This is a genomic window from Nocardioides sp. NPDC058538, from assembly GCF_042719275.1.
Lineage (GTDB): Bacteria > Actinomycetota > Actinomycetes > Propionibacteriales > Nocardioidaceae > Nocardioides.
The window spans coordinates 167833-211052 of record NZ_JBHXNY010000007.1 but is presented as its reverse complement, the minus strand read 5'-3'; the positions used below and the strand labels follow the sequence as shown (position 1 = coordinate 211052).

The 43220-nt window shown below is 69.5% G+C and carries 42 protein-coding genes (1 of these 42 running past the window's edge); 19 read left to right on the top strand and 23 right to left on the bottom strand.

Features of this window, described 5'->3' with window-relative positions; all coding sequences use genetic code 11:
* Positions 1-244 precede the first annotated feature (244 nt).
* Both ACFWQC_RS09360 and ACFWQC_RS09355 read left to right on the top strand, forming a co-directional pair.
* Positions 245-1105 carry a shikimate dehydrogenase gene (locus tag ACFWQC_RS09360; RefSeq protein ID WP_378676258.1) on the top strand — a complete coding sequence of 287 codons (861 nt, stop codon included), beginning with the start codon at positions 245-247 and terminating at the stop codon, positions 1103-1105.
* A gap of 73 nt (positions 1106-1178) precedes the next feature.
* Positions 1179-2510 carry an MFS transporter gene (locus tag ACFWQC_RS09355; RefSeq protein ID WP_378676255.1) on the top strand — a complete coding sequence of 444 codons (1332 nt, stop codon included), beginning with the start codon at positions 1179-1181 and terminating at the stop codon, positions 2508-2510.
* 14 nt (positions 2511-2524) lie between these two features.
* Here the strand turns inward: ACFWQC_RS09355 and ACFWQC_RS09350 are convergent, their stop codons facing one another.
* Entirely contained in the window at positions 2525-3472 is a 948-nt protein-coding gene (locus tag ACFWQC_RS09350; protein ID WP_378676253.1) for an RNA polymerase sigma-70 factor, read from the bottom strand.
* A gap of 150 nt (positions 3473-3622) precedes the next feature.
* On the opposite strand from ACFWQC_RS09350, the gene ACFWQC_RS09345 reads away from it, so the two are divergent.
* Entirely contained in the window at positions 3623-4198 is a 576-nt protein-coding gene (locus ACFWQC_RS09345; RefSeq protein ID WP_378676250.1) for a GNAT family N-acetyltransferase, read from the top strand.
* Positions 4199-4303: 105 nt separating this feature from the next.
* Here the strand turns inward: ACFWQC_RS09345 and ACFWQC_RS09340 are convergent, their stop codons facing one another.
* The 4 genes from ACFWQC_RS09340 to ACFWQC_RS09325 all read right to left on the bottom strand — a co-directional run bounded on the left by ACFWQC_RS09340 (position 4304) and on the right by ACFWQC_RS09325 (position 8872).
* The gene (locus ACFWQC_RS09340) at positions 4304-4501 is read right to left on the bottom strand and encodes a hypothetical protein (protein WP_378676248.1); all 198 of its coding nucleotides are present in this window, start codon (positions 4499-4501) and stop codon (positions 4304-4306) included.
* A 210-nt stretch (positions 4502-4711) separates the two neighbouring features.
* On the bottom strand, positions 4712-5911 hold the full coding sequence (locus tag ACFWQC_RS09335) for an NAD(P)/FAD-dependent oxidoreductase (protein WP_378676245.1): 1200 nt from the start codon (positions 5909-5911) through the stop codon (positions 4712-4714).
* Between the two features lie 98 nt (positions 5912-6009).
* On the bottom strand, positions 6010-7995 hold the full coding sequence (locus tag ACFWQC_RS09330) for a family 20 glycosylhydrolase (RefSeq protein ID WP_378676243.1): 1986 nt from the start codon (positions 7993-7995) through the stop codon (positions 6010-6012).
* 304 nt (positions 7996-8299) lie between these two features.
* The gene (locus ACFWQC_RS09325; RefSeq protein ID WP_378676240.1) at positions 8300-8872 is read right to left on the bottom strand and encodes a TetR/AcrR family transcriptional regulator; all 573 of its coding nucleotides are present in this window, start codon (positions 8870-8872) and stop codon (positions 8300-8302) included.
* A 166-nt stretch (positions 8873-9038) separates the two neighbouring features.
* On the opposite strand from ACFWQC_RS09325, the gene ACFWQC_RS09320 reads away from it, so the two are divergent.
* The 3 genes from ACFWQC_RS09320 (at position 9039) to betT (ending at position 14501) form a co-directional block, all read left to right on the top strand.
* A complete protein-coding gene (locus tag ACFWQC_RS09320; protein ID WP_378676237.1) occupies positions 9039-10541 on the top strand; it encodes an aldehyde dehydrogenase family protein in 1503 nt (500 codons plus the stop codon).
* 5 nt (positions 10542-10546) lie between these two features.
* A complete protein-coding gene (gene betA / locus ACFWQC_RS09315) occupies positions 10547-12283 on the top strand; it encodes a choline dehydrogenase (RefSeq protein ID WP_378676235.1) in 1737 nt (578 codons plus the stop codon).
* A gap of 70 nt (positions 12284-12353) precedes the next feature.
* Positions 12354-14501: a choline BCCT transporter BetT gene (gene betT, locus ACFWQC_RS09310; protein WP_378676232.1), complete on the top strand. Its 2148-nt coding sequence runs from the start codon at positions 12354-12356 to the stop codon at positions 14499-14501.
* Here the strand turns inward: betT and ACFWQC_RS09305 are convergent.
* From ACFWQC_RS09305 to ACFWQC_RS09295, 3 genes are all read right to left on the bottom strand, one after another.
* Positions 14482-15051: a Uma2 family endonuclease gene (locus ACFWQC_RS09305; protein WP_378676229.1), complete on the bottom strand. Its 570-nt coding sequence runs from the start codon at positions 15049-15051 to the stop codon at positions 14482-14484. The genes betT and ACFWQC_RS09305 overlap by 20 nt on opposite strands.
* Positions 15052-15607: 556 nt before the next feature.
* The gene (locus tag ACFWQC_RS09300) at positions 15608-16882 is read right to left on the bottom strand and encodes a DUF222 domain-containing protein (protein WP_378676226.1); all 1275 of its coding nucleotides are present in this window, start codon (positions 16880-16882) and stop codon (positions 15608-15610) included.
* A gap of 398 nt (positions 16883-17280) precedes the next feature.
* Positions 17281-17676: a hypothetical protein gene (locus ACFWQC_RS09295; protein ID WP_378676224.1), complete on the bottom strand. Its 396-nt coding sequence runs from the start codon at positions 17674-17676 to the stop codon at positions 17281-17283.
* A 106-nt stretch (positions 17677-17782) separates the two neighbouring features.
* On the opposite strand from ACFWQC_RS09295, the gene ACFWQC_RS09290 reads away from it, so the two are divergent.
* From ACFWQC_RS09290 to ACFWQC_RS09275, 4 genes are read left to right on the top strand one after another with little or no spacing between them, the layout of a single operon-like run.
* Entirely contained in the window at positions 17783-18997 is a 1215-nt protein-coding gene (locus ACFWQC_RS09290; RefSeq protein ID WP_378676221.1) for a homogentisate 1,2-dioxygenase, read from the top strand.
* Positions 18994-20184: a fumarylacetoacetase gene (fahA, locus tag ACFWQC_RS09285; RefSeq protein WP_378676219.1), complete on the top strand. Its 1191-nt coding sequence runs from the start codon at positions 18994-18996 to the stop codon at positions 20182-20184. The genes ACFWQC_RS09290 and fahA overlap by 4 nt, the downstream gene beginning before the upstream one ends.
* Positions 20181-20570: an acyl-CoA thioesterase gene (locus ACFWQC_RS09280; RefSeq protein WP_378676217.1), complete on the top strand. Its 390-nt coding sequence runs from the start codon at positions 20181-20183 to the stop codon at positions 20568-20570. Before fahA ends, ACFWQC_RS09280 begins: the two co-directional genes overlap by 4 nt.
* Before the next feature lie 50 nt (positions 20571-20620).
* Positions 20621-21127, top strand: coding sequence for a pyridoxamine 5'-phosphate oxidase family protein (locus tag ACFWQC_RS09275; RefSeq protein WP_378676214.1), 507 nt, complete (start codon positions 20621-20623; stop codon positions 21125-21127).
* A 5-nt stretch (positions 21128-21132) separates the two neighbouring features.
* Here the strand turns inward: ACFWQC_RS09275 and ACFWQC_RS09270 are convergent, their stop codons facing one another.
* The 3 genes from ACFWQC_RS09270 to ACFWQC_RS09260 are packed head-to-tail and all read right to left on the bottom strand — an operon-like array spanning position 21133 to position 24611.
* On the bottom strand, positions 21133-22680 hold the full coding sequence (locus ACFWQC_RS09270; RefSeq protein WP_378676211.1) for a long-chain fatty acid--CoA ligase: 1548 nt from the start codon (positions 22678-22680) through the stop codon (positions 21133-21135).
* A 10-nt stretch (positions 22681-22690) separates the two neighbouring features.
* Entirely contained in the window at positions 22691-23824 is a 1134-nt protein-coding gene (locus tag ACFWQC_RS09265; RefSeq protein ID WP_378676208.1) for a DUF5938 domain-containing protein, read from the bottom strand.
* A 4-nt stretch (positions 23825-23828) separates the two neighbouring features.
* Entirely contained in the window at positions 23829-24611 is a 783-nt protein-coding gene (locus ACFWQC_RS09260; protein WP_378676205.1) for an SDR family NAD(P)-dependent oxidoreductase, read from the bottom strand.
* Positions 24612-24750: 139 nt separating this feature from the next.
* Here ACFWQC_RS09260 and ACFWQC_RS09255 point away from each other — a divergent pair, with 139 nt between their 5' ends.
* The 4 genes from ACFWQC_RS09255 to ACFWQC_RS09240 all read left to right on the top strand — a co-directional run bounded on the left by ACFWQC_RS09255 (position 24751) and on the right by ACFWQC_RS09240 (position 27832).
* Positions 24751-25392, top strand: coding sequence for a TetR/AcrR family transcriptional regulator (locus ACFWQC_RS09255; RefSeq protein ID WP_378676202.1), 642 nt, complete (start codon positions 24751-24753; stop codon positions 25390-25392).
* The gene (locus ACFWQC_RS09250; RefSeq protein ID WP_378676200.1) at positions 25389-25640 is read left to right on the top strand and encodes a hypothetical protein; all 252 of its coding nucleotides are present in this window, start codon (positions 25389-25391) and stop codon (positions 25638-25640) included. Before ACFWQC_RS09255 ends, ACFWQC_RS09250 begins: the two co-directional genes overlap by 4 nt.
* A gap of 131 nt (positions 25641-25771) precedes the next feature.
* Positions 25772-26344: a DoxX family protein gene (locus ACFWQC_RS09245; RefSeq protein WP_378676197.1), complete on the top strand. Its 573-nt coding sequence runs from the start codon at positions 25772-25774 to the stop codon at positions 26342-26344.
* A 78-nt stretch (positions 26345-26422) separates the two neighbouring features.
* Positions 26423-27832 (top strand): hypothetical protein, encoded by a 1410-nt coding sequence (locus ACFWQC_RS09240; RefSeq protein WP_378676194.1) that lies wholly within the window; start codon positions 26423-26425, stop codon positions 27830-27832.
* Here the strand turns inward: ACFWQC_RS09240 and nhaA are convergent.
* Both nhaA and ACFWQC_RS09230 read right to left on the bottom strand, forming a co-directional pair.
* Complete coding sequence (nhaA, locus tag ACFWQC_RS09235; RefSeq protein WP_378676191.1) at positions 27765-29648, bottom strand: Na+/H+ antiporter NhaA; 1884 nt, start codon at positions 29646-29648, stop codon at positions 27765-27767. The genes ACFWQC_RS09240 and nhaA overlap by 68 nt on opposite strands.
* A 58-nt stretch (positions 29649-29706) precedes the next feature.
* A complete protein-coding gene (locus ACFWQC_RS09230) occupies positions 29707-31101 on the bottom strand; it encodes a hypothetical protein (RefSeq protein ID WP_378676188.1) in 1395 nt (464 codons plus the stop codon).
* Between the two features lie 355 nt (positions 31102-31456).
* Here ACFWQC_RS09230 and ACFWQC_RS09225 point away from each other — a divergent pair, with 355 nt between their 5' ends.
* On the top strand, positions 31457-32170 hold the full coding sequence (locus ACFWQC_RS09225; RefSeq protein WP_350837035.1) for a TetR/AcrR family transcriptional regulator: 714 nt from the start codon (positions 31457-31459) through the stop codon (positions 32168-32170).
* A 64-nt stretch (positions 32171-32234) separates the two neighbouring features.
* On the top strand, positions 32235-32651 hold the full coding sequence (locus ACFWQC_RS09220) for a VOC family protein (protein WP_378676185.1): 417 nt from the start codon (positions 32235-32237) through the stop codon (positions 32649-32651).
* Here ACFWQC_RS09220 and ACFWQC_RS09215 read toward each other — a convergent pair.
* From ACFWQC_RS09215 to ACFWQC_RS09205, 3 genes are read right to left on the bottom strand one after another with little or no spacing between them, the layout of a single operon-like run.
* On the bottom strand, positions 32640-33548 hold the full coding sequence (locus ACFWQC_RS09215) for an NAD(P)-dependent oxidoreductase (protein ID WP_378676263.1): 909 nt from the start codon (positions 33546-33548) through the stop codon (positions 32640-32642). The genes ACFWQC_RS09220 and ACFWQC_RS09215 overlap by 12 nt on opposite strands.
* Before the next feature lie 45 nt (positions 33549-33593).
* Complete coding sequence (locus tag ACFWQC_RS09210) at positions 33594-34412, bottom strand: sulfurtransferase (RefSeq protein WP_378676183.1); 819 nt, start codon at positions 34410-34412, stop codon at positions 33594-33596.
* Between the two features lie 24 nt (positions 34413-34436).
* A complete protein-coding gene (locus ACFWQC_RS09205) occupies positions 34437-35330 on the bottom strand; it encodes a LysR family transcriptional regulator (protein WP_378676180.1) in 894 nt (297 codons plus the stop codon).
* Positions 35331-35423: 93 nt separating this feature from the next.
* On the opposite strand from ACFWQC_RS09205, the gene ACFWQC_RS09200 reads away from it, so the two are divergent.
* Positions 35424-36119: a type 1 glutamine amidotransferase domain-containing protein gene (locus tag ACFWQC_RS09200; protein ID WP_378676177.1), complete on the top strand. Its 696-nt coding sequence runs from the start codon at positions 35424-35426 to the stop codon at positions 36117-36119.
* Positions 36120-36180: 61 nt separating this feature from the next.
* On the opposite strand, the gene ACFWQC_RS09195 is transcribed toward ACFWQC_RS09200, so the two are convergent.
* The 7 genes from ACFWQC_RS09195 to ACFWQC_RS09165 form a co-directional block, all read right to left on the bottom strand.
* Positions 36181-37722, bottom strand: a complete 1542-nt coding sequence (locus tag ACFWQC_RS09195) for an AbgT family transporter (RefSeq protein WP_378676174.1) — start codon at positions 37720-37722, stop codon at positions 36181-36183.
* A 5-nt stretch (positions 37723-37727) separates the two neighbouring features.
* Positions 37728-38702 carry an alpha/beta hydrolase family esterase gene (locus ACFWQC_RS09190; RefSeq protein WP_378676171.1) on the bottom strand — a complete coding sequence of 325 codons (975 nt, stop codon included), beginning with the start codon at positions 38700-38702 and terminating at the stop codon, positions 37728-37730.
* Between the two features lie 103 nt (positions 38703-38805).
* A complete protein-coding gene (locus ACFWQC_RS09185) occupies positions 38806-39567 on the bottom strand; it encodes a creatininase family protein (RefSeq protein ID WP_378676168.1) in 762 nt (253 codons plus the stop codon).
* Positions 39564-40253, bottom strand: coding sequence for a FadR/GntR family transcriptional regulator (locus ACFWQC_RS09180; RefSeq protein WP_378676166.1), 690 nt, complete (start codon positions 40251-40253; stop codon positions 39564-39566). Before ACFWQC_RS09180 ends, ACFWQC_RS09185 begins: the two co-directional genes overlap by 4 nt.
* Before the next feature lie 63 nt (positions 40254-40316).
* Complete coding sequence (locus ACFWQC_RS09175) at positions 40317-41225, bottom strand: universal stress protein (protein ID WP_378676163.1); 909 nt, start codon at positions 41223-41225, stop codon at positions 40317-40319.
* Positions 41226-41229: 4 nt separating this feature from the next.
* Positions 41230-41442 (bottom strand): hypothetical protein, encoded by a 213-nt coding sequence (locus ACFWQC_RS09170; RefSeq protein WP_378676160.1) that lies wholly within the window; start codon positions 41440-41442, stop codon positions 41230-41232.
* 7 nt (positions 41443-41449) lie between these two features.
* Positions 41450-42046 (bottom strand): HPP family protein, encoded by a 597-nt coding sequence (locus ACFWQC_RS09165; protein WP_378676157.1) that lies wholly within the window; start codon positions 42044-42046, stop codon positions 41450-41452.
* Positions 42047-42288: 242 nt separating this feature from the next.
* Here ACFWQC_RS09165 and ACFWQC_RS09160 point away from each other — a divergent pair, with 242 nt between their 5' ends.
* Together ACFWQC_RS09160 and ACFWQC_RS09155 are read left to right on the top strand one after the other, a co-directional pair.
* Positions 42289-43188 (top strand): carbamate kinase, encoded by a 900-nt coding sequence (locus ACFWQC_RS09160; protein WP_378676154.1) that lies wholly within the window; start codon positions 42289-42291, stop codon positions 43186-43188.
* Positions 43189-43199: 11 nt separating this feature from the next.
* Positions 43200-43220, top strand: partial view of a cation-translocating P-type ATPase gene (locus tag ACFWQC_RS09155; RefSeq protein ID WP_378676152.1) — the 5' end (the start) only. It continues 2442 nt past the right edge of the window; the window shows 21 of its 2463 coding nt (coding positions 1-21); its start codon is at positions 43200-43202; the stop codon falls past the right edge of the window.

Genomic DNA, 43220 nt, shown 5'->3' with positions numbered 1-43220 from the left:
CGCGTCGGCCGAGTGGGCAGCCCTGTACCAACTCGGCCGACGGGAGTGACGCCTCGGCTGAGTGACCCTCTGTCGAGAGGTCGCTCCCGTCGGCCGAGATGGCATTGCCCTGCCGCCTCGGCCGACGTACGCGACTTCTCGGCCGACCGGGGTGACGTCTCGGCGCGGGGGTTGACTAGCCGTGGTGGGATGTGATCCCCTTCACTGGCGTAACGTACTAGTTCGTACATTAAGGACCGTCTGGATGAAGTCTTCGTTTCTTGTCGGCCTGATCGGCGCGGGCGTCGGACCCTCGCTGAGTCCGGCGCTGCACATGCGCGAAGGGTTCGAGCACGGGTTGTCGTACGTCTACAAGACGCTCGACATCACGGACCTGGGCGTCCCGGCCGAAGGTGTGGGCGACCTGATGCGCGAGGCTCGACGGCTCGGCTTCGACGCCCTCAACATCACCCACCCGTGCAAGGAGCTCGTGATCGAGCACCTCGACCGGCTCGACGAGACCGCGGCCCGCCTCGGTGCGGTCAACACCGTGGTCTTCACCGACGAGGGTGCGGTCGGTTACAACACCGACACGACCGGGTTCGGCCACGCGCTGCGCACCGGGATGCCGGGTGCCCCGCTCGGCACCGTCGTGCAGCTCGGCGCGGGAGGGGCGGGCTCGGCCGTCGCCCACGCGCTGGTGACGCAGGGGACCGACCGGCTGGTCATCGCCGATATGGACCTCGACCGCGCCCAGGCGCGCGTGGAGGAGATCCGGCGTCACCACCCGGAGAGCTCCGTCGAGGCGAGCCACGTCGACAAGCTGCCGGCGCTCCTCCCTGACGCCGACGGACTGGTCAACTGCACCCCGGTCGGCATGGCCGACCACCCCGGTACGCCGTTGGAGACGAGCCTCCTCCGCCCCGAGCTGTGGGTGGCGGACATCGTCTACCGGCCTCTGGACACCGCACTGCTGCAGGCGGCGCGTGAGGTCGGCTGCCGGACTCTCCACGGAGGCCACATGGCGGTCTACCAGGCCGTCGACGCCTTCCGGCTGATCACCGGCATCGACCCCGATGCCGAGCGGATGCTCGCCCACCTGCGCGAGCTGGCCGCGGCCGGCTGACCAAAGCTTCAGACAAACTCCACCCCCCACCCGTCCGCGGTCAGGAACCGCGGGCCTACCCGAGGAGGACCCGATGGCGGGACCTGACACCGAGAACCAAGAAGGCAAGACCCCGGTACGGGCCGCGCTGGCCAGCTTCATGGGCAGCGCCGTCGAGTACTACGACTTCTTCATCTTCGGCTCTGCCGCGGCGCTGATCTTTCCGCACGTCTTCTTCCCCACAGCCGGGGACGCCGCCCTGGTGATGTCGTTCGCGACCTTCGCCTTCGCGTACGTCGCCCGGCCGGTCGGCGCGGTCTTCGTCGGTCACTTCGGTGACCGGATCGGCCGTCGGAAGGTGCTGCTGTTCACCCTTCTGCTGATGGGTGGTGGCACGTTCCTGATCGGCTGTCTGCCGTCGTACGACCAGGCCGGCTGGATCGCGCCCGCGCTGCTGGTGTTCTGCCGTCTGCTCCAGGGGCTCTCGGCCGCCGGGGAGCAGGCCGGTGCCAGCTCGCTCACGCTCGAGCACGCCCCCGACGACCAGCGCTCCTTCTACACGTCCTGGACGCTGACCGGCACCCAGGGCGGCCAGATCCTGGCCGCGCTCGTCTTCATCCCGGTCGTCGCCCTGCCCGACGACATCAAGTACAGCATCGGCTGGCGGATCCCGTTCTGGCTCTCCGCGATCGTGGTCATCGTGGCGTTCTTCATCCGCAGCCGCCTCAACGAGACCCCGGAGTTCGAGGAGGCCAAGGCCAACAACGAGGTCGCCAAGCTGCCCCTCGCGGTGCTGCTGCGCGACCACTGGGTCGACGTGCTGCGGGTCATCTGCTGCGCCTTCATCGCGGCCGTCTCCACGGTCTTCGGCAACCTGGCCATCGCCTACGGCGTCGCGGTCGGCATGGTCGACTCGATCACGCTGTGGCTGGTCGTCGCGGCGAACGTCGTCGCGCTGTTCACCCAGCCGATGTTCGGCCGGCTCGCCGACCGGATCGGTCGCAAGCCCGTCTTCATCTACGGTGCCGTGGCCAGCGCGGTGATGATGCCGTTCTACCTGCTCTCGATGAGCCAGGGCAGCGAGCTGCTCGTCTTCGCGCTCGCGATCCTGACCTTCTCCTTCGGCTACGCGGCCGCGAACGCGACCTGGCCGTCGTTCTACGGCGAGATGTTCTCGACCCCGGTGCGCTTCTCCGGTGTCGCGATCGGCACCCAGATCGGATTCCTGCTGGCTGGGTTCACGCCGTCGATCGTCACCGCTCTGGGTGGCGTGCAGGAGGGTGGCTGGGTCGTCACCGCTGGCTACACCGCGGTCGTCTGCCTCGTCGCGTCGATCGCCGCCCTGACCGCCCGCGAGACCAAGGACGTACGCACCGCCGACCTCGGTATGCGGCGGGCCCCGGACCCGCAGGGCGCCGCCGCCTGACCACACCAGCGACGTCACTGTCCGCGGCGGTGGCGGTTGCGGCGGCGTACGACGTCCTTCAGATCGGCGACCGGGCCAAGGTGGCCCAGCTTCTCGGGGTTGGTGACCGAGCGGATCCGCTGGATCCGGCCGTCGAGGATGTCGAGGGTCCAGGTGCCGAGGATGGCACCGTCGGCGTCGCGCAGGATGGCTCCCGGCTCGCCGTTGAGCTCGCGCTGCTCCAGGCGGGCACCGATGGCGAGCAGCGGGGGCACCGCCGCGATCAGGATGCGAGCGGCCTTCTCCGCGCCGAACCGGCCGCCGACGCCACCGGCCACCCCACCGCCGTCGTTGACGGTCTCCACATCGGCCGCCAGCAGTGCCTGGAGCTGGTCCAGATCGCCGTCACGCAGCGCCTCGAAGAACCGGCTGGAGAGCTCTTCGCGCTTGCGCCGGTCGGCCTCGAACCGCGGCTTGCCCTCGTCCATGTGTCGCCGCGCCCGGGAGGCGAGCTGACGGCAGGCGGCCTCGGAACGGTCGACCGCCGCGGCGATGTCGGCGAAGCCGAAGTGGAAGACCTCGCGCAGCACGAAGACCGCCCGCTCCAGCGGGCTGAGCCGCTCGAGCAGCAGCAGCGCCGCCATCGACACCGAGTCGGCCAGCTCCGTCGCGCGCTCCGGGCTGGCGTAGAGACCCGCATGGTCATCGACGTGGGTGTCGGTCGGCAGCGGCTCGGGGAACCATGGCCCGACGTACGTCTCCCGCCGCACGCGCGCGGAGCGCAGCACATCGAGGGAGATCCGGGTGACGACGGTCGACAGGTAGGCCTTGAGCGAGTCGGGCTCGGTCGAGGTCGACTCCAGCCGGATCCAGGTCTCCTGCACCGCGTCCTCGGCCTCGCTCACGCTGCCGAGGATCCGGTAGGCGATCGAGAACAGCAGCGGTCGCAGCTCCTCGAACTCGATCTCGGTCTCAGGTGTCACGGTCGTCCTCCCTCAGGTCCACATCTTCCACCCTTGGGACGAGACGGCGCCCGGGACTGTGACATGGCGCCCGGGCACGGCGCCCCGCCGAGCCGTACGTCTGCCGAAAAATGTTCGACGAGTGGCAGGGTGGGTTGGGACGATGGCGCCATGACCGTCGAGAAGGGTGAGGTGTTGGCTTCCTTCACGGTGCGCCGAGTGCATGCCGATGAGTGGCAGAGCATCCGGGAGTTGCGTCTCGAAGCGCTGCGCGACCCGATCGCCCACCTTGCCTACCTCGAGCGGCTCGAAGACGCCCTCCAGCGACCCGACAGCTATTGGCGGGACCAGGCGCAGACGGCCGCGGCCGGCACCGCCGTGGGGAAGTTCGTCGCGGTCGACGATCACGGCGAGCTCGCCGGGACGGTGACGGCACTCGTGACAGCGCCGGGCGAACCCGACTACATCGGCGAGACGAGTCCACACCTGCGCGGAGCCCTCGTGGGCGTCTACGTGCGGCCGGCCCAGCGCGGTGGCGGCGTCCTCCAAGCGCTTGTCTCGGAGACGGAGGCATGGCTGCAGGAGATCGGTGTGCAGCAGGTGCGCCTCCACGTCAACGAGCACAACGTTCGCGCGCAGGGTGCCTATCGCAAGTGCGGCTACGTCGACACCGGCATGCGGGTCGAGATGATCGACGGGGTCAATCACGAGATGGTTCGCGCTTTCGCCGACGACGCGACGGCGTGACCCACCACCAGGCTGCTCTCGCGGCCGGCAGCAACGAGCATGGTCAGTGCGACGTCGCCGGATGGCCGCCGATCCGGCGGTGAGCTCCCCGCCATCGGTTCGCGGTCAGGCTCTGTCGGTCAGGAAGGCGTCGAGCAGCGGACGCTCGTGCTCGTAGTCGTTGTGGGCGTGCGCCTGCGCGTGCGGCGTACCGAGCTCGGCGGGGGGCCGCGCGGCGTCGGTCGTGCCCGCCGTGGCGGCAGTGGGGGAGAGGAATGCCGCCGCGGCGAGCACCGCGGTCAGCGACCGGACGAAGGTACGCATCGGGATCTCTTTCGGTGAGGGAGGCCCTCAACCTGGCCGGACCGCGTGATCCCGTGGCAAGCGCTGTACGTCGCCTGCCTGAACTCCTCCCGAAGGCTCAGCCGAGGCAGACGAAGAGGGCCAGCCCGGCGTACGCGAGGTTGACGATGCCCCTGGTCACGACGCCGCCGGTGGTGTCGCTGAGGCGGGAGGCACCGGCGACCGCGAGACTCACAGGCTGGGCTCCCGGCCCAGCGGCCTGACCGCTGCCGCCTGGGCGCGTCCGGCGCGCGACCTGTCCTTGAGGCCGATCGCGGAGCCCGGGTGGCGCGCCTCCATGCCCAGGGCCCAGATCGTGCTGCGGCAGACCAGCTCCTTCACCTTCGCCGCGGGCACGCCGCGGAGGCGGGCGCCCACGGCCGAGTCGTCGCGGCGGGCGAAGTTCACCAGGCCGAACCCGCGGCCGATGCTGATGCACTGTCCCACGAAGCCGATGCTGATCGGTTCCGGCGCGGCGCCGGCGAGCCGGCTCAGCACCGTCTCCGCGGCCAGCGGCCCGAGCTGGTTGGCAGCCTGGCAGCTCATCCGGTACGCCAACCCCGACGGTGCAGCGGCGTCGCCGGTCGCGATGATCCGGTCGTCGTCGACGCTGGTCAGGGTTTCGTCGGTGACCAGCCGGCCGACCTCGTCGGTGGAGAGCCCGCTGCGGCGCGCCAGGTCCGGGGTGGTGAACCCTGCGGTCCAGATCGTCACCGCGCTCGGCAGCTCGCGGCCGTTGTCGAGGCGTACGCGGCCGTCCAGCACCTCTGTCACCCGGGCGCCCTCGACGATGCCGACGCCGAGTCGCCGCAGGGCGCGCTCTGCATCGGCGCGGCCCTTCTCGTGCAGCCACGGGCCGAGCCTGTCTCCGCAGATCAGAGCCACGTTCCGGCCTGCCTCGGCGAGCTCGGAGGAGACCTCGATCCCGGTTGGTCCGCCGCCGACGACGACCACCGGCGCGTCGGCCGACGTCGTCTCCAGCGCCGCCCGCAGGCGGATCGCCTCCTCGTAGGTCGACACGCCGAAGGCATGCTCGTGCGCTCCCGCCACCTGCGTCTCGCCGGTGCTGCCGACGGCGTAGACCAGATAGTCGTACGCCACCTCCTCCCCGTCCTCGAATGCGACCGTCCGCGCGTCGGCATCGATGGCGCTCACCGTGCCGACGTGCAGACGGACCCGGGGACTGAGGATGTCGGCGTAGGCCACCACGGCCTCGGACGTGCCCCCTACCAGCTGGTGCAGCCGGATCCGCTCGACGAAGTGGTCGCGTGGATTGACCAGGGTGATCGCGATGTCGTCGCGTTTGGCGAGCCGGTTGGCGGCCATCACACCGGCATATCCGCCGCCGACGACCACTACCGGGCTCCTGCTGAAGGTTCCTTGATTGCTCATACCCCAAGGACACCGGCCCGGCGAGGTCTGTGACATCGAGAGGTTGTGAAGCCGAGAGTGAGCCATAGGTCACTCTCGGCTTCACAACCTCCACTCGGTCAGGAAACCGTGATGGTGAACCTCGCCCTCGAGCCGTCGGAGGCTGTGATCGTGCCGCGATACGTCCCCGGGGAGTCGTACGTATGAGCAGCCGTCACCGCATAGACCCCGGCAGCGTGGAGTGAATCCCGGGGTTCAGACGCGGTGAACCGTGCGGGGACCGGAGCCGACCCGTCCCCGAAGTCGACCGTCGCCGTGAGCGGTGCGGTCAGCGACGAGCCACCGGTGCTGTCCGCGTCGTCGACCTCGTCTACGGTGACCGCGGTCCCGTCCGTCTTGGTCCCGGGGGCGGCGAGCAGTCCGACCGACACCGATCCGGCCGATCCGACCGATCCGGCCGATCCGACCGATCCGGCCGATCCGGCCGATCCGACCGATCCGGCCGATCCGACCGACAGCGCAGCATCGGTTCCGGCCAACTCGGTCGACCAGGCGATCTGCGGCCCGTCGTAGAAGTTGGTGCCGGCGGCGGCCAGTCGCGGACCGACCGAAGCGAGCCGCGCCGCGAAGTCCGACGGCGAGCGCAGCGACTCGGCGGTCCAGCCGGTCTCCCCATGCGCGAGGATGCGCGGGAAGATCATGAACTCGGCCTGGTCGACGCCCCGGATCGTCTCGGACCACAGCGGCGCCTCGGTGCCGAGGATGTGCTCGTCCCCGACGCCCGCGATGACCTCCTGCGGGCTCCAGTCGTAGTAGTGCGCGACGTCGCAGTCGCCCGAGCACGCCCAGGAGAGCCCGATCGGCGTCTTCGGGTGATACTTCATGTCGAGGTAGGACATGTTGCCCGGCGAGACGAGCAGCTTGGCGCCGTCCTCGATGACGGCGCGCTTCGCGTGCTCGGTCGTGCCGGCCCAGTACTGAACACCATCACCCGCGGCGAGCCCGGATTCGGCGTACTCGTTCCAGCCGATCGTCTTCTTGCTGAGTCCGTGGACGATCGCGAGCGCCCGCTCGACGAACGCCACGTAGCCGTCGTGGCCATAGCGCTGCGTCATCGCATGCGACTCGTCGCCGCCGACGTGAAGGAACTCGGACGGCGTGAGCGCAGCGAGCTGCGAGAAGACGTGCTCGATGAAGGTGTAGGTCACCTCGGAGGTCGGATCGAGGTAGGAGTAGCCGACGTCGATGGTCCCGTTGTGTGGCGCAACCGGCTCGTCCTCGGTCGCCGGGTGGCTCGACCCGGCGGTGTTGAGCTGCGGGATCGCGGCCAGGGCGGCATTCGTGTGGCCGGGGATGTCGATCTCGGGGATGATCTCGATCTCGCGCTCGGCGGCATACCGCACCAGCGAGCGGTAGTCGTCCTGGGTGTAGAACCCGGTGTGACCGTCGGCGCTCTGATACGGGTTGCCGAGCACCGCGGTCGCTCCCGAGACCCGGGTCAGCGCCGTGTAGTCGATGTCGTCACCGGCCGCCCGACCGGAGTTGGTGATGTCGATCCGCCATCCCTGGTCGTCGGCCAGGTGCATGTGCAGCACCGAGATCTTGGCCGCCGCCGCGGCGTCGATGACCTGCTTGACCTCGTCGACCTCGAGGAACGAGCGGGCGACGTCGAGCATGAGGCCGCGATAGCTGAATCGCGGCGCGTCCAGGATCGAGACCGCTGGCACCGTCCACGTGGTGTTGACGCGCGAGGGAGACGCTGCGAACGCCGGCAGCAGCTGCCGAAGCGTCTGGGTGCCGTTGAACAGGCCGTGGCGACTCGCCCCGGTGACCCTGACCCCTTTGGCCGTCGAGGCGATCTTGTACGCCTCCGGGTTGCCCTCGACCTCGTCGAACTCGGCCTCGGGGTCGATGGTCAGGACGACATCGCGAGGGGTCGGCCTGCCGGAGACGACCGGGAGGTCGAAGCCGGTCGCCGGGCGCAGTTCGGCGGCCATGAGGGCACCGACCTCGTCGGCGTCAGTGCCGCGGGCGACGATCCGCGACTGCTTGGTCAGGACGAAACCGGGCCCGCCCTTCGCGCTCACCTGGAGCGGCTTCGGCACCAGGCCGGGCAATGGGGTCTCGGCCTTGCCCAGGTGTTCGGCCCGGGGTTGAGCTGTGGCGGATGACGTCGTCGAAGTGGCGATGAGCATCGTGGCGACGCCGACTGCCAACGCCGTTGTCAGAATTTGGATAGAGCCCGAACGAATCATGCGCATGCCTCCATCGACTGCCAACTCGGTCAACCATCGAGGGTAACGGCGTCGGCGCCGCAGCGTCGCGAAATCAAGCGATCGGGGTTCGATCTCTATCCGGGACCCGGCGGCGTGACATCGACCGGAGCGATCCGCGTCGCGGGCGCGTGGATCAGGCCAGAGCGGCGACGGCGTCCGCCAGATCGTCGACGGACTGGGCGCGCTCTGGGAGGCTGCCGTCGCGACCCAGGCTGAGCTGGAAGCCCATGAAGGCGGCGTCGATGACGTGGGCTGCCCGCTCGGCGACGGTGGGATCCACGCCGGACTTGTCCAGATGCGCGATGAGACCGGCCATCCACAGTGTGTTGGCTTCCTGGACCGCAGACACGTACGGCTCCCTGCCGAAGAGACCGAGCGCGGCCGCCTCCACATAGATCCGGCTGCACCGGTCGCCCTCCATCACCGCCCAGAGGTCATAGACGGCGGAACGCAGGTCCTCGGAGGGCTCGAGCGCGGCGACCTCGGCGACCGATCGCTCGTTGGACGTGCGGAGCACGTCGGCGACCAGCCGGTCCTTGGTGCCGAAGTGGTAGAGCAGGACCCGGTTGCTGGTGCCCAGCTCTGCCGCCAGCGGACGCAGGCTCAGGCCGATCAGGCCGTGCTCGTGGACGTAGTCGGTGGCCAGCTCGGCCCAGGCAGCGCGGCGCTGTGGATCTTTCGCGGGCGCGGCACCAGCGGTCGTCATGCGGCGACTGTAACAACTGGCGCAGCGTTTTGTACCAGCTGCAACAAATTTGTACCACTTGCAACAACTTTGTTCTCCCAGCCCTTGACCTGGCCCTTCAGTCGGCGCAGGATCATTTGTAATTCACCCGCGGTTGCCTGTTGCGCGACCCGACGTCGGAGGTTGCATGAGCCAGATCTACATCGACGGGCACTGGTTGCCCGCGCAGTCGGGCGAGCAGCGAGAGATCCGCTGTCCCGCCGACGGCGCGGTCGTCGGAACCGTTGCGGAGGCTGGAGCGGAGGACACCCGGGCCGCGATCGCCGCGGCGCGGAATGCCTTCGACAGTGGCGAGTGGCCGGCGACGCCCGCGCGGGAGCGGGGCGACCTGCTGCTGAGGGTTGCCGACCTGCTGGAGCGGGACACCGCGATCATCGCCCGCGCGGAGGCGCTCGACACCGGGAAGCGGCTGGTCGAAGGAGAGTACGACGTCGCCGACGTGGTCTCCGTCTTCCGCCACTTCGGTCACATCGCCACCGAGGACGCCGGCCGGGTCGTCGACACCGGATCCAGCACGGTCAAGAGCCGGATCGTGCACGAGCCGATCGGGGTCTGCGGGCTGATCACGCCGTGGAACTACCCGCTGCTGCAGGTCGCCTGGAAGGTCGCGCCGTGCCTGGCCGCGGGCAACACGTTCGTGCTGAAGCCCAGCGAGATCACGCCGCACAGTGCCATCCATCTGATGAAGGTGCTCGAGGAGGCCGGCTTGCCGGCTGGTGTCGCCAACCTGGTTCTCGGCGAGGGACCGACCGCCGGTGCGCCGCTGTCCGAGGACCCCCGCATCGACCTGGTCTCCTTCACCGGTGGTCTGGCCACCGGGAAGCGGCTGATGGCCAACGCCGCGGCGACGGTGAAGAAGGTGGCCCTCGAGCTCGGTGGCAAGAACCCCAACATCGTCTTCGCCGACTCCGACCGCGAGACCGCGCTCGACTTCGCGCTGACCGCCGTCTTCCTGCACTCCGGCCAGGTCTGCTCTGCCGGCGCGCGGCTGATCATCGAGGAGTCGATCAAGGACAGCTTCGTCGACGAGCTGGTCGCCCGGGCCGAGCAGATCCGTCTCGGCGGACCCTTCGACGAGGAGGCCGAGACCGGCCCGCTGACCAGCAGCGCCCACCGCGACAAGGTGGAGGCGTACGTCGCGAAGGGCCTCGCCGAGGGCGCCACCCTCCGCACCGGTGGCAAGCGCCCCGACGATCCCGCGCTCGCCGACGGCTTCTACTACCTGCCGACCATCCTCGACGACTGCACGACCGAGATGAGCGTGACTCAGGACGAGTCCTTCGGGCCGGTTCTGACCGTGGAGACCTTCACCGACGAGGACGACGCCGTCCGCATCGCCAACGACTCCATCTACGGCCTCGCCGGCGCGGTGTGGACCTCCGACGCCGGCCGCGCCGAGCGGGTCGCCGCCAGGCTCCGGATGGGCACGGTCTGGATCAACGACTACCACCCCTACGTGGCCCAGGCCGAGTGGGGCGGCTACAAGCAGTCCGGGATCGGGCGCGAGCTCGGCCAGGCCGGGCTGGAGGAGTACCGCGAGACCAAGCACATCTGGCACAACATCGACCCGAGCCCCCAGCACTGGTTCGCCCCGACCTCCCCCAGAACAAGCACCGCCGAGGAGAAGTGAAGACGATGACCCAGACCTACGACTACGTGATCGTCGGCGGTGGCTCGGCCGGCTCCGCGCTCGCCAACCGGCTCAGCGCCGACCCGTCCACGAAGGTTCTGGTCCTCGAGGCCGGCCACAGCGACTTCAAGATCGACCCGTTCATCCACATGCCCGCGGCGCTGCCGTTCCCGATCGGCTCGAAGTTCTACGACTGGGCCTACGAGACCGACCCCGAGCCGCACCTGGGTGGCCGCAAGGTCTACCACGCTCGCGGCAAGGTGCTCGGCGGCTCGAGCTCGATCAACGGCATGATCTTCCAGCGCGGCAACCCGATGGACTACGAGCGCTGGGCCGCCGACCCCGGCATGGAGACCTGGGACTACCGGCACTGCCTGCCCTACTTCAAGCGCATGGAGAGCCGCTTCCTCGAGGACGGCACCTCCGGCGCCGACCAGTGGCGCGGTGGCTCCGGCCCGCTCCACCTCGAGCGCGGCCCCGCCTCCAACCCGCTCTTCTCGGCGTTCTTCGAGGCCGCCCAGGAGGCCGGCTACCCGCTCACCGACGACGTCAACGGCTACCGCCAGGAGGGGTTCGCCCCCTTCGACCGCAACGTGAAGGACGGCCGCCGCTGGTCGGCCGCCCGTGCCTACCTGCACCCGGTGATGAGCCGCCCCAACCTCGACGTCGAGACCTTCGCGTACGCCACCAAGATCCGTTTCGACACCTCTGGTGACGTCCCGCGGGCGACCGGTGTGGACTACGTACGCGGTGTCGGCCGGGCGAGCCGGGAGCACACCGTCAGTGCCGGCGAGGTGATCTGCTGCGGCGGCGCGATCAACACGCCCCAGCTTCTCCAGCTCTCGGGCGTGGGGGAGGAGTCGCTGCTGCGGCAGCACGGGATCGATGTCGTGCACAACCTCCCCGGCGTGGGGGAGAACCTCCAGGACCACCTCGAGGTCTACATCCAGTACGCCTCCAAGCAGCCGGTCTCGATCGCGCCCGGCCTGGTGTGGCACCAGCGGCCCAAGATCGCCTGGCAGTGGCTCTTCCAGAAGAAGGGCCTGGGCGCGACCAACCACTTCGAGGGCGGCGGGTTCGCGCGGTCCAACGAGGACGTGGACTGGCCGAACCTGATGTTCCACTTCCTGCCGATCGCGATCCGCTACGACGGGTCGATGGCGCCCGGCCAGGAGAAGGGCCAGCACGGCTACCAGGTGCACATCGGCCCGATGTACGCCGACACTCGCGGCTACGTGCGCATCAAGAGCGCCGACCCGATGCGGAAGCCCTCGATGCTCTTCAACTACCTCTCCACCGCGACGGACCGCAAGGAATGGGTGGAGGCGGTCCGGGTGGCGCGCGACATCCTCAACCAGCCCGCCTTCGCGCCGTTCAACGCCGGAGAGATGTCGCCGGGGCCGAGCGTGGAGACCGACGAGGAGATCCTCGAGTGGGTCCGCAAGGACGCCGAGACGGCGCTGCACCCCTCCTGCACCGCCGCGATGGGGACCGGCGAGATGGCCGTCACCGACCCCACCTCGATGAAGGTGCACGGCACGGAAGGACTACGGGTCGTGGACGCGAGCGTCTTCCCGTACGTCACCAACGGCAACATCTACGCGCCCGTGATGATGGTCGCGGAGAAGGCGGCCGACCTGATCGCCGGCAACACCCCGCTGGCGCCCTCCGATGCTCCCTACTACCGCCACCGCGACGACTCGCCGTTGTGGCCTGCGGGGGACCCGCGCAACCAGTCCTGAGATCCAATCGTGACCCGAACCGGCACCGGGTGGACTAGCCTGCCGGGCACCCCACCGGAGGAGACAGCTCATGCCGGAGACAATCGACCCGTCGCGTACGCCCCTGGGTGAACCCGCCGCAGACCCAGACGAGATCCCGACGACGAAGCCGGAGCTGAACAAGACGGTCTTCTTCGGCTCCGCTGGGGTGGTGCTCGCGTTCACGCTCTTCACGCTGCTCGCGCCGGACACCGCTGGCGCCGCCATCGGGCGCGTCGTGGGGTGGATCTCGACGTACTTCGGCTGGTGGTACTTCGCGCTCGCCGCTGCGCTGATCGCGTTCGTGCTGTTCATCTGTCTGTCCCGCTATGGGCGCGTCCGGCTCGGCCCGGAGGAGTCCCGGCCGGAGTACTCGATGTTCACCTGGACGGCGATGCTCTTCGCGGCCGGGATCGGCGCCGACCTGATGTTCTACTCGGTCGCCGAGCCCGTCTCGCAGTACCTCACCCCGCCGACCGGCGAGGGCAGCACCATCGCTGCCGCCGAGCAGGCGGTGGGCTGGACGCTGTTCCACTACGGCCTGTCCGGCTGGGCGATGTACGCCGTCATGGGCATGGCGCTGGGCTACTTCTCCTTCCGCCACGGGCTGCCGCTCTCGATCCGTTCCGCGCTCTACCCGATCTTCGGCAAGCGGGTCCACGGGCGGCTCGGTGACGGCATCGACATGGCCGCGGTGCTCGGCACCATCTTCGGCATCGCCACCTCGCTCGGCATCTCCATCGCGCTGCTCAACGCGGGCCTCAACGTCCTCTTCGACATCCCCGAGGGCCGCGGGGCGCAGGTCGGCCTGGTCGTGGTGGCCGTGCTGCTCGGCACCATCTCGGCGGTCTCCGGGGTCGACAAGGGCATTCGCCGGCTCTCCGAGCTCAACGTGCTGCTGTCGCTGGCGCTGATGCTCTACGTGCTCTTCTCCGACGACACCGCGTTCCTGCTCAACTCGCTGGTGATGAACCTCGGCGACTACCTCGTGCACCTGCCTGGGATGAGCTTCGACACGATGCCGTACGACACCGCCGAGAACCCCGACGTCGGCGTCTGGAAGAACCTGTGGACCCTCTTCTTCTGGGCCTGGTGGGTGGCCTGGTCGCCGTTCGTCGGGTTGTTCCTGGCGCGGATCTCGCGCGGTCGGACGATCCGGCAGTTCCTGATCGGCGTGATGATGATCCCGTTCGGGTTCATCCTGCTGTGGGTCTCGATCTTCGGTAACAGCGCGCTGGGCCGGATCCGTGGTGGGGACGCCGAGTTCGGCGAGCTGACCAACAGCAACTACGCGCAGGGCTTCTATGCCTTCCTGGACGCCTATCCGGCCGCGACGCTGGTGATCGCGGTCGCCACGCTGACCGGCTTCCTCTACTACGTCACCTCCGCCGACTCCGGCGCGCTGGTGATGGGAAACTTCACCTCGCGGCTGCCGCACCCGATGGCCGACTGCTCGATCCCGGTACGGATCTTCTGGTCTTTCGCGATCGGCGCGCTCACCCTCGCCCTGATGTTCGCCGGCGGGGACGCGTGGCTGACAACACTGACCAACGCGACGATCATCATGGGGTTGCCGTTCTCGATAGTGCTGGCGCTGGTCGCGGTCGGCCTCTACCGATCGCTACGGCTGGAGTCGTTCAAGACCGACAGCGTGCGCTACGCCCTCCCGGCCGCGATCTCCTCGGCCCGCCTGGTCGGGGCAGCCGAGGGAGGCGTACGTCCTTCGCTCTCGCAGCGGCTGCGCCGCTCGGTCACCTATCCCACGGCCAGGGACACCGAGCGGTTCATCGGCACGGTCGCGACGCCGGTCCTCGAGGAGGTCGCCGCCGAACTCTCCTCGCACGGGCTGTCCTCGGTCGTGACCGAGACCAAGGCCGTACGCGGCATCGCCGGTGTCCAGCTCCACACCGATCTCGAGGACGCGCCGGCGTTCGTCTACAAGCTCACCCCGCTGCCGTGCCCGGCGCCGACCTTCGCGGTCGGCCGGGTCACCGGCGAGGTCTACTTCCGCACCGAGGTCCACCTCGCCGAGGGCACCCAGGGCTACGACGTCAACGGCTACTCACGCGAGCAGCTCATGGGTGACGTCCTCGACCAGTACGAGCGCCACCTCTCCTACCTCCACCTCGTCCAGCAGGAACAGCTGCACGCCGAGGTGCCCGAGGTGCCGGCGGAGGACGTCAGCGGAGCAGATCGGTGAGGTCGATCTTGACCGGGAACGGCACCGGGACGTCGAGCCGGTCGCGGAAGATCCCGATCGGGACGTAGGCGTTGGTGAGGTCGTCGCGCTCGTAGACATGGATCGCGGGCGCGCCGTCCTCGTTCTCGATGCGCCAGTAGTGGGAGATCCCCGCCTCGGCGTACTTCTGCGGCTTCACCGCCCGGTCGCGATGCTCGGACTCCGGCGAGACCACCTCGACCACCAGGGCCACAGAATCGGCATCGTAGAACGACGCCTGGTCGGAGATCCGTGCCGTGCTCACCAGCACGTCCGGCTCCGGCCGGTTGCGCCGGTCGAGCACCACAGTCAGCTCCCGATCCACCTCGAACCCGTCCGGCGCCTGCGCCGTCAGCGAGTTGGTCAGGGCCGTGACGAGCCGACTGTGCCAGCGGCGCTGCGGTGACATATTGAAGACCAGGGCTCCGTCGATGAGTTCGGTATGACGCGGCGCCTCGACGAGCATGTCGAGGTCTTCGGAGTACCAACCCTCCTCACGGGGAGGGTGCATCCAGTCGGGCAACGCGGTCATGTTTCGAGGATACCGCCTGTTGTTGGGGTCGGTGGTTGTGCTTTTGTCGTCCTGGTTTGGTCGCGGTTCGCGGTTCGCCGCGTCGGAGGTGATCGTTGCTTCGTGTCGGCGGCGAGGGTGTGGCGCAGCGGGTTCAGTTGGGTGCGGGCTCGGGACTGTGGCTGGTCGTGTGGGGAAGGCCTGGTGCCTCGTGGGCGCCTATGACAGTGGGCGCGACCTTGTGAATCGTTCACAACGTCGCGCCGTTGCTCTGGCTGGGGCGGGTTCGCTGCCGACTGGGTCACGAGTTCCCCACTGATCCGAAGAGTTCCCCACGGGCGTGGAGGTTCCCCATCCTCCGGAGCGTGGGGAACCTCCAGAGGAGTGGGGAGATGTCCCCATCGGCAGGGAAGCAACCAGCGTGGAGTGAAGCAGCCCGCGTGGAGTCGAGAGAGCTGACCGGACGCTCGTTGGGCACCGGGACGGACGGGTTCAGCGGGAGCTGCGACCGGTCGGCGGTGGGATTGTCAGGCCCGGCGGGCGGGATCCTGGTGACGTGATTCCTCGCCCAGCCGACCTAGGGGCGGCGGGTGAACCGGATGGTGCCATCCGGTAGTCGCTCATGGACGTAGGCAGGGTTGTGGGCCAGGCGGTGATGGTGGGGACACAGCAGCGCCCCGTCTTCGAGGTTGGTCTTCCCGCCGGCGGCCCAGGGTTCTAGGTGGTGGGCGTCGCACCATTCCGGTGGCATGTCACAGCCCTCGGCTTGGCAGCACTTCTGCTGCAACCGCATCGCCTTGCGCTGGATCGGCTGGAAGAACCTGCTGCCCCGGCCGGCGTCGAGGACCTCGCTGTCGCGGCCCAACACCCAGGGGATGATGGTCGCGTTGCACGCCATCCGCCGCGCCTCGGCCGCTGAGATGGTGGCCCCGTTGGTCTCGTCATAGCCCAGGGTGGCGATGCCGAGGTCCTTGCGGAGTTCCTCGAGGCTGATCACCACGTTGATGGTCGTGGCGTCGCCACCGTGGCGGGGCAGCGCGGCCGGGTCGACGGTCTCTAGGAGCCGGGCGAAGCCCTGACCCATCAACCGCTCCCACGGCGGCAACGGGGCACCCTTGGCGACCAACTGCTGTTTGCGGGGCTGGGCGTAGGCCTCGACCAGTCGCTTGAACCTCATCCCGATCGACGTCGGCAAGACACCATCGAAGCCGACGGTGCCGTCGTGGTTGTCCCACACCCGCAGCGCGGTCTTCTGATGAGCACGTTCTTCCTCCGCCAGCAGGGCTTTGGCTTCGGCGTCTTCGAACCGGACCGGGTCGATCTCGACCAGGATCCGCTTACCGACGATGCGGAGCTCGTTCGCGGTCAACCGACCGGCGTAGTCGACCAACAGCTTCTCAGCGAGAATCAGGTCCTCAGCGCTGGCGACCGGGTCGGCATCGATCTTGTCCAACGCCTTGGTGATCACCCGAGCCTTGTCCTGGGACACCACACCCTCAGCAAGGCCGGCGGCGACGAACTCGTACTTCGCGACGCTGCTCGCGAGCTTGATCTGCGACCGTGCGGCACCTTTGTCGACCAGGAGTTCGGCGCGCATCCAGGCGGAGGCGTCTTTGGCGCCGGTCTCTTCGGCGATGTCGCCGGCAGATGCGAGCACTCGGAGTTTCAACGCGGCTTGTTGGGCCTGGAGCTTCTCCAGGCGTTCCAGCAGGTCCTTCTTTTGCCCGGTGCGCCAGTAGGTGGGGTCGGTGGCGAGGAGTTCTTGGAGGGCGGTCTCAATGGCCCTCAGGGCAGCGTCGATCGCATCGCCGGGGTTGGTGCCCCAGTGGTCGATCGGGCGGCCGAGACTCATCGCCACTCTTTCCTTCAGAGGTGTGCTGTGATGGGTCTGATTCTACGCCACTGAGCCTTATATGGCCACCTATTTCCGCAGGTCAACTGCGATTTTCGCGGTGAGCGAACGGCCTCGCTTCTGTGGATGGTAAGTGGCCCGAAGGGCCACCCTTCCACCCCATCAACCTCACCTTTCCCACACAAGAATCCGCTGCGCCACACCCGGGCCGCCGCCCCGATAGCCAGCCAAGTCTTTTCTCGATCTGGTCCGGAGTCCAGGACCGCGAAGCGGCCGGCGAAGCCGGCGCCCGAAGGGCGTCCTTGACGCCGGACCAGATCGAGAAGACCCTCCAAGAACGGGTCGGCGGCCTACCCCAACCCCGAAAAAACGGCCACCAACCGAGGTGAAAAACAAGCTCACCCGAAGTCGACGAGCCGCCCATCCTCATGCATCACACAACCCCGCCCGATCCAGGCAACAGCATGCTCCTTGTCCCCGACAGCAATGTGCGAATAACTGGGCGGAACCCAGACGAGCTCATAGTCGACGCCACCCAGCGCCGCCTCGGTAGCCCGGACAGCATCGTCGGAGGGGTCGAGGGTGCGTACGGCCTGTTCGACGGAGTCGAAGTATTTTCGGCCGGCCTCAGAGAGCTCCTTGGCGCACCAAGCGCACGTGCCCAGCGTCTCGATCTGTGCGGCGGTCGCCCTGATCGGGGCGTCGAGGCCGAGGAGCTGGGGGCAGGCCCGGACATGCAGGAGACGACCCGTCGCGTGTGCGACGAAGAGGGTCTCGGGGGTGTCGGAGGGCATCTCCGGAGCCTAGGGGAGCGAGGTATGCCCCGGGAGGTACCTGGGGTGAATTCAGGACGTTCGGCCCCCGTGATCGCTGTGGTCCAGGTCACGTACGATCCGGGGTATGGCGCATTACCAACAGCGCGGGCACATCCCGCCCAAGCGGCACACCCAACACCGCGACGGAGAAGGGAATCTCTACTACGAAGAGCTCATGGGCGAGGAGGGGTTCTCCTCGGACTCCTCCCTGCTCTACCACCGCCACATCCCCTCGGCGGTGAAGGACGTACGCATCTGGGAGCTGCCCGACCACGGCGCCACCCCCAACCATCCGCTGCGCCCGATGCACCTCGGGCTTCACGACCTCTTCCCAGATGAGGAGTGGAAGCATCACGACGCGGTGACCGGGCGCAGGCTGGTGCTCGGCAACGGCGACGTACGTCTTCACTATGCCGTGGCGGGGGAGACCTCGCCGCTCTACCGCAACGCGATCGGCGACGAGTGCGTGTACGTCGAGTCCGGGACCGGAGTCGTCGAGACGGTCTTCGGCCACCTGATGGTGGGGGAGGGCGACTACGTGGTGATCCCGCGTGCCACCACCCACCGCTGGGTGCCGGTCGGCGACGCTCCGCTGCGGGTCTACGCGATCGAGGCGAACTCCCACATCGCCCCGCCGAAGCGCTACCTCTCCCGGTTCGGCCAGTTCCTCGAGCACGCCCCGTACTGCGAGCGGGACCTCCGGCTCCCGACCGACCCGCAGACCGTGGACGCGACCGAGGCGGAGACCCAAGGAGTTGAGGTCTTCATCAAGCACCGCGGCCCGGGCGCCGGCGGCATCGCCGGCTCGGTCCACCTCCTCCCGCACCACCCGTTCGACGTGGTCGGCTGGGACGGCTGCCTCTACCCGTACGTCTTCAACATCGCCGACTACATGCCGATCACCGGCAAGGTCCACCAGCCGCCGCCCGCTCACCAGGTCTTCGAGGGCAACAACTTCGTGATCTGCAACTTCGTGCCCCGCAAGGTCGACTACCACGAGCTCGCGGTGCCGGTGCCCTACTACCACTCCAACGTCGACTCCGACGAGGTCATGTTCTACGTCGGTGGCGACTACGAGGCCCGCAAGGGCTCCGGCATCGGCATCGGCTCGATCACCCTCCACCCCGGCGGCCACGCCCACGGGCCGCAGCCGGGCGCGATGGAGCGCAGCCTCGGCGCGGAGTTCTTCGACGAGCTCGCGGTCATGGTCGACACCTTCCGACCGCTCGAGGTCGGCGAGGCCGGCGCCGCGGTCGACGACGGCAAGTACGCCTGGACCTGGGCGGGAGGTCGCAAGTGAGTCTGTGGCTGAACATCAAGGACAGTCAGTTCGGCCTCGACGCGCTTCCGTACGCCACCTTCCGCACTGCAGCGCACCCCGCGCCGCGGCTCGGGGTGCGGATCGGTGACCTCGTGCTGGACGTCGCCGCCGTCACCGGTGTCGGTGCCGGCGGGCTCGACGCCCTGCTCGCGGCCGGGCCGGCGGCGTGGCGGGACGTACGCGCCGAGATCACCCGGCTGCTCAGCGACCCCGCGAGCGAGGAGCAGGTGCGACCGCACCTGGTGCCAGTCGAGGACGCCGACCTGCTGCTGCCGTTCACGGTGGCCGACTACGTCGACTTCTACGCCTCCGAGCACCACGCGTCCAACGTCGGGAGGATGTTCCGCCCCGACTCCGAGCCGCTGACGCCCAACTGGAAGCACCTGCCGATCGGCTACCACGGCCGCTCCGGCACCGTGGTCGTCTCCGGGACTGACGTCGTCCGGCCGACCGGGCTGCGGAAGACGCCCGACGGGATCGTCGACGGCCCCTCGATCCGGCTCGACATCGAGGCCGAGCTCGGGTTCGTGGTCGGCGTCGGCTCCGAGATGGCCCACCCCGTCCCGCTCGCCGAGGCCGCCGACCACATCTTCGGGATCACGCTCCTCAACGACTGGTCGGCGCGCGACATCCAGGCCTGGGAGTACGTCCCGCTGGGACCGTTCCTCGGCAAGTCGTTCGCCACCTCGATCTCCCCGTGGGTCCTCCCGCTGGCTGCCCTCGAGGCGGCCCGGGTGAGCCCCCCGGAACGGGACGTTCCGCTGACCGGCTACCTGGACGACTCGGCGCTGGAGCCCTGGGCCCTCGACCTCGCCCTCGAGGTCCGGCTCAACGGGTCGCTGGTCTCCGAGCCTCCGTTCGCCACCATGTACTGGACCGCCCCGCAGATGCTCGCGCACATGACCGCCAACGGCGCCTCGCTGCGCGTCGGCGACCTCTTCGCCAGCGGCACGATCAGCGGTCCCGAGCCGGGCCAGCGCGGCTCGCTGCTCGAGCTCAGCTGGTCGGGGGCCGAGCCGTTCAAGCTGGACGACGGCTCGATGCGTACGTTCCTGGAGGACGGCGACGAGGTGACCATCACCGCCACCGCGCCCGCGCCGGGCGGCGGCCGGATCGCGCTCGGAGAGGTCAGCGGGCGGATCCTGCCCGCGAAGGAGCGGCCGTGACGACGGTCTACGAGTTCACGCCCCGCTATCTCGAGGTCGACATGCAGGGGGTGATGTTCAACGGCTGGTACCTCACCTACGTCGATGAGGCGATGACCCACTTCATCGAAACCCGCGGGGTTCCGTACGGCCGCTGGCAGGAGCTGGGCGTCGACGTCCAGCTCGCCCACGCCGACCTGGACTGGAAGGCCGGCATCGGCTTCGGCGACCGCGTCCAGGTGCCGGTGCGCACCACTCGGATCGGCACCAAGAGCTTCACGCTCGAGTTCGAGTTCCGCCGGGGCGAGGACGTCACCTGCGCCGTGTCGGTCGTCTACGTGATCGTCGCGACCGACGGATCGGGCACCACCGCCATCCCGGCGGAGATCGCTGCCGCGATCGAATAGCCGCAAGAACGGTCAAGCGGCCGGGGGACCGTCGGTGTGAGACTCGTCGTGTGCACGAGACAGACGAAGAGATCACCGACCTGCAACGCCTCCTGGACGCCTCGATCGGCCGCGCGAGCGGCCATCTGACCGGCATCGTCAACGACCAGCAGCGCCTGAACGCCCGTCAGCTCGTCACCGAGCTGACGGGCATGAAGGTGCTGGTGCTGGCCACCGTGACCGCCCGTGGTGAGCCGCGGACGAGCTGCGTCGACGGCCACTTCGTACACGGTCGCTGGCTGTTCGGGACCTCTCCCACCGCCATCAAGGCCAAGCACATGCTCGCCCGCCCCGCCGTCAGCGCGACCCACGTCGACGGGGAGCGCATCGGCGTCTTCACCCACGGCACCGCGCACGTGGTCTCCGAGGGTCCGGAGTTCGAGGACCACAACGCCTACTTCACCGAGTTCTACGGCTCGGACCCGCAGACGTGGGAGGGGCCGGGTGTCGTCTACGCCACCATCGAGCCGAGCTGGATGGTGGCGTACGCCGCCGACCCGGCCTCGTTCCCGGGCTGAGTGCTCTACTCGGCACCACGGACAAGGCTTTTCTTGATCTCGGTCTTGAGCACCTTGCCGACCTTCGAGCGTGGCAGGTCCGGCCAGACCTCGATCTGTTTCGGGGTCTTGACCGCGCCGATCCGCTCCTTGACGTACGCCTTGAGGTCGGCGACGTCGACCTCGGCACCGGGCCGGGGCAGGATGACGGCGGTGACGCGCTCGCCCCACTTCTCGTCGGGAAGCCCGATCACGGCGCAGTCGGCGACGGCGGGGTGAGTCATCAGCGCCTGCTCGACCTCGGTGGAGTAGACGTTGAACCCGCCGGTGATCACCATGTCCTTGGCACGGTCGACGATGTGCAGGAACCCGTGCTCGTCGAGGAACCCGATGTCGCCGGTGTGGTGCCAGCCGTGCGCGCTCGCCTCGGCGGTCGCCTCGGGGTTGTCGAGGTAGCCGCGCATGACCAGGGAGCTGCGTACGACGATCTCGCCACGCTCACCGGAGCCGAGCATCGCGCCGCGCTCGCCCATGATCGACACGGTCACCAGCGGTGCCGGACGTCCGGCCGAGGAGAGCCGCTCGGTGGCGACGGTGCCGTCCTCGTGGAAGTGGTCGGCGGGCGCCATGGTCGCGATCATCATCGGCGCCTCGGTCTGCCCGAACAGCTGCGCCATCACCGGACCGATCCGGGTCAGTGCCTCCTCCAGACGCGTCGCCGACATCGGCGCCGCGCCGTACCAGAAGCAGCGCAGCGAGTCGAGGTCGGTCGACTTCAGCGCGGGGTGGTCCAGCACCAGGTAGATCAGCGTCGGCGGCAGGAACGTGTGGGTGACGTGGTGGTGCTCGATGTGCTCGAGGAACGCCCCCACGTCCGGCGTACGCATCACCACGATCTTGCCGCCCAGGCACAGCACCGGGAAGCAGAGCACCCCGGCGGCATGGGTGAGCGGCGCGAGCGCGAGATACGTCGGACGCTCAGGCGCCCCCGGCCACGGGTAGGCCATCAGAGTGATGGCCGACATCGTCTCCAGGTTGGCGCCGGTGAGCATGACGCCCTTGGGACGCCCGGTGGTCCCGCCGGTGCCGACCACCATGGCCAGGTCGTCGACGACCTCGACGGGCTCGAACACCTCCTCGGCAGAGCCGAGGAAGTCGTCCCAGCCGATCGCCCACTCATAGGTTCCGTCGAGGCAGACCAAGGTGGTCAGCTCCGGCAGATCTCCGCGGATCTGGTCGACCAGGCCGGCGAAGGCCGACTGGAAGATCAGCGCCGAGCAGCCGAACAGGTCCAGCAGTTCACGGTTCTCTGCGGCTTCGCTGCGCGGGTTGATCGGGCACCAGACGCCCCCCGCGCGGCTGATCCCGAAGACGGAGGCGAAGGCGACCGGGTCGTTGGCCGAGAGGATGGCGACCTTGTCGCCCGGGGCGACGCCGCGGGCCCGGAGGCCCGCGGCGACACGCACCGAGAGATCGACGACCTCGGCGTAGGACCAGGTGTCCTCGCCGCAGACGAGACAGGGCGCGTCGCCCCCCAGCGAGGCACCCTTGTCCAGATAGTCGACGAGCTGCATCGGGTCGCCCTCAGCCGCGCTGCCGGGTCACGACCGGCTCCGAGACCAGCCCGAAGGCCTGCAGCTGGCCGAGGAGCTCGCGGTGGCCGAACGCCTGGCAGCCCGAGGCGAAGCCCACCCGGCGAGGCGGCTGCTGCAGCAGCGAGTAGGCGACGTACGCCTGCAGCAGCCCGGTCTGCTTGTAGTTCTGGTTGCCGTGGATGACGCAGTGCGCGCGGCCCAGCGGGCCGGAGGCGTGCACCGAGTCGAGCGACTTGTTCAGCCGCGGGTTCTCGCGCGGCGGCATCTGGTTCATCACCTGGGCCGCCGTGGCGGTCAGCGCCTCGTCGCGCTGGTCGGCGTCCATGTCCTTGGTCGCCTCCAGCGCAGCCGCCACGATCTGCGGCACCCCGTTCATCAGCGCTGCGTTGAAGACGCCACCCTGGGCCTTGCAGCTGGCCACCTTCGGGTCGCGGCGGTACCAGACCGGGTGCGAGGTGCCGCCCCACGGCAGCGAGAGCGCCAGCTCGTGCTGGCCCGGCACCACGAGCGGGACCAGCCCGGCGGTTGGGTCGAACTCGACGTACGCGTTCTGCTCGAGGTAGTGAGCCTTCGAGGTCGCCGCGTTGACCAGGATCGTGCGGGTCGAGGCGATCGTGGGGGAGCCGCCCCAGAAGACCGCGATGTCGAGGGTGTCGAGGCCGGGCTGCTCGAGGCAGATCTCGGCCGCGATCTCGCCGGTGGTGTACATCTGCGCGATGCCCGGCGCGAGCAGCAGGCCCTTCTCGGCGAAGTCCTCGCTGTACGTCTCGTCGCAGGTGATCAGCCAGTCCTGCTCACCAGTGGTGTCGGTGTAGTGGACCCCGGCGGCCAGCGCGGCCTGGACGACCTCCGGACCGTACTGCGAGAACGGGCCGACGGTGTTGAGGACGACGCGTGCGCCGGTGAGCAGCTCGGTGAGCGCCTCGACGGAGTGCTCGACCTCGGCGATCTCGTAGTCGGCGGTCTCGATGCCGGGCACGTTGGCGGCCATCGAGGCGACCAGCTTGTCCTTGGAGCGGCCGGCGGCCACGAACGGCACACCGAGCTCGCGCAGGTATTCGCACACCAGCCGGCCGGTGTAGCCGGAGGCGCCGTAGACGATGACAGGCTTGTTCTCACTCATCTGCTCACATCCCCATTCCACCGTCGACCGGGAGGCCGACGCCGTTGATGAACTTCGCCTGGTCGGAGGCGAGGAAGACGACCGCGTCGGCCATGTCCTCGACCGTGCCGAGGCGTCCCGACGGCGTCAGCTCGACGACACCGCCGACGGCGGCCTCCGGAGACTCGAAGAGACCGAGCTGGGCGACGTCGTTGGCGAGCCCGGCGCCCATCTCGGTCGGCACCAGCCCGGGGTAGACGCAGTTGACGCGTACGCCGTAGCCGAGCTTGCCGCTCTCCATCGCCGCCACGCGGGTGAGCCTGTCGACGGCGCTCTTGGTGGCCGAGTAGACCGAGATGCCGGGGAAGGCGATGGTGGCCGCGACCGAGGCGACGTTGACGATCACGCCGCCGTTGCCGGCGGCGCCGTCGGGCCGCATCGTGCGCAGCCCGTGCTTGAGGCCGAGGGCGGTGCCGAGCACGTTGACCTCGAGCATCTTCCTCACGTCGTTCGGGTCGAGCTCGGTGACCAGGCTGGTGATCTCGACACCGGCGTTGTTGACCAGGATGTCGAGCCCGCCGAGTGCGTCGACCGCGGCAGCGGCGGCCGTCTCCCAGGAGGCGTCGTCGGTGACGTCGAGGTGCACGAAGGCGCCGCCGATGGACTCGGCCACCTTGGTGCCCTGGTCGTCCTTCAGGTCGGCGACGGCCACCTTGGCGCCGGCCGCCGCGAGCGCTCGGGCCATTCCCTCGCCCAAGCCTTGGGCACCGCCGGTGACGAGCGCTGTACGTCCACTCAGATCGGTCATCTGTGACTCCTTCGTCGCTGTGATCGGGCTCACAGACAATCGCGATTCTTGACGAGTGTCAAGATTTTTCTTGACGATTGACCAGAAAATGGTCCGGACGGCATCGAACGACGCACGGGAGGGGGTATCGTTTCCGCCCATGACCCAGGTCGCCGCACCCAAGTCGCCCCGCCGCACGCCTGCCGACAAGCACGACGAACGCCGCAAGGCGCTCGCCGAGTCGGCGCTGCGCACGCTGGGGGAGCTGGGCTACGCCCGCGCCAGCCTGCGTGAGATCGCCAACAACTCCGAGTTCAGCCACGGCGTCGTGCACTACTACTTCAACGACAAGCTCGAGCTGATCGTCTACTGCGTGCGCTACTACAAGCAGACCTGCGTCCACCGTTACGACGGTGTCGTCGCCGAGGCGACCTCTCCCGATGACCTCGTCGTCCGGTTCGGCGACAAGCTCGTCGAGACGATCGTCGAGGAAGCGCCGATGCACCGGCTCTGGTACGACCTGCGCTCGCAGTCCATGTTCGAGGAGAGCCTCCGCGAGGCGGTCACCCAGATCGACCAGAGCCTGGAAGACATGATCGCCCGGGTCGTGAACCGCTACGCCGCACTCGCCGGCACCGAGCCCGCGATCGCGGCGCCGGTCGCCTATGGGATGTTCGACGGCGTCTTCCAGCAGGCGCTCCTGGGCTACCTCAACGGTCGCGACGGCGCCCTGGAAGACCTGCGGGCCCAGGTGGTCGGGCTGATGCCGATGCTGCTCACGCAACCAGGAGCGATGCGATGACACCGATGATCGGCATGCCGGTCGGAGCCGAATGGTTGGTCTTGATCGGTGGTGTCGCCCTGCCGCTGATCGGTCTCGCGATCACCGTGTGGTGGCTGCTGATGCTGGTGCAGGCTCTCCGGACACCGGACAGCGTATGGTCGGCGGCCGGCCAGAGCAAGATCCTCTACGTCCTGCTGATGATCTTCCTCGGCTGGCTGGGCGCGCTCCTCTACGTCTTCATCGCCCGGCCGGCGCTGCGCACCTGAGCCTCAGACCCACGGCGAGAGCGACTCCGAGCAGCGGCATTCGGGCGAGCCTACGGCGTCGCTGCACGCATCGTGACCGGACTCCTCCTAGGGTGGGGCACTCCAACCCCACAACACCGAGGACTTCTGTGATGGACCCCGTCGACCTGGCTCTGATGCTTCTCCGGCTCGCGGTGGGTGGCACGATGATCGCCCACGGCGTCAACCACTGGCGCGGAGGCGGCAAGATCGCCGGCACCGCGGGCTGGTTCGAGAGCCTCGGCCTGCGCCACGGCACCCTGCAGGCGTGGGCCAGCGTGGTGACCGAGATCGGTGCCGGCGTGCTGTTGATCCTGGGCCTGATCACCCCGCTGGCAGCGGCCGGCGTCGTCGCGGTGATGCTCGTCGCGGCCCTGCTGGCGCACCGCCCCAATGGGTTCTTCATCTTCAAGGACGGCTGGGAGTACGTCATGATCCTGGCCGTCGTCGCGGTCGTGCTCGGGGTCACCGGACCCGGGACGATCTCGCTCGACGCGGCCCTCGACATCGTCTACGACGGCTGGATCGGCGGCGCGGTCGCGCTCGGCGCCGGTGTCCTCGGCACCGCCCTTCTCCTCGCCGCGTTCTGGCGCCCGCAGCGCCAGGACGGTGCCCCGGAGGACACGGAGGACACGGAGGACACGGAGGACACGGAGGACACGGAGGAGCCGGCGCCGGAGGTCTGAGCCCGGCGCGACCGAAGTCGCGGGCCGCACCGACAGAAGGTCGATGCGGCCCGGCCGACAGGTTCCTAGCCTGGATCCATGCGCTGCCCATGGTTGGCCCCCGCCGGACTTCTGGTCGCGATGCTCGGCCTGGTAGGGCTCGGTGTCGTCGGCCCGCCGACCGCGGACGGTGGGCTCCGGATCTCGCCGGGCGTGCCGATCCTGCTGGTCGGGGCGGCCGTGACCTGGTGGTGGCGCGGCGCTCCCGGTGCCGTCCTCGGGCTGGTCGCAGTCAGTGTGGTGACGGTCGCCTCGCTCGGCGCCGGCCTCGGACCGGACCTGATCGGCGACCGCGGGCTGCCGGTTGCCCTGGCGCGCTGGGTCCAGATGGCGGGGCTGGCTGCTGCGGCGTACGCCTTGCTCCGGCGGCTGGCGGCACGACGGTCGCCGGAGGGGACAGCCGGTGAACGACCTCGCCGCGACCGGAGCAAGGTGCTCCAGATCGCAGGCCTGCTGGCGCTGTGCGGGATCGGGGCCGAGCTGCTGGCGGCGTACTCGGACAGCACCGGTGACCCAGGAGGGATCGCCTTCGCGCTGATCTTCTTCGGCGCTCTCTACGGTGCGCCGGCGCTGCTGGCCCGGGAGCTGGCGCGTCGCCTCGGCCGGGGCTGGCCGAGCCTGCTGCTGATCTTCGCGGCGCTCGGTACGGCACAGGCCGGCCTCATCGACCAGTCCCTGTTCAGTGCCGACTACGGCGGCTACGAGGGCTGGGAGGAGGACCGGGAACCGACCCTGATCCCGGCGATCGGGCTCAGCGGCCACAACGCCTACTCGTTCATCGTCGGGCACGTGATCTTCAGCTTCGCTGCGCCTGTTGCGCTGGCTGAGGCGTGGGTACCCGCTCGGGCCCGGAAGCCGTGGCTGGGGCCGCTCGGCATCACCTTCGCCGCGATCGCGTACGCCGTCGCCGCCGCGTTGATCGTGACCGACCCGGAGTCACGGTCGGGGAGCCAGGGCCAGCTGCTCGGCACGGCCGTGGTGGTCGGCGCTCTGGTGCTCCTCGCCGTCATCGTCGGACGGCGCCGCCAAGAGGACCACGCCGGAGCACGTGGGGTCTCGGTCTGGTTGGTCCTCGGCGTCGCGTTCGTCCTCGCGTTCGTACCTGATCTGATGCCTGCGACGTGGCTGGGCGTGGTCGCCGCGATGACCGCGATGGCGACGATCGGCGTCCTGGTCCTGCTTGCCGCCAGGACGCGATCATGGACGGTCCGGCACTCGGCGGCGGTCGGTGCGGCCTTCCTGCTCGAGCGGGGGTTGCTGGCCTTCACCTACTTCCCTCTCATCGGCGACGTCGCGCCGGGGCCGAAGTACGCGCACAACGTGGTCATGCTCGTCATCGTGCTGCTCGCGACGTGGCTGGCGCTGCGCGGCCGGGCCTCGGCTAACGGCGCGATCGGATCCCGAGCCGAGCGGTCTCCCCGGTGGCCGAGCGTTCGAGCGCGGCGATGAGGGTGCGGGCGTCGTAGCGGCCCTCGTGGCGGTGTGAGCCGACGAAGAACGTCGGGGTGCCGCGGGCGCCGCTGGCGTTGGCCGAGGCCATGTCCTCGCGGACGTGCTCGGCCAGCGCCGGATCCTCGAGGTCGCGGAGGAACTGCTCGACGTCGAGCCCGAGGACACCGGCGTAGCCGGCCAGGTCCTGGTGCTCGAGCTCGTTCTGATGCTCGAAGAGATGCTTGTGCATCTCCCAGAACTTGCCCTGCCGGGCGGCCGCCTCGGCGGCGACGGCGGCCAGCTCGGCGTGCGGGTGCTGGGCGAGGGGCAGGTGGCGTACGACGTAGCGGATCCGGGGCCCGAAGTAGTCCCGGACCTCGTTGGCGGTGCCGGTCGCACGGGCGCAGAAGGGGCACTCGTAGTCGAGGTACTCGACCAGGGTGACCTCGGCGTCCTCGGCGCCGTAGATGTGGTCGCGCTCCGGGTCGACCGGGGGAGAGAGCAGCTTCGGCAGGGCTGCGTCGCGCTGGCCGAGGAAGCGTGCGGCGACCTGGAAGATCACCCAGCCGAGCGCGGAGGCGATCACCACGGAGATGAGTACGCCGACGATCGCGTCGCGCTGCAGCGTCTCGGAGTCGAAGGCGAGGGTGGTGATCAGCAGCGCGACGGTGAAGCCGATCCCGGACAGCGCCGCGCCGCCGAGAACATGGCCGCCCCCGACGCCCTGGGGCAGCCTTCCGAGCCGCAGCCGCGTGGCCACGAGCGCACCGCCGCCGATGCCGAGCGTCTTGCCCAGGACGAGACCGGCCACGACGCCCCAGGTCACCGGCGAGCTCAGCGCCTCGCCGAGCACCCCGTTGCGCAGGTCGACGCCCGCGTTGGCGAGCGCGAAGACCGGCACGATGAGATAGCTCGTCGGCACGTGCAGCGTCTCCTGGAGGCGCTCGTTGACCGAGATCGTGCGGGTCAGCTCGTCGCGGGTCTCGCGCTGCAGCGTGGGCAGCGGCGACTGCCGGAATGCCCGGAACCGCGAGGTCGCGACCTCCATCTGGGCCCGGGTCGGCTCAGCGGCCGGCACCAAGAGGCCGGCCAGCATCCCCGCGATCGAGGCATGCAGCCCGGCGCCGAGCGTGGCCACCCAGGCGATCAGGACGAGGAGTACGTAGGGCCCGGCCCGCCACACCTTGACCCGGTCGAGCACGAAGATCCCGACCAGGGCCAGCCCGGCCACGACCAGCGGACCGATCTCGAGATTCTCGGTGTAGGCGACCCCGATCACGCTGACCGCGACGATGTCGTCGATGACGGTGAGCGTGAGCAGGAAGATGCGCAGCTGGGTCGAGACCGCAGGCCCGACCAGCGCCAGCATGCCGAGCAGGAACGCGGTGTCGGTGCCGATCACGATGCCCCACCCGCGCGCCGCCTCACCGGAGGGGTTCAGCGCCAGGTAGATCATCGCGGGCAGGAGCAGGCCGCCCGCACCGGCGATCAGCGGGACCACCATGCGGCGGCGGTCGGTGAGCTCGCCGACGGCGAGCTCGCGGCGTACCTCCAGACCGACGACGAAGAAGAAGACCACCATCAGGCCGTCGTTGACCCAGTGGTGCAGGTCCATCGAGAGGCCGACGTCTCCGAACCGGACCGAGAACACCGTCTCCCACAGGTGCTCGTAGCCGTGCGACCACGGCGAGTTGGCCCAGGCCAGCGCCAGCAGCGAGGCGATCACCAGCAGCGTGGCGCTCGTCGACTCCAGATGCATGAAGTGCCGCAGCCTCGTGCCGAGCTGCCCGGTCAGGTCCTCGTCACGGCGGCACCGCGTCTGCTGTTTCCCCACGGAATGATCCTAGGCCGGGTCCGAGCCGCTATCTGTCTGTGTCCGCGTGAGAGTCGCCTCAGCGCCGCACGGCGACCAGGCCGGCGAGCGTGCCTTGGAGCAGGGTGCCGTCGGGGAGGATGGTGCCGACCATCTGCAGCGTGTTGGCCAGCGGCCCGAGACCGAGGAAGGTCTCGGAGAGGATCTGGCCGTCGGCCGGGTCGATCCTGGCCAGGCGCCAGGTCAGTCCGCTGCCGCGGCGGGTGACGGTGTAGAGGACGTTCTCGCCGCGGGAGAGCCGGGGGACCGCGGCCGAGGGCACCCCGTTGCGCCAGACCGACGCACAGGCGCCGGAGCGCTCGTCGACGTCGATGCGCTCCATGCCGCCGGCGAAGTCGGCCTTCGCCGGTACGGACTCGCCCGCGTCCTCGGTCGCCTGCGCGGGGTAGGGATAGCCGTAGGTGCTGGCGATGTAGACCGAGTTCCCCCAGGCCACGGGGGAGTTCTCCGTGCCGCTGCTCTCGTCGGTGAGGATCGGGAGCCGGCAGATCTCCCGTCCGTCGCGCGCCCGGTAGACGAGGAGGTTCTCGCGCGGGGCGGCGTTGTCGGTGATGACCACGAACTCAGCCCCCGTGCGCTCTCCGAAGAACGTCGGCGTCGACCCGCTGCCGTGGCTGAGCTGTCCAGGCTTGCGGGCCTCTCCGCGGTCATAGGGCTGCCGCCAGACGGTCCGCACGGCGTCGCCGGCGCCGGTGGCACGCAGGAGGTACGTCGCGTGGTCGGTCGTCACCGCGACCCCGCTGGGGGCGCTGGAGATGGAGTTGGCGACCTTCTCGTCGCCGGCGCCGAGGGTCGCGATGATGACGTCGCCGTCGGGGGTGACGTACCCGGCGCGGCCCTGGGCGGTCGCGAACCAGACATTGGCGTCGTAGCCCGGTCCGACGGTGGTGGCCGCGTCGTCCTCCGGCAGGTTCAGCGGCACCTCGCGCTCCACGTCGATCGACCAGCGGAGGCCGGACCGGGAGTGCGCCAGCCAGAGCAGGGAGCCGGATCCGTCCACGGTGACGAGTCGTGACTCGTTGTCGACGTAGGCATAGACGCCACCGAGGAGCGAGCCGGCCGAGAGATGGCGCCGAGCGACCGGGAGCATCGTGGTGGGGTCGAGGAGGTAGAGGCTGGGCGCCCGGTCGATGTACTCGGTGCACAGCGCCTGCACCATGCCGTCGGCACCGCTGAGGATCGTCGGGCACACCGCGGGCAGCGACACCGGCTGTGCGGGGAAGGGGGCGGCTCCCGGCCCCTCGAACGGAGACGTGTCGGACGCCCCGGCGTCGCCGTGCATGTTCCAGGTGCCGTCCGGGCCGGCGTACGGGTTCGGTGGCATGGCCGCGCCGGCCGCTGGGCCGACCGCCGGGCCGGCCATGAGGAAGACCAGGGCCAGAAGGACGGTGGCGGGCGCACTCCGGCAAGTCATGGGGAGGATCTAAGCACGAGTAAGTCGAGCGGGTCGGTCGAAGATCATGTGGCGGTCGCCACAGGCGTTACACGAATGTCCAACAGATGCGTGACCTGTCACCCACATCGTCGTTAGCCCCTCTGACGGCGGGTAACAACCGGACGGCAGTGCCGAACCAAGTGGCGCGACCCGGTGCTCAGCCGTACATGGGGGCTTACGGCGTATGCGTCCGGGTGATGACAGACGCAAACACGCACATCGTGGACATAGCCCGATCGAACTATGTCCAATAGGTCTTACGACTCATATTTTGTAGAGGATAAAGTCCTTTCAAGTCTTCCTTGAAAGTCTGGATGGGAGTTAGATGGGCAACATGACAACTAGGCGTTCTCGGCCCGGCCGCCCTAGGCATGTTCCCGACTCAGGTACGACCTCACCGCGTGACCAGATCCTGGATGCCGCGTCGCGGCTGTTCGTCTCCCAGGGTTTCGCGGCGACGTCTACCCGCGAGATCGCCGACATGGTCGGCATCCGTCAGGCATCCCTCTATTACCACTTCGCGGGGAAGGACGAGATCCTCGGCGAGCTGCTCCGCCGGTCGGTCCGACCGACCACGGACAAGGTCGAGAAGATCCTCGACCAGGTGCCGCCGCTGGACTATGAGACGGCGCTCTACCTGCTGGTCCTCGTCGACGTACGCACCCTCGCAGATGTGCCGCACAACGTCGGCATGCTCTACCAGCTCCCCGACGTGGCCAAGTGCGAGGTCTACGACGAGTTCCGCAACGAGCACGCGGAGCTGGCCGGACACTACGCACACCTGGCCGGCGAGATCGCCTCGAAGACGGTCCGCTCCACGGTCAGCCGCAAGCAGCTGGGCGACCTGCTCATCCAGCAGGTCGAGGGCGTGATCAACATGCGCACCGAGGACCCCAACCGTCGGATCCCGTGCCGCGAGGCCTGGGCGATCGCCGCCACCTGCCTGCGGATCTGCGACGTGCCGCAGGAGAAGATCGACGCCGCCGCGCCTATCGCCATCGAGCTGCTCCCGCAGTTCATCGACGAGAAGGTCGTCGAGCCCGCCTGACCCCCGCCCGTGTGACCGTCGAAACCCGGTGGACACGGGTGTGGGCGTAGGTTTCGATGTGGGCATGACCCTCTTCGTCTCGCACACCACCATCGACTGTCACGACGCGTACGCGCTCTCGGAGTGGTGGAAGGCTCTGCTCGGCTACGTCGACGTGGAAGGCGACCCGAACCTGCCCGGTCACGAGGAGTGCATGATCCTCGATCCGGAGACCGGCCACCAGCTGCTGTTCATCGAAGTGCCCGACCAGGAGCTTCCCGCCAAGCGGATCCACCTCGACCTGCGCCCGCGCACCGGCACCCGCGACGAGGAGGTCGAGCGGCTCCTCGAGCTCGGCGCGACCCAGATCGCCGACCATCGTGGCAAGTACGGCCCCGGGACCGGCTGGGTGCACTTCGCCGATCCCGAGGGCAACCAGTTCTGCGTGCTGCGTTCCGAGGCGGAGGTCGCCACGCAGGAGGCGCAGGTCTCAGGGGCGTAGGAACTCATACATGCTGGAGAACCCCTGGTCGCCGTGGCCCTGGGCGATCCGGCGGTCCATCAGCGACTTCACCTCCCGCATCCGTACGGCCTCGACGCCGGTCGACTCCCGGTGTCCGATCAGGTCGTCCATGAGTGCTGCCTGGACGTCGAGCGAGCCGAGGTCGGGGCCGTACGTCCCGCTCTTGATCGCGCCCGTCATCATCTGCAGCAGGCCGGCGTAACCGTTCAGCGACCCGGCGAGCCGCTCGGTGAACGCCTCCAGGTCCATGCCCTCCCTCTCGACCAGGTTGAGGGTGTGCAGGAAGCCGATCAGGAACTCGTAGCCCATCGCGACCTGGGCGTTGAACTCCGCGGCGGCGAACCCGGCGTCGGACCCGTGGTAGGTGAGGGAGCCGAGCTCCTGAAGCGTCGGCTCGACGGCGTCGAAGGTGTCGCGATCCCCGCTGAAGGCCAGCGACACCTTGGGTGAGCCGACATCGGGCGGGTCTCCCATGATCTTCCCGTCGACGTACGCCGCGCCGTGCTCGATCGCCCAGGTCTGGTTGGCGCGTGCCTGGGCCGGGGAACCGCTGGTCAGGCTGACCAAGGTGTGGCCGGCCGCTGCCTGTCCGACCGAGGCCAGGACGTCCTCGACCGCGGTGTTGTCCAGCAGGCTGAGGATCGTCACTGGGCTGGCCGCCACCGCCTTCGCTGCGGTGGACGCGACTTCGGCCCCCGACTCCGCTAGCGCCTCGGCCTTGTCGGCCGTCCTGTTCCAGACCGTGGTCCGGTAGCCGCGTGCAAGGTACGTCCGGGCGACCGCCGATCCCATGTTGCCCGTCCCGATCACGGTCACCGCGGTTCGGTCGTTGCGTTCCGTCATGGTCCAGCTCCATCTCTCGTGGTGGGTCACCATCGTCAAAGATGAAGTTGACTTGAGGTCAAGACCATTGCTGTCGAGCTAGCCGGTCTCCACCGGGAGGTCGTGGTTGCTCCACTGGCTCCACGAGCCGGGGTAGAGCGCGGCGTCGTAGCCGGCGATCGCCAGGGCAGCGATCTGGTGGGCGGCGGTGACGCCCGAGCCGCAGTAAGCGGTCACGGGGGAGCCGGCCTCGACAACGAGCGCGGCGAATCGGGCCCGGAGCTCCTCGACCGGCAGGAAGCGGCCGTCGGCGCCGAGGTTGTCAGCGGTCGGCGCGGAGACCGCGCCGGGGATGTGCCCGGCCTTCGGGTCGACCGGCTCGACCTCGCCGCGGTAGCGCTCGGCGGCGCGGGCGTCGAGCAGCAGACCCTGGTACGCCTCGACCTGCTCGAACGGCAGCACTGGCAGGTGGCCCGGGGTGAGCCTCACCGTGCCGGGCGCGGGCGCGACGTCGTCGGTGGCCAGCGGGTGCCCGGCGGAGGTCCAGGCGCCGAGGGCGCCGTCGAGAAGGCGTACGTCGGCGACGCCCGCCCAGCGCAGCAGCCACCAGGCGCGAGCGGCGGAGGTGTTCCCGACGGCGTCGTAGGCGACGACGGTGTCGCCCTCGGAGATGCCCCACCGGCGGGCGGCGGCCTGGAGGTCCGCGAGGTCGGGGAGCGGGTGACGGCCGTCGGTGGGCTCACCGTGGCGGGCCAGCTCGGTGTCGAGGTCGACGTAGACGGCGCCGGGGACATGGCCCTCGAGGTAGGACTGGTGTCCGGGCGGGCCGCCGAGCTGCCAGCGTACGTCGAGGAGGACCGGGGGCTGGTCGGACACGAGCGCGGTCGCGAGCTCGTCGACGTCGATGAGTACGTTCACGGGTGAAGTCTTTCAGGAAAGCGGTCAGGTGCTGGCCCATCCGGCGGCTTCGGCGCTCAGGTGTCGGCAGACGTGGCCGACGGCCGGCGGCGCGCTGGCACCGGTGACGAGCCAGAGGGTGTTGAGCGGCCCGAGTCTGGGCTCGTGGAGGCGTACGACGGTGCCGTCGGCGAGGGCCCCGTCGACGAGGTAGCGGGGCAGCACGGAGGCGCCGATGCCCGCGACCACGGCGCGGAGGATGCCGCGCAGGTCGGGTAGGACGAGCGCGGTGCGGTTGGTGGGGCGTTCGTCGAACTCGGTGAGCCAGTAGCGCCGGATGATCGGGAGGTCGGGGGAGTAGGCCGCGAGCGGCACGGCCGCGAGCGCGCGCACCGGGTCCTGCTCCAGGTCGGTGGGATCGACCTGTGCCGCGACCGCCGGCGCCGCGACCAGGAGGAACTCCTCGTCGACCAGCACTGTCGACCGTAGCCGCTCGTCGCCGGGGCGTACGGAGGAGACGACCATGTCGAGGCGCTCGCCGGCCAGGTCGTCGAGGAGCTCCTGCGCCAGGCCGGTGGTCACCGAGACGTCGAGGCCGTCGCGTACGAGCGGGGCGAGGGCGGGCACGATCCGGGTGGTCATCACGTCGGCGGCACCGCCGATCCGGATGCTCGCGGGGCCGATCGAGGGCTCGGTGCCGATGGCGCCGCGAAGCTGGTCGACCAGCGGCGTGATCCGCGCGGCGAGCGCATCGGCCCGTCCGGTCGGCACCAGACCGGTGCGGGAGCGGTCGAACAGGGTCGCGCCGAGGTCGTCCTCGAGCTTGCGGATCCGCGCGGTCACCGCGGGCTGGGAGAGGTCGAGGCGACGGGCCGCGCCGCTGATCGACCGCTCCCGGTAGGCGTGCGCGAACGCTTCCCAGAGATCGAGCGAGGTCATAGAAATCATTATGACCGCCCGCGTGGGTTCGGGAGTGAAGCGGGAGTTGGTCGTCGTTACGTCATCACCGAACCGGACAACAAGGAAGAACTCATGACACGCGTACTGATGGTCGTCTCGGCGGCCGACACCCTCGTCCTCGCCGATGGCACCGAGCACCCGACCGGCTATTGGGCCGAGGAGGTCGCCGCCTCCCACGAGACGCTCGCCGGAGCCGGCGTCGAGATCGACATCGCCACCCCGGGTGGCCGGGCGCCGACGGTCGACGCGCTCTCGCTCAGCGAGCAGGGCGGCGTCCAGCCCGAGGACGCCGAGCGGTTTCGCGCCTATCTAGAGACCCTCGAGAAGGAGCTCGCCCACCCGCTCGATCTCGCCGACATCGACCCGTCGGCCTACGACGCCGTCTACATCCCCGGCGGCCACGCCCCGATGACGGATCTGGTCGAGGACCCCTCGCTCGCCGCGCTCCTGACCGCCACCGACTCCGCCGGCCGACCGGTCGTCGCGCTCTGCCACGGCGTCGCCGGCCTCCTCTCCGCCACCGGCGAGGGCGGTTGGCTCTTCGGCGGCCGCCGGATGACCGGTTTCACCGACACCGAGGAGCAGCAGGGCGGCTACGGCGACAGCATCCCGTTCTCCGTCGAGCAGCGGATGCGTACGGCCGGCGGCATCGTCGAGACCGGCGAGCCCTGGAGCGACACCGTGATCGTCGACGGAACCCTGATCACCGGACAGAACCCGCAGTCCAGCGTCTCGACCGCGAAGGCGCTCCTGGCGCGGCTCTCCTGATCGCGGCTCCGAAAGACACGACGGGGCCCGGCGAAGGTCGCCGGGCCTCGTCCTCGAAGGGTCAGCGGACCGGCGCACTCGGGCCGAGCGGGATGCCGAGGGCCCACCACAGGAAGAACAGGGCGGTCCAGGCCAGGCTCATCGCGACGGCCAGCGGCAGGGTGTACGAGGCGAGGGTGCCGATGCCGGCGTCCTTGCGGTAGCGCTGCAGGAAGCCGAGGGCCATCACGAAGTACGGGCTCATCGGGGTGATCGCGGTGGAGCCGGAGTCGGCGATCCGGAAGAGCGCCTGGGTGGTCTCCGGCGGCACCGAGAGCAGCATCAGCATCGGCACCAGGACCGGCGCGGCGATGGACCACATCGCGGAGCCGCTGGTGACCATGATGTTGACGATGCTGAGCAGCGCCAGGACGAGCAGGAAGACCACCCACACCGGGATGTTGCTGGTCTCCAGGGCCTCGGCGGAGTTGACCGCGAGCACGTCGCCGAGGTGGGACCACTCGAAGTACGCCAGGAACTGGGCGATCGCGAAGAACAGCACCAGCACCGGCGCCATCTGCTTGATCCCCTGGCCCATCAGCGCCGGCACGTCGCCGGCCTTGGTGATGGAACCGGACAGCGTGCCGTACACGGTGCCGGCGAGGCCGAAGAGCACCGCGACGATCGCGGCGATGCCGGTGAGGAACGGCGACTCGGTCAGCGACCCGTCCTCGCCGCGCAGGGGCGAGGACGGCGGGATCACGACGGCGGCGACGACCATGATCGCGACCAGAAGGCTCAGCAGGGCCCAGCGCAGCGCGCGGCGCTCACGGCCGTCGAGCTCGAGGGAGCCGAAGTCGCCGTCGTCGGCGTCCTCGTCGGCGTCGAGGTCGGGCCGCTTGGAGAGAACGAACTTGGTCATCAGGGTGATCACCGCGGCCAGCAGCACCGAGGAGGCGATGTTGAAGAACCAGTTGCTGACGGGGGAGACGTACGCGCTCTCGTCGACGATCTGGGCCGCGGCGGTGGTGATGCCGGCGAAGATCGCGTCGTTGGGAGTGGGGATCGGGCTGGCGTCGTACCCGCTGGCGATCGCGGTGTAGGCGACCACGATCCCGAGGATCGGGGAGCGCCCCACGGCCCGGAAGGCGAGGCCGCCGAGCGGGACCAGGATGATGTACGCGGCGGCCGAGGCCACGTGGGCGACGGTTCCGGTGAACGCGACGGCGAAGACCACCCAGCCGACGGGCACCCGGGAGATGCCGGTCTTCATCGCGGCGGTGAGGAACCCGGTGCGCTCGGCGACGGCGACGCCCATGATGACCACGACGATGGTCGCCATCGGCGGGAACTCGGCGAAGTTGGAGACCATCGTGGAGACCGCCATCGCCAGGCCCTCGCCGCTGAGCAGGCTCTGTACGACGACCTCCTCCCCGTCGCTGGGGGAGATGACCGAGACGCCGGCGGCGGCGCAGATAGCGCTGATCACGGCGAGGATCGCGGCGAGGATCCAGAAGAGCCAGAACGGGTGCGGCAGGGCGTTGCCGACGCGCTCGATCACGCCCATGGCGCGGATGATCCATGGCAGCCTGTCGCTGCCGGTGGGTGTGGTGGTGCTGGTCATGGGAGTCACCCTTCGCTGGTGAGGCGGTGGCGGGAGAAGAAGTCCCAGATCACCGTCGCGGACTCGATGGTGTGGGTGACGTGGCCGCCACCCGAGTAGATGTCGCCGCCCGGCCAGACGTGGCCGCCGCCGTCGACGGCGACGTGCTGGACCTCGGCACCCTGGTCGCAGCCGGTCCACCGGGTGGTCTCGACGTCGCGGTTGGTGCGCGTGGTCGAGGCGGTGCAGCCGTTGTGGTCGGCCCAGCCCTGGACCCAATCCGGGATCGCGGGCAGGTCGCGGTCGGCGTCGCCCGCGTAAGGGATGGTCGCGTCGGCGACGCCGTGGACCTCCAGGATCGGCGTGGGCGGTGCCTCGGCGCAGCCGGTCCGGGTGCCCGGGTAGAGGGCGGGTGCGACCGGGGCGACGGCGGCGAACGTGTCCGGCAGCTGGCAGGCGAGCAGGGCGGCCAGGCCGGCGCCGTTGGACTTCCCGGTGGCATAGACGCGGCTCGTGTCGATGCAGTGGTCGGCCTCGATGGCGGTGAGCAGGTCGCTGGTGAAGGCGACGTCGTCGACGCCGGGTGCCTCGTACGGCGCGCCCTGCCAGGCCTTGCGATAGCCCGACCCGGTGCCGATCGCACCGTCGGGATAGGCGACCACGGCAGGCAGGTCGGAGAGCTCGGAGAAGCCCTCGACCTCGACGCCGGTGCTGCCGCGGCCGTGGTAGGCGACGATCAGCGGCCAGTCTGCGCGCCGGTCGTAGCCCTCGGGCAGGCGGAGTACGTAGCTGCGCTCGATATCGCCGCTGGTCAGCTCGTACTTCTGGCTGCTGTCGGGCTCTTGGTCCGTGGGTTTGGCGCAGGGCGTGCTCTTTCCGGCCGGTCGGTCGTGGTCGGAGGCGCGGGTCAGGGCGGAGGTGGCGGTCGGTACCAGGGACAGCGCGGCCACCGCCGCGACCGCGACGGCCGGGGCCAGGAGGCGGGATCGTCGTGGGGACATGGGGTGCTCCTTCGGGGCAGGTCGATGCGTTTTGGGGTGTGCTGGATCGCCCGGCGACGCGGTGTGCGTCCCGGTCGGGTCCCGAGCTGGAGGGGCGGGTGGCCTAGGTGTCGAGCCACTCCTTGATGAAGGCGACGATGCGGTCGGTGGCCTCGGCGAAGATGGCGCGGCCGCCCTCGGCAGTGGCGCGACGCGGGTCGCCGAGCACGCCGCTGGGGGAGAGACGGTCGTAGGGGAGGGCCACGGCGGGGTGGTTGACCGAGCGGGCCAGCCGGGCGAAGGGGTCGAGCTGGTCGGGCGAGGTGGTGCCTGGGGCGAGCAGGTCCTGGCGTACGAGATGGGGAGCGACGTGAAGCATCTGGGCGGTCTCGGCCTCGCCGCTGTGCCCGGAGATCTCGCTCAGCTCCATGCTGGCCACGCTGTCCTTGGCCAGCGCGGTCACCGGAGCCCAGGCGAGCTCCAGGTCGGGCCGGTCGCGCAGCAGCTCCTGGGTCAGGGTGCCGAGGGTGGCGTTGTTGCCGCCGTGCCCGGTCACCACGAGGAACCGGTGCCAGCCGTGGGCGGCCAGGGACTCGACGTACTCACGGACGACGGCGGCGAACAGCGCCGGGCGCAGGCTCACCGTGCCGGCGAAGGCCTGATGGTGGGGTGAGACGCCGACCGGTACGCCCGGGCCGATGACGACCTTGCCGGGCAGGGCCTCGGCAACTGCGTCGGCGAGCGCCTCGGCGCGGATCTGGTCCGTGGCCAGCGGGAGCCCGGCGCCGTGCTGCTCGAACGCGCCGACGGGGATCACCACGACCGTCCCGCTCTCGGCGGCTCTCGCGGCCTCGAGGGTGGTCATCTCGGCGAGCATCGCGGTCATCGGGCCTGCTCCGGGCCGAGAGTGGAGGCGATCGCCTCGCGGATCGCGAGCAGGTGCTCGCGGGTCAGGGCCGCCGCGGCGTCGGGGTCGCCGTCGCGTACGGCCTCGACGATCCGGAGGTGGTCGGCGTGGTCGCGATCGCGGTCGGTGTAGCGGTGCCGGATCTCGATCTGGTCGCGGGCCCTCACCTGCAGCAGCGCCTCGACGGTCTCGCGCAGCAGCAGGTTGCCCGAGGCGCCGGCGAGCGCGACGTGGAAGTGCAGCTCGGGGCGCTCGTCGGCGAACTGCGGCTTGAGCGAGTTGTCGGCCGAGAGCGTCAGTGCGGCCAGGTCGTCGTCGGTGCGCGCGGAGGCCGCGGCCGCCGCGACCGGCGGCTCGAGCACGATCCGGGCGTCGAGGAGCTCGAGGACCGACTCGCTGCGCGACTCCGAGACATGCGGGTTGACCAGCAGCCGCCGGTTCACCCCGCCGCTCACGTAGGTGCCCGACCCGTGCCGGAAGCGGATCACGTCGGTCGCCTCCAGGCGGCGCAGCGCCTCCCGGATCGTCGGTGTGGTCACCTCGAACCGTTTTGCGAGCTCGCGCGAGGAGGCCAGGGCGTCGCCCGGCTCCAAGCCCGCGGCCTCGATCATGGCGACGATGCCGTCGGCGATGCGTTCAGAGAGCGATGATGTGTTGCTGGTCACAATAAGTGACTAAATCACTTATTGAATTGTGCGTCAAGCAGAACCTCGTGCCGCGCGGTCCCGTCAGCTCGGCAGCGGGAGGACCTCGACCGGGCAGGCGGCCTCGCGGAGCAGTGCGCGGGTCACTCCGCCCAGGTGTGGGAACGCGTTGAGATGCGAGGCTCGTCCCACGACGACGAGACGGGCTTGCTCGCTCGCGGCCACCAAGGCGTCGGCAGGGGCTTCCGCGAAGACGCGGGTCCCGAGCGGCGTGTGGGGATGCTCCGGGACCTGGTCGCGGGCCTTCTTGACGAGGTCTGCCAGGTAGCGCTCGCCACGCGCCGTCCAATCGCGGGTGGTGGTGTGGTCGACCAGATCCCCGTGGAGGGCAGGGAGGTCGAGTCCGTGGAGCAGGGTGACCGGGTCGCCGAGCCGGGTCGCCTCCTCGAGAGCGTGACCCAGCACGTGTGCGTCGGACTTGTCGTCGCTGACGCCGACGACGACTCCGGTCCGGCCCTCGGCGGACCAGCCTTCGGGGACCACGGTGACCGGACAGTGGGAGTGCGCCGCGACGCGGGAGGAGACCGAGCCTGTGAAGACCCGGTGGATGCGAGAGAACCCGCGGCGCTGGATCACGACTCGATATGCCTCTTCCGACTCCTCGATCAGGACGTGGGCCGCGTGGCCGCGCAACAGCTCGGAGGAGACCTCGACAGCCCCGGCGACGACGTCTCGGGCGATCGCGGTGGCCTCTGCGAGAATCTGTTCGGCCAGCCGCCCCACCCCGGCATCGTCGATGATCATCGACTGGGGCTGCATCGCGCCGGGGAGCCCGAGGATGGGATCTCCGAACAGGACGTTCGCCTGGAAGACGTGCACCAGGCGCAACGGGTGGCCGCTGGTCGCGGCCAGCCGTCCGGCGTACTCCAGAAGTGCCGTCTCGGCCTCCGGATCGAGGATGCCGACGACGATGGGAGCGGTGTCGGTGGGCATCTGGTCAGCCCGCCATCAGGCACATGTGATCGGCGGTGAAGCCCTGGAAACCCTGGTGCATGCCCGGGTTGTGTGAGCCCTCGAAGCCCACGGCCTGAGAGCAGTGGACGACGTGGTGTCCGAACTCCTGCCCGTCACCGGCTGCTGCCGATGCGGGGACGACGAGAGCGACGGTGGCGAATGCTGCCGCTGCTGCTGGGATCAGGATGCGTTTCATGGCGCGATCACTCCTCGGGGTGTGGTTGTTGCGTGTCAGTACGTATCCGGGTGACTCCCGGGACGGTCGCTGCGGCGGACTCGGCCAGGGCGCGCTCCTTCGGCGTCACCGGCCCGAAGATCACAGCACGTCCGTCGGCGACGTCGACGACCCAGTCGGGGTGACCGAGCTCGTTGACGAGCGCTGTCAGGTCCTGGATCATCGTGTCGTCGTCGCGGGCCAGTGCGCTGGCCACGTCGCTGCGGCTGATGACTCCGACGAGAACGTCGTCGTCATCGAGGACCGGGAGGCTCTTCAACGACCGGTCGGCCATGATGTCGACCGCCACGGCGACCTCGGCGCTCGCGCGCACGGCGATCGTCACCGGATTCATCACATCCTCGACGTACGCTGCGGGCCGCTCGGTCACCGGCGTAGGCGGGAGCACGTGCGCGCGGGGGTCCTGGAGGACGCGGTCGCGGATCAGGTCGATCTCGGCGACGACGCCACAGACCCGGCCGGCGGAAGTCACCACCGGCAGGGCCGTGATGTGGTGGTCGCGGAGCAGGGCGAGCGCCTCCTTGGCGGGAGTCTCTCTCCGTGCCGTGACCGGTGATTGGGTCATGATCTCTCGAACAAGCATGGTCATCCCCGCTGCGAGTGCTGGTCTTTCATGGGGCCAGCCTCGTCCGGCCGGAGAGATCGGACATGAGCGCAAGGTCCCGAGCCGGGGAGACCTTCGGCACTCCTGCGGAGACGGCGATCGGAGTGTGCTGGAACCGTCCACGATCCTCCGACCCAGGAGAGCACGATGTCGCTTCTCGACCCGGGGAGCTGTCTGCACACCGGCCGAAGGGAGGGGCCGAGGTGAGGATCGTCGTCGCCATCGGTGGCAACGCCTTGCTGCGGCGCGGCGAGCGGCCGGACGCGGCACCCCAACGCCGGCACGTGGCCGCGGCGGCAGCCGCGCTGGCGGACATCGCCCGCGAGCACCAGGTGGTCGTGGTCCATGGCAACGGCCCCCAGGTCGGTCTGCTGGCGCTCGAGAGCGGTTCGGACCCCAGTCTCTCGGAGCCCTATCCGCTGGCCGACCTCGTCGCGGAGTCCCAGGGCCTCATCGGGCTCTGGCTCCAGCAGGCTCTTCTCGCCGAGATGGCCGGCGAGGTGGTGACGCTCGTCAGCCAGACCGTCGTGGATCCGGAGGACGGGGCGTTCGAGGTGCCGACCAAGTTCATCGGTCAGCTCTACGACGAGCTGTCGGCGCGTCGCTTCGCGAGCAGATACGGCTGGACCGTCCGGGCCGACCGCGGTGGCTGGCGACGCGTCGTAGCCTCCCCGCTTCCCTGTGAGATCGTGGAGCTCCCCGTGGCCGAGCGGCTCCTCGACGCGGGCGTGACCGTCGTGCTCGCCGGAGGAGGGGGAGTGCCGGTCGTGGATCGAGACGGGCGATACGAGAGCGTCGACGCGGTGGTCGACAAGGATCGGGCGGCTGCGCTCGCCGCGGAGAGGCTCGGTGCCGACCTGCTGCTCGTCATCACCGACGTGGAGGGCGTCATCCGGGACTTCGGCGGCCCCGCCGAGAAGGTGCTGCGGGAGGTGAGCGTCGCCGAGCTGTCCTCGATGTGGTTCCCGGCTGGATCGATGGGTCCGAAGGTGGAGGCCGTCTCGGCCTTCACCCGACGTACCGGCCGACGTTCGGCGATCGGCTCTCTCGAAGAGATCAACGGCGTGCTCGCCGGCACGTCGGGCACCCAGGTGCGGAGATGAGGACGGCGTCGATGAGCTCACTGTTGGAGTCC

Excerpts from the sequence above, each read along its gene's own strand:
- ACFWQC_RS09165 (WP_378676157.1), bottom strand. The coding sequence starts at position 42,046 with ATGACCCAATCACCGGTCACGGCACGGAGAGAGACTCCCGCCAAGGAG.
- ACFWQC_RS09345 (WP_378676250.1), top strand. The coding sequence starts at position 3,623 with ATGACCGTCGAGAAGGGTGAGGTGTTGGCTTCCTTCACGGTGCGCCGA.
- ACFWQC_RS09175 (WP_378676163.1), bottom strand. The coding sequence starts at position 41,225 with ATGCCCACCGACACCGCTCCCATCGTCGTCGGCATCCTCGATCCGGAG.
- ACFWQC_RS09215 (WP_378676263.1), bottom strand. The coding sequence starts at position 33,548 with ATGGTGACCCACCACGAGAGATGGAGCTGGACCATGACGGAACGCAAC.
- ACFWQC_RS09195 (WP_378676174.1), bottom strand. The coding sequence starts at position 37,722 with ATGACCAGCACCACCACACCCACCGGCAGCGACAGGCTGCCATGGATC.
- ACFWQC_RS09225 (WP_350837035.1), top strand. The coding sequence starts at position 31,457 with ATGACAACTAGGCGTTCTCGGCCCGGCCGCCCTAGGCATGTTCCCGAC.
- ACFWQC_RS09250 (WP_378676200.1), top strand. The coding sequence starts at position 25,389 with ATGACACCGATGATCGGCATGCCGGTCGGAGCCGAATGGTTGGTCTTG.
- betA (WP_378676235.1), top strand. The coding sequence starts at position 10,547 with ATGACCCAGACCTACGACTACGTGATCGTCGGCGGTGGCTCGGCCGGC.
- ACFWQC_RS09270 (WP_378676211.1), bottom strand. The coding sequence starts at position 22,680 with ATGCAGCTCGTCGACTATCTGGACAAGGGTGCCTCGCTGGGGGGCGAC.
- ACFWQC_RS09230 (WP_378676188.1), bottom strand. The coding sequence starts at position 31,101 with ATGACTTGCCGGAGTGCGCCCGCCACCGTCCTTCTGGCCCTGGTCTTC.
- ACFWQC_RS09355 (WP_378676255.1), top strand. The coding sequence starts at position 1,179 with ATGGCGGGACCTGACACCGAGAACCAAGAAGGCAAGACCCCGGTACGG.
- ACFWQC_RS09200 (WP_378676177.1), top strand. The coding sequence starts at position 35,424 with ATGACACGCGTACTGATGGTCGTCTCGGCGGCCGACACCCTCGTCCTC.
- betT (WP_378676232.1), top strand. The coding sequence starts at position 12,354 with ATGCCGGAGACAATCGACCCGTCGCGTACGCCCCTGGGTGAACCCGCC.
- ACFWQC_RS09340 (WP_378676248.1), bottom strand. The coding sequence starts at position 4,501 with ATGCGTACCTTCGTCCGGTCGCTGACCGCGGTGCTCGCCGCGGCGGCA.
- ACFWQC_RS09220 (WP_378676185.1), top strand. The coding sequence starts at position 32,235 with ATGACCCTCTTCGTCTCGCACACCACCATCGACTGTCACGACGCGTAC.
- ACFWQC_RS09170 (WP_378676160.1), bottom strand. The coding sequence starts at position 41,442 with ATGAAACGCATCCTGATCCCAGCAGCAGCGGCAGCATTCGCCACCGTC.
- ACFWQC_RS09255 (WP_378676202.1), top strand. The coding sequence starts at position 24,751 with ATGACCCAGGTCGCCGCACCCAAGTCGCCCCGCCGCACGCCTGCCGAC.
- ACFWQC_RS09265 (WP_378676208.1), bottom strand. The coding sequence starts at position 23,824 with ATGAGTGAGAACAAGCCTGTCATCGTCTACGGCGCCTCCGGCTACACC.
- ACFWQC_RS09185 (WP_378676168.1), bottom strand. The coding sequence starts at position 39,567 with ATGACCGCGATGCTCGCCGAGATGACCACCCTCGAGGCCGCGAGAGCC.
- ACFWQC_RS09335 (WP_378676245.1), bottom strand. The coding sequence starts at position 5,911 with ATGAGCAATCAAGGAACCTTCAGCAGGAGCCCGGTAGTGGTCGTCGGC.
- ACFWQC_RS09320 (WP_378676237.1), top strand. The coding sequence starts at position 9,039 with ATGAGCCAGATCTACATCGACGGGCACTGGTTGCCCGCGCAGTCGGGC.
- ACFWQC_RS09240 (WP_378676194.1), top strand. The coding sequence starts at position 26,423 with ATGCGCTGCCCATGGTTGGCCCCCGCCGGACTTCTGGTCGCGATGCTC.
- ACFWQC_RS09305 (WP_378676229.1), bottom strand. The coding sequence starts at position 15,051 with ATGACCGCGTTGCCCGACTGGATGCACCCTCCCCGTGAGGAGGGTTGG.
- ACFWQC_RS09245 (WP_378676197.1), top strand. The coding sequence starts at position 25,772 with ATGGACCCCGTCGACCTGGCTCTGATGCTTCTCCGGCTCGCGGTGGGT.
- ACFWQC_RS09360 (WP_378676258.1), top strand. The coding sequence starts at position 245 with ATGAAGTCTTCGTTTCTTGTCGGCCTGATCGGCGCGGGCGTCGGACCC.
- ACFWQC_RS09290 (WP_378676221.1), top strand. The coding sequence starts at position 17,783 with ATGGCGCATTACCAACAGCGCGGGCACATCCCGCCCAAGCGGCACACC.
- ACFWQC_RS09260 (WP_378676205.1), bottom strand. The coding sequence starts at position 24,611 with ATGACCGATCTGAGTGGACGTACAGCGCTCGTCACCGGCGGTGCCCAA.
- ACFWQC_RS09205 (WP_378676180.1), bottom strand. The coding sequence starts at position 35,330 with ATGACCTCGCTCGATCTCTGGGAAGCGTTCGCGCACGCCTACCGGGAG.
- ACFWQC_RS09325 (WP_378676240.1), bottom strand. The coding sequence starts at position 8,872 with ATGACGACCGCTGGTGCCGCGCCCGCGAAAGATCCACAGCGCCGCGCT.
- ACFWQC_RS09295 (WP_378676224.1), bottom strand. The coding sequence starts at position 17,676 with ATGCCCTCCGACACCCCCGAGACCCTCTTCGTCGCACACGCGACGGGT.
- ACFWQC_RS09190 (WP_378676171.1), bottom strand. The coding sequence starts at position 38,702 with ATGTCCCCACGACGATCCCGCCTCCTGGCCCCGGCCGTCGCGGTCGCG.
- ACFWQC_RS09300 (WP_378676226.1), bottom strand. The coding sequence starts at position 16,882 with ATGAGTCTCGGCCGCCCGATCGACCACTGGGGCACCAACCCCGGCGAT.